General features: G+C 47.1%; 44 protein-coding genes (1 of these 44 running past the window's edge). 29 read left to right on the plus strand and 15 right to left on the minus strand.

Translation table 11 applies throughout. The features are described from left to right. The 13 genes from H8K36_RS04585 to H8K36_RS04645 form a co-directional block, all read right to left on the minus strand. A protein-coding gene (locus tag H8K36_RS04585) for a sensor histidine kinase (RefSeq protein ID WP_186914872.1) crosses the window boundary here: on the minus strand, window positions 1-762 show its 5' portion. The gene continues 582 nt to the left of window position 1, outside the view; only the first 762 of its 1344 coding nucleotides appear in the window; its start codon is at window positions 760-762; the stop codon falls past the left edge of the window. Continuing rightward, the gene (locus H8K36_RS04590) at window positions 759-2174 is read right to left on the minus strand and encodes a sigma-54-dependent transcriptional regulator (protein WP_186914871.1); all 1416 of its coding nucleotides are present in this window, start codon (window positions 2172-2174) and stop codon (window positions 759-761) included. The genes H8K36_RS04585 and H8K36_RS04590 overlap by 4 nt, the downstream gene beginning before the upstream one ends. Window positions 2175-2200: 26 nt before the next feature. Further along, a complete protein-coding gene (locus H8K36_RS04595; protein WP_186914870.1) occupies window positions 2201-3406 on the minus strand; it encodes an ABC transporter permease in 1206 nt (401 codons plus the stop codon). Further along, window positions 3406-4641, minus strand: a complete 1236-nt coding sequence (locus H8K36_RS04600; protein WP_186914869.1) for an ABC transporter permease — start codon at window positions 4639-4641, stop codon at window positions 3406-3408. The genes H8K36_RS04595 and H8K36_RS04600 overlap by 1 nt, the downstream gene beginning before the upstream one ends. An 8-nt stretch (window positions 4642-4649) precedes the next feature. Further along, on the minus strand, window positions 4650-5312 hold the full coding sequence (locus H8K36_RS04605) for an ABC transporter ATP-binding protein (protein WP_186914868.1): 663 nt from the start codon (window positions 5310-5312) through the stop codon (window positions 4650-4652). 93 nt (window positions 5313-5405) lie between these two features. Continuing rightward, entirely contained in the window at window positions 5406-6656 is a 1251-nt protein-coding gene (locus H8K36_RS04610) for an efflux RND transporter periplasmic adaptor subunit (RefSeq protein WP_186914867.1), read from the minus strand. 244 nt (window positions 6657-6900) lie between these two features. Beyond that, entirely contained in the window at window positions 6901-8868 is a 1968-nt protein-coding gene (locus H8K36_RS04615; RefSeq protein WP_186914866.1) for a hypothetical protein, read from the minus strand. Window positions 8869-9131: 263 nt separating this feature from the next. Beyond that, window positions 9132-11801 (minus strand): M1 family metallopeptidase, encoded by a 2670-nt coding sequence (locus tag H8K36_RS04620; RefSeq protein WP_186914865.1) that lies wholly within the window; start codon window positions 11799-11801, stop codon window positions 9132-9134. A gap of 187 nt (window positions 11802-11988) precedes the next feature. Further along, window positions 11989-13320 (minus strand): cytochrome c, encoded by a 1332-nt coding sequence (locus H8K36_RS04625; RefSeq protein ID WP_230404289.1) that lies wholly within the window; start codon window positions 13318-13320, stop codon window positions 11989-11991. Between the two features lie 8 nt (window positions 13321-13328). Further along, window positions 13329-14060, minus strand: coding sequence for a c-type cytochrome (locus H8K36_RS04630; RefSeq protein WP_186914864.1), 732 nt, complete (start codon window positions 14058-14060; stop codon window positions 13329-13331). A gap of 111 nt (window positions 14061-14171) precedes the next feature. Further along, the gene (locus H8K36_RS04635) at window positions 14172-16385 is read right to left on the minus strand and encodes a carboxy terminal-processing peptidase (protein ID WP_186914863.1); all 2214 of its coding nucleotides are present in this window, start codon (window positions 16383-16385) and stop codon (window positions 14172-14174) included. Window positions 16386-16740: 355 nt separating this feature from the next. Then, the gene (locus H8K36_RS04640) at window positions 16741-18318 is read right to left on the minus strand and encodes a sensor histidine kinase (protein WP_186914862.1); all 1578 of its coding nucleotides are present in this window, start codon (window positions 18316-18318) and stop codon (window positions 16741-16743) included. 1 nt (window position 18319) lies between these two features. Continuing rightward, window positions 18320-18967 (minus strand): response regulator transcription factor, encoded by a 648-nt coding sequence (locus tag H8K36_RS04645; RefSeq protein WP_186914861.1) that lies wholly within the window; start codon window positions 18965-18967, stop codon window positions 18320-18322. Window positions 18968-19354: 387 nt separating this feature from the next. Here H8K36_RS04645 and H8K36_RS04650 point away from each other — a divergent pair, with 387 nt between their 5' ends. The 5 genes from H8K36_RS04650 (at window position 19355) to H8K36_RS04670 (ending at window position 25546) form a co-directional block, all read left to right on the plus strand. Beyond that, complete coding sequence (locus H8K36_RS04650; RefSeq protein WP_186914860.1) at window positions 19355-20005, plus strand: energy transducer TonB; 651 nt, start codon at window positions 19355-19357, stop codon at window positions 20003-20005. 434 nt (window positions 20006-20439) lie between these two features. Then, the gene (locus H8K36_RS04655) at window positions 20440-21285 is read left to right on the plus strand and encodes an FkbM family methyltransferase (protein ID WP_186914859.1); all 846 of its coding nucleotides are present in this window, start codon (window positions 20440-20442) and stop codon (window positions 21283-21285) included. A gap of 91 nt (window positions 21286-21376) precedes the next feature. Further along, the gene (locus tag H8K36_RS04660; RefSeq protein ID WP_186914858.1) at window positions 21377-22882 is read left to right on the plus strand and encodes an ATP-binding protein; all 1506 of its coding nucleotides are present in this window, start codon (window positions 21377-21379) and stop codon (window positions 22880-22882) included. Beyond that, window positions 22879-23562, plus strand: a complete 684-nt coding sequence (locus H8K36_RS04665) for a response regulator (protein WP_186914857.1) — start codon at window positions 22879-22881, stop codon at window positions 23560-23562. The genes H8K36_RS04660 and H8K36_RS04665 overlap by 4 nt, the downstream gene beginning before the upstream one ends. A gap of 106 nt (window positions 23563-23668) precedes the next feature. Beyond that, window positions 23669-25546: a potassium transporter Kup gene (locus H8K36_RS04670; protein ID WP_186914856.1), complete on the plus strand. Its 1878-nt coding sequence runs from the start codon at window positions 23669-23671 to the stop codon at window positions 25544-25546. A 38-nt stretch (window positions 25547-25584) separates the two neighbouring features. Here the strand turns inward: H8K36_RS04670 and H8K36_RS04675 are convergent, their stop codons facing one another. Then, window positions 25585-26961 carry an HD-GYP domain-containing protein gene (locus tag H8K36_RS04675; protein ID WP_186914855.1) on the minus strand — a complete coding sequence of 459 codons (1377 nt, stop codon included), beginning with the start codon at window positions 26959-26961 and terminating at the stop codon, window positions 25585-25587. Window positions 26962-27121: 160 nt separating this feature from the next. Further along, window positions 27122-28714, minus strand: a complete 1593-nt coding sequence (locus tag H8K36_RS04680) for a hypothetical protein (protein WP_186914854.1) — start codon at window positions 28712-28714, stop codon at window positions 27122-27124. Window positions 28715-29036: 322 nt separating this feature from the next. Between H8K36_RS04680 and H8K36_RS04685 the strand changes: the two genes are divergently transcribed. The 24 genes from H8K36_RS04685 (at window position 29037) to H8K36_RS04800 (ending at window position 57549) form a co-directional block, all read left to right on the plus strand. Then, the gene (locus H8K36_RS04685; protein ID WP_186914853.1) at window positions 29037-31439 is read left to right on the plus strand and encodes an HzsA-related protein; all 2403 of its coding nucleotides are present in this window, start codon (window positions 29037-29039) and stop codon (window positions 31437-31439) included. Window positions 31440-31751: 312 nt separating this feature from the next. Next, complete coding sequence (locus tag H8K36_RS04690; protein ID WP_186914852.1) at window positions 31752-32720, plus strand: bifunctional riboflavin kinase/FAD synthetase; 969 nt, start codon at window positions 31752-31754, stop codon at window positions 32718-32720. A 71-nt stretch (window positions 32721-32791) separates the two neighbouring features. Further along, a complete protein-coding gene (gene ileS / locus H8K36_RS04695) occupies window positions 32792-35680 on the plus strand; it encodes an isoleucine--tRNA ligase (RefSeq protein ID WP_186914851.1) in 2889 nt (962 codons plus the stop codon). Between the two features lie 93 nt (window positions 35681-35773). Further along, complete coding sequence (lspA, locus tag H8K36_RS04700) at window positions 35774-36292, plus strand: signal peptidase II (protein ID WP_186914850.1); 519 nt, start codon at window positions 35774-35776, stop codon at window positions 36290-36292. A 10-nt stretch (window positions 36293-36302) separates the two neighbouring features. Continuing rightward, window positions 36303-37508, plus strand: a complete 1206-nt coding sequence (gene coaBC, locus H8K36_RS04705; protein ID WP_186914849.1) for a bifunctional phosphopantothenoylcysteine decarboxylase/phosphopantothenate--cysteine ligase CoaBC — start codon at window positions 36303-36305, stop codon at window positions 37506-37508. 6 nt (window positions 37509-37514) lie between these two features. Then, the gene (gene dut / locus H8K36_RS04710; RefSeq protein ID WP_186914848.1) at window positions 37515-37964 is read left to right on the plus strand and encodes a dUTP diphosphatase; all 450 of its coding nucleotides are present in this window, start codon (window positions 37515-37517) and stop codon (window positions 37962-37964) included. Between the two features lie 119 nt (window positions 37965-38083). Beyond that, entirely contained in the window at window positions 38084-38269 is a 186-nt protein-coding gene (locus H8K36_RS19700; protein WP_186914847.1) for a DUF4177 domain-containing protein, read from the plus strand. A 495-nt stretch (window positions 38270-38764) separates the two neighbouring features. Then, window positions 38765-40165 carry an asparagine--tRNA ligase gene (gene asnS / locus H8K36_RS04720; protein ID WP_186914846.1) on the plus strand — a complete coding sequence of 467 codons (1401 nt, stop codon included), beginning with the start codon at window positions 38765-38767 and terminating at the stop codon, window positions 40163-40165. A 254-nt stretch (window positions 40166-40419) separates the two neighbouring features. Then, complete coding sequence (locus H8K36_RS04725) at window positions 40420-40857, plus strand: hypothetical protein (protein WP_186914845.1); 438 nt, start codon at window positions 40420-40422, stop codon at window positions 40855-40857. A 203-nt stretch (window positions 40858-41060) separates the two neighbouring features. Beyond that, a complete protein-coding gene (locus H8K36_RS04730; RefSeq protein ID WP_186914844.1) occupies window positions 41061-42554 on the plus strand; it encodes a hypothetical protein in 1494 nt (497 codons plus the stop codon). A 557-nt stretch (window positions 42555-43111) separates the two neighbouring features. Next, window positions 43112-43441, plus strand: coding sequence for a hypothetical protein (locus H8K36_RS04735; RefSeq protein WP_186914843.1), 330 nt, complete (start codon window positions 43112-43114; stop codon window positions 43439-43441). Between the two features lie 12 nt (window positions 43442-43453). Continuing rightward, window positions 43454-43930, plus strand: coding sequence for a hypothetical protein (locus H8K36_RS04740; RefSeq protein WP_186914842.1), 477 nt, complete (start codon window positions 43454-43456; stop codon window positions 43928-43930). A gap of 646 nt (window positions 43931-44576) precedes the next feature. Further along, window positions 44577-45113: a protein tyrosine phosphatase family protein gene (locus H8K36_RS04745; protein WP_186914841.1), complete on the plus strand. Its 537-nt coding sequence runs from the start codon at window positions 44577-44579 to the stop codon at window positions 45111-45113. Window positions 45114-45660: 547 nt separating this feature from the next. Further along, window positions 45661-46089, plus strand: coding sequence for a BlaI/MecI/CopY family transcriptional regulator (locus H8K36_RS04750; protein WP_186914840.1), 429 nt, complete (start codon window positions 45661-45663; stop codon window positions 46087-46089). Further along, window positions 46070-47473 (plus strand): M56 family metallopeptidase, encoded by a 1404-nt coding sequence (locus tag H8K36_RS04755; protein WP_186914839.1) that lies wholly within the window; start codon window positions 46070-46072, stop codon window positions 47471-47473. Before H8K36_RS04750 ends, H8K36_RS04755 begins: the two co-directional genes overlap by 20 nt. 249 nt (window positions 47474-47722) lie before the next feature. Next, window positions 47723-48844, plus strand: coding sequence for a DUF4214 domain-containing protein (locus tag H8K36_RS04760; protein ID WP_186914838.1), 1122 nt, complete (start codon window positions 47723-47725; stop codon window positions 48842-48844). A gap of 212 nt (window positions 48845-49056) precedes the next feature. Beyond that, window positions 49057-49371: a hypothetical protein gene (locus H8K36_RS04765; RefSeq protein WP_186914837.1), complete on the plus strand. Its 315-nt coding sequence runs from the start codon at window positions 49057-49059 to the stop codon at window positions 49369-49371. A 344-nt stretch (window positions 49372-49715) separates the two neighbouring features. After that, on the plus strand, window positions 49716-50483 hold the full coding sequence (locus H8K36_RS04770; protein WP_186914836.1) for a substrate-binding periplasmic protein: 768 nt from the start codon (window positions 49716-49718) through the stop codon (window positions 50481-50483). A 49-nt stretch (window positions 50484-50532) separates the two neighbouring features. After that, window positions 50533-51159, plus strand: a complete 627-nt coding sequence (locus tag H8K36_RS04775; protein WP_222611111.1) for an HD domain-containing protein — start codon at window positions 50533-50535, stop codon at window positions 51157-51159. Window positions 51160-51201: 42 nt separating this feature from the next. After that, entirely contained in the window at window positions 51202-51669 is a 468-nt protein-coding gene (locus H8K36_RS04780) for a hypothetical protein (RefSeq protein ID WP_186914835.1), read from the plus strand. 106 nt (window positions 51670-51775) lie between these two features. Beyond that, entirely contained in the window at window positions 51776-52192 is a 417-nt protein-coding gene (locus H8K36_RS04785; protein ID WP_186914834.1) for a hypothetical protein, read from the plus strand. A 461-nt stretch (window positions 52193-52653) separates the two neighbouring features. Next, on the plus strand, window positions 52654-53067 hold the full coding sequence (locus tag H8K36_RS04790) for a VOC family protein (protein ID WP_186914833.1): 414 nt from the start codon (window positions 52654-52656) through the stop codon (window positions 53065-53067). A gap of 398 nt (window positions 53068-53465) precedes the next feature. Continuing rightward, window positions 53466-55694, plus strand: coding sequence for a catalase/peroxidase HPI (gene katG / locus H8K36_RS04795; protein ID WP_186914832.1), 2229 nt, complete (start codon window positions 53466-53468; stop codon window positions 55692-55694). Window positions 55695-55875: 181 nt separating this feature from the next. Beyond that, complete coding sequence (locus H8K36_RS04800; protein WP_186914831.1) at window positions 55876-57549, plus strand: SH3 domain-containing protein; 1674 nt, start codon at window positions 55876-55878, stop codon at window positions 57547-57549. Window positions 57550-57671: the final 122 nt, after the last annotated feature.

Here is a 57671-nt window from a genome sequence, read left to right on the forward strand (position 1 = left end):
CAGCAGTTGTTGGCGATAGAACAGCAGAGACTCTAATACCGAACCAGTGGCGGCCACAGTATTATTCACTTCATGTGCCAATACCCGCACCAGTTTTTCATAGGTGGCCTTCTCCGAGCTGGCGAGCTCTTCCGTGATTTCATCGATCAATAAGAATTCACGAGCAAATCCACGGTCCACAAATTGACTGCGCTGGCACCGAAAACGACGTCCCTCTTCATTGCTCAGCACTTGACTCTCACCTACCACGACCGTCTTTAGGTCTTCGACGAAACGGGAAATTCTTTCGTTTCCCTGTCCTAGACTTTGACCAGCTTGAATTTGCGTACCAAACAACTGGCTGGCGAAGGCATTGAATAAACTGACCTTGCCATCAAAATCAAACACCACAACGGCGCCTGGTGTTGCCTCAAGCAATTGATCAAGAAAGCCGCGTTGTTCGCCGACCCGCAAACGCTCTTGATACAGACCATCGAGCATGCGGTTAAACAGACCAACCAATTCATTCACTTCCTTGTTGCTACTGGACTTCATCCGCGCAGCATAGTTTTCATCGTGAAGTAAATCTTTAAACCGGCGACTGAAATCGATGGGTAACAGTGCCTTATTCAACAACCAGTAGCCAAGCCCAAAGCTAGCGATCAGCGCGACCTCTATCAGCACCACGACAACTGGTTTCTGATGTAAGAGCCACAGTGCGAGCCCGAAAAAAATCGCGTGGATAAAGAAAAGATAAAGCTGGAGGCGTCGCTGCAAGCTCACTTGACTTCCTCACCAAATTTATCAGCAGGCGTTTCACCTTCTGTTGTAGTAATTTGATGTTTCTCTAAACGGCGATACAAAGCAAACCGGCTTAGCCCCAAAGCTTTGGCAACACGCGAAAGATTGCCTTGATGTTCTTCCATCGCTTTTTCTATCATGTGACGTTCCACTTGATCGAGCGTCATGCCTGAGAACATCGAGGTTTCACGGCACTCTTGAGCTCCGCTCTCTTCTTCTACCGACAAGAAATCTGCTTTCTCGAGCACGGGCTTACCGACCAGCAGCAAGGTACGCTCTAGACTTTGTTTGAGTTGCCGAATATTGCCCGGCCATTGCTGCTGACTCAACCAATCAATCGCAGATTGCCCCAGCTGCACCGCTTCCATGCCATAGGTCTCACACAGTTGATGCATCAGGCGGTGTGCCAACAAAGGAATATCACTGCGACGTTCACGTAGCGGTGGAAGTCGCAATGTGATCAGATTTAATCGATAAAATAAGTCTTCACGAAAATCGCCACTGGCCACTTGTTCTGCCAGCTCGCGATTGGTCGCAGAAATGATGCGCACATCGACCTTCTCAGTTTTGCTTGAACCCAAAACCTGGTAGGTTTGAGTCTGCAATACGCGTAATAACTTGACTTGATCCGCCCGATTAAGCTCACCAACTTCATCGAGAAACAAACTACCTAAATGCGATGTGGCGAAATGCCCTTTTCTATCAGTTTTAGCATCGGTAAAGGCACCGCGCACGTGACCAAACATCTCGCTTTCAAACAAAGAGGAAGTGATCGCGCCCATATTGACCTTGACCACTTCTTTGCTCGCACGCGGGCTATTGCGGTGAATGGCGTCGGCGATCAACTCTTTGCCGGTGCCACTCTCCCCTAAAATCAAGACCGAAGCGCTGGTCTTGGCGACACGCCCAATAGTGGCCAAGACTTTCAATAATTCTGGATGCTCACCAATAATGTCGGAAAACTCATATTGGCTATCGAGTTGTTGACGTGTCAGGCGCGCAGCTGGCGCTTCTTCTTTTAAGGCGATTGTCGTTTGAATCAACTGCAGTAGATTCGCGTTATCCCAAGGCTTAGTAAAGAAGTCCGCAGCACCGGCTTTTACACCCTTCACCGCTAAAGCGATCGAGCCCCAAGCCGTCATTAACAACACCGGTAAATCTGGATGACGACGGTGAATCTCCGCCATCAAGGCTAAACCTTCTTCACCGCTGGTCTCTAGCGAGAAATTCATATCGAGCAAGACTAGGCTGATCTTTTCTTGCTCGAGGATAGTCAGAGCTCGCGCTGGCTCGTCGCAAGTCTTGGTGGCGAAGCCGTTTTGCTTAAGCAGCAACGCCAGCGATACTTGAACTGACTCGTCATCATCAACAATGAGAATAGTTTGTGAAGACAATTATTCCGCCTCTTTCAATCAAATGTTTATTCGTAGTGCAAAGCATCTGTCGGGCTCATACGACTCGCCATCCAGGCTGGATAGAGTGCACAGGTAATCGACACCGCATAAATAATCGCCATTGCAATGCCAGCCGACAGGAAAAAACTACTCCAGTCCATAAACTTAGCAAATATGCCAGTAAAAGGTAACTGTATCAGAAACAGCATTCCCACCGCCATAGCCAAGCTACTCAATAACACCTGTTCCGTCACAATTTGCCCGTAAATCTGAGCGCTACTCGCCCCCACTGCGCGACGCAAACCAAGTTCAGGGATACGGCTATTGACGTTTTGCCAGAGAACGCCAAACAGACCGAAGCAGACCATGATCAGCAAGAAGCCAGCAATCATCACTGGTGGGATGAAGAAGATGGCTTTTTGTCGCAACATTTCGTCGCGCGCCTCACTTAGCAACACGATGTCGTAGTCAATATTGTTTCGTACCAAACGCAACTGTTGATACAGCTTGATTTCAAAATTACGTGGCGTGCCAGCTTTGACTTTAACGACTATATTGCTGAGCGGCGATTCACTAAGCGCAGAGTGTCTAAAAATAACGATATTCCCTGGTGCCTTAAATTCTCCGATGTATCGATAGTCGTCAATTACTCCGACTACTCGATAAACCACGGTTGTTTTATCATAGGGATCTGAATTTGTGATGAGCTTTCCCAGCGGATCTTCACCACCAAATAAATTCTTTGCTAATTCTCGATTGATCACAGCGGAAGCTTCGCCGCTATTCTCATCCAGCTCTGAAAACCAACGACCAGAAACCTGTCGAATTTCTAGAGTTTTCTGTGCCATATCATCAGCAGACAATGAATACGTATCGACTTTCTGTTCGCTGTCAATTCGACGGAAACCGCGACTAAAGCCTGAAGTATTGTAGGGCTCAAACTGGATAAAACTCACAGCCTCCACCTCTGGCAACGAAGATATCGCTCGTCGAAATTGATCAACGAGGTGTGCCTGTGGCACCGGTTTCTCAAGACCCTCTGTAGTGAGGCCGAAGTTCACGCGCCATCTATTTTCCGATTTAAAACCCAGCGGTTGATTATAGAGTTGGTAGTTGTACATCGCCCCCACCACCACACCGAAAATAACGACGAAGATCAAGAGAATCTCAAAACTGATCATGGCATTTTTAGCTTTGCGCTTCCAAAGCAATTTCCATAGATGCTTTAGCATTATGCATTTCCTTTCAAGGCAAATACTGGATCGAGTTTTGCCATCCGCCACGCAGGTAATACACCAGAGACAATACCAAAAATAATCGTCATCAAGACTCCGTAACCAAAAACGGCAGCATTCACACTCAGTTTCAGATCTGGAACGATTCCTGTGGAGTTAATCCACATCAGGAATCCCTCAGTGACTATCAATGAGATAACGCATGCGATTAAGGAAAGTGCTACATTTTCAACGAGAAACTGCGCCACCAATTCAAATCTCGATGCGCCGAATGCTTTGCGAACGCCAATTTCAACGCTTCGCTCCATCATTCGTCCAAGATTCAAGTTCACGAGATTCAAGGCTGGCAACAGCATAAAGATAAACATCAATGCAACTATAGAAGCAAAAACTTGCTCAGCACCTGAATCTTCACTACGAAAATCGCTTGAAAAGCCACGCGCAAACCTATCGAATCGGGTATTCGCAAACAACAAAGTTTTTGGCCACTTTATCGGATCCTCTTCCTTAATATTTCGCCCCTGCTCCAAAATCTCTTGCTTAAGTAATGGAACCGCAGAGCTACTCTTTGCTAGCAACACAGCAGAAAAATCGCCCTCTAAACCTTTGCTATATGAACTTGTTGGCGCTGTCGTCAATGGTGCCCACATCTTTGCCTCACCATTTGCCCCTAGCAGGTCATCAACTACGCCAACGACTTCATACTGGTAGCCTCTGACGTTGATTTTTTTTCCGAGTGCTGCTTGTTCACCAAAGAGTTTGTGCGCGATCCTAGTATTAAGAACAATTAAGAAACGACCTTGATCAACATCCTCCCTGGTATAGAATCGACCCTCCTTTAAACGATAGCTATAAATGTCCCAGAAGATCTCATCGGTGAAGACCATCGATAATTTTTCAACACGATTATCTTGATACACTGCGACCGGTATTGCCCGTGTCAACGCACTAACTTTCTCCGCATGTTTAGCTGGTTTTAAATATTGATCGATGAGCTTAAAGCCAAGGCCATTAATCTCCAGATAATTCTTACTGAGCTTTAAATAGGAATCAACATGAACAAGACGATCTCGATTCACATCCACACCCGAAGGCGCAAAGCTATGTTCCATCACCGCTGTGACCACCAATAGCACCGCCAAGGTCAAGACGATACACATCAAGTTGATCGCCGTGAACATCTTGCGCCGCCAGTACACTTTACTGGCCATTAATAAATAACTCTTTAACATAGCGATTCCTAGGCAACCAACTGACCATCAAACACACGAATGATGCGACCACTTTGTTTGGCGTGGCGTTCATCATGTGTGACCATCACCACGGTAGTTCCTTGCTGATTGAGTTTGAGAAGAATATCCATTACTTCCGAACCCATGTGGCTGTCGAGATTTCCTGTCGGTTCGTCGGCAAGGAGGATATCGGGTTGACCAACCATGGCGCGGGCAATCGCAACCCGCTGTTGCTGTCCACCAGAGAGTTGATTGGGATAGTGTTCCATACGCGCGCTTAAACCAACACTGGCCAAGGCTTGCTCCGCCAATTCACGTCTTTGTTTAGCACTGGTTTTGCGGTACAAGAGCGGCAATTCGACGTTATCAATCACACGTAGATCATTAATCAAGTGAAAGCTCTGAAAGATAAAGCCGAAAGTTTTATTACGCATCTTTGCCAGATCTTTATCGCCCCACTGATGCAATTCTTGGCCCGCGATCTTGACCTTGCCCTCACCTGGTCGATCAAGCAGCCCTAATAAATTGAGTAAGGTGCTCTTGCCACAACCGCTGGGGCCCATGATGGAGACAAACTCGCCCTTGTTGATCAGAAGATTGATGTCGCGTAGCGCGATGGTTTCAACCTTGTCGGTTTGGTAGGTCTTGCTGACATTTTCTAACTGGATCATGTTTCTTCCTTGCTTAAATTTTTGAATTCTTCAATTCTTCAATTCTTCAATTCTTCAATTCTTCGTTTTTTAAATTCTTATCTTCGTTTGTGATCAACGTACTCGAAAACTATCGAGATGTTTGAACTTGCTGACGTCTGATACGATTAATTTATCCCCAGCGCGTAAGCCCGCACCGGACAATACTTCGGCATGTTTGCCGTCATTTAAACCAAACTCCACATTGCGCTTGACTGCACGCCCATCCTCTAACACATACACATCTTGACGCCCTTTGCCATTAATTGCAGGCCCCATGTCGACCACCATGGTCTTATCTTTTTGGTCGGTGACGATATTAGTTTCAACCCGTAATTTATGGCGCAAAGCAGGATGATTGGGTTCGGCCAAGCTCACTAACAACTTCACGGTGCCGTTTTGAATCTCAGGCAAAATTGTTTGCACTTCACCTTTAATCATTTGGCCGCTGTACTCAACACGCACCGATTGGCCGGGGTTCAAATAACGTGCATAGAAATCCGACACGCTCGCTTCGACACGGAAGTTACGAAGCTCTGAGACCTTTGCTATCATTTGCCCAGTATTCACACTACTACCTTCGTCGGTCAGTGCCCACGTTAACAAGCCGTCAAACGGCGCTTTGACTTGCGTTTGCGCTAATAAGCTTTGTTGGAGTTCCATTTGTTTTTGGAAGATCGAACGCTGCAAACGCGCACTTTCAATATTACTGCTGGTGGTCTTGCGGGTGTCGACCAGAGATTCTCTATGCTGACGCAATTGCACTTCGTTACGCTTTACCGCTAACTCGGCAGCTTGTAAATCGACCTGAGAAGTGATGCCATTCGCCCCCAATTTTTGAAAGCGCGCCAGTTTGACTTTATTGCTTTGCAAATCTAATTCCAAAAGTTCGATTTCACTGGCGATACGTTTCAGTTGAGCGTCGAGTTCATTGCTCAAGGTTTGTACACGGATATCTTGTTGGGAAATTTGCTCGCGTAAATTGTCGATCGCAACACGCACCGTTTGGTCATCGAGTTCCATCAACAATTCTCCAGCCTTGACCGTTTGCCCTGCTTTGGCGATGATTTTACGTACCCGTGTTTGTACTGGGCTAGGAATCTGTTCTTCACGCACGGGGATCACAATACCCGAGGCGTTGATGGTGTTGTCGACTTGCCCGATTCTCACCTCGGAGATACGCAGATCGGATAATGCAGCTGACTGTGTGGCGACACGATTGAGACCCCAGCTCGCACCGCAAATCACCAGCAAAACGGCGCCTGCGACCATCCATTGCTTACGGCGACGTTGCTGAATTACGGTTTGACTGATTTCTTTATCCATCACTGACTCCTAAGCTTCTTGCAATAACTAACTCTGTTGCAAAGCCCGTGCCAGCTTCAACAAAAAACAAATAGGCTTTAAATTCAATCACTTATGAAGAATTTTTATTGCAGGAAGAATGATCTGTCCACACGCCACGTGCGAAGATGAACAAGTAGGTGCGAAATCGCACACCACTAGTCGAGGGGGATGGTATGGAGCCCAAAGATGGGTTCAGCGAATACGGCTGTCACGCTACCTCGATTTAGTTTCGAGCATGCACAAAGCGGAACCGCGGTGCATTTTGTTGACTCAGCACTTTGCCGCTACGATTATCTTTAATCACTAACTGCAAAGTCCACTCAGATACGTTTTGCGCCTTAATCTCATAGGATGGGCACAATTCGATCTGTACTTCATTCGAGGACAAAGTGGTGTAATCCAATTGTCGGATATGACCACAATTCCGAAGCAAGACTTGCGACTCTACTTTCTTTCCGATGACACACATATACACCGGAAGGCTCGACATGCTGCCATGGTTACAAGTCAAAATTGCTTGGAAGGGATAACTCTTCACATAGCGTTCTCTCTCTGCAGTCGCCTCAACAGCTTTTTGTTTCTCTCTAGCTTTTCGAACGTCTGGCACAGCGATTTTTTTAGCCTTTGCAGTCATTTCATCTTCGAGAAATGTGGCAACCTTCCAGTAGCGAGTATCGGTATCATAGCCGCTAGCGACCATACGCTTTACGGCTTGATCGAAATCTTGCTGTTGTTGGATTCCTGCTTTTCTCAAGCGCGCAGCATCATCCGCATCCATTCGTGGACGCAAACGTAAGGATAACTTCGCGTCTTCCAAAGTTTGATAGCCATAGCGATCTTTCACCGAATTTAGCAGAGCAGCTTCTTCCCGCACTTCAAAAAGTTCGTGAGGGAATTGATCACGTTTTAGGGCCTCTAATAGAATTTTCGCTTCGGCCAATGTAATCACCATGCTATGACAATGACCAGTTTTAAACGCTGCAAACAGTTCGTCAAGATTTTCGTAGATACCCTCAAAATTTTTTGACCTTGGAGCGCGGCTCCAATTAGAAAAATCGGTGGTCCAACGATACGCCTCAATCAACATTCCATCCGAACTCACGTTTCGTTTGGCACAGACGCGCGCCACAGTATCTGAGGTCAGTGGTTTCACTTGGCGAACAGCCAATATGCCATCCTGCTTTTCATTCAAGACTTGCTGCACTTGTTGCTGACGTTGCGCATGTTGATTTGCATCGTTCACCTTTTGTTGAGCAATTTCCTGTTTTCGATTTTGGTAGTACTGGGCAATCTTATTGCCACTGATGTTACCGACCGCCACCATCTCACCCGACTTGAGCAAAGCTCGCAATTGTTCAATGCGTTCGCCACTTAGGATGAGAAAGCGGCTTTCTGGCGAGCGTTGGTCCCAATTTCGTATCCACTCCTGTATGTCCTCGACGTTCACGATTTCAAACTGGTCGACATTGACCGTTTTCAAAAATGGCGCCAGCACAAGTTTATTGATATCGGACCACGCCTGCGGATCAAGTTCGCGATAAGCCCGTTCTGAACGAATCTTCACAGCCTCGTCCATCATCAACCGCACACGACTTTCTTTTCCTGTATAAAAATAGTCGCCATTGAGTTTCTTGCTGACTGCCTTTTCAGGTCGAGCCAGCAGATACCAATCCATGGCGGAATAATCATTAGCGACATTGACCACCAACTCGACATCGCGTTCGATAGGACAACTACTGCCTTGCTTCACAAATGTTAGACGATGTTGGCCCGGCGTGTAGAACACCCAATCAAAGTGAAATTGATCATCATCGATTTCACCCGATTGCCAACTAATCGCCATGCCATGCAAGTTGCGCATACGCCAAGACACATGAGTCCGTTCAAAGTGAGGGCCTTTTTCGACGTCGTCGAAGACCTGCCCATCTTGGCGAATCTGCCAACGACAGGCGCTGGGATCTAACCAACTGGTTTTGACTTGAACCTGCACAGTGAAAGCTTGCCCCACGCGCAGCGTATTACTGTCGGTTTTCATCGACAAGATATTCGCAAACGCATGGTTACTGAGCAGCGACAAAATGCCTGTAAAGCAGACAAGGCGACACAGTTGAACAATCATAGGAAGGCAATGCAAGCGAGAGATGATAGAGGCTTGTTTTTCTCGCCTTACGATTTTCACTTGGTTTCGCATTGTTAGCCTCCCGAATCGTGACTGAACGGTCGTGGTTTGGGTAATGTCTTACGCCACCTACGGCAACGTTTAGGAATTGTTTCCTAGAAGTATTATTCAGCACAGCGTAAGTTGCAAGCTTTCAAGGTCGCCCTGCGTCTAAATACTCCGCAATAATTGTAAATAATCGAAAAATCATTGCCATATAAAAAAACCGCCCTGTCTGACGAGGGCGGCTTTCTATTTTTACACCACCGCTTACAGCGGAAGTCATTGGCGACTATTTAGCTTTTTACATTCGCATCGACCCATGCTTTCACAGCAGGTGCGCGTTCTTCACGGATCTTGAGACGTGTTTTGATGCTGCCAATGACACGTTCAACTTCACCGCGTGAACTCGGATCGAGGTTGTCTTTGGCATAGGCTTGCAATTTATCGATAACTGCCAAATTGCTTGCTCCCGCTGCCAAGCCTGGGAAGTAGCGACTGCGTGAAGTTGCATCAACTTTCGCATTGACTGCAGCCAAATTGGCCATGGCGAAGTCGAAGGTCATTTCAGTATGCTCACCAGCCACGGTACGAATCATACTAGCGCTGGTTGTCGCACCTGGTTCATCGGTCAAGGCTAAATCCAAAGCGCGTTTCGCTAAGTCTTTGTTCTTCGCCGTGGCCAACAAGGCATACAAACTGTCTTTCACCATTGCCGATTTTTCTTTCTGTGCGCGTTCACGCAAAGCATTCCAAGTGGTTTCATCGGCATTGCGTGCGACGATTGCTAAGATCAAGAAACGCAGTGAAGCTGGGGCTGCCTTTGGATCTGTATCCATTGCTAAGAAACGGCGTTGGGCTTCTGCCAGCGTTGCAGGGTCTTCTAGGCCACTCATGATGCCGATCATTTCAGCACGGAAGTTAGCGAGATAATCTGGCTCGCCTGCTTTTGCCTCCCAACCTAATTTGTTCATCATCGGTGTCAATTTAGCACGGGCAAATTGCTTAAATTTCTTGGTGCGTTCTTCATCACCTTTTAAGAAGGCCAAATACCCAGAAAGGCGACCAGCGACTGCGCTCCACACGTGCACGCTCGCCTCATCTGGCGTTGAACTAGCCAAATCTAAGAAATTGGCCACGGGTTGTTGACCCGCGATCGCCATCGCATTGCTGTCTGCTAATGCACCAACTTGATCAATCGCGCTCAAACTAGAGAAATTCTTTGCCAAATTGGAGAACACCGCTGGCGCATACATGGTGCGGTAATAACCATTTTGCCCAGCGTTGACGACCACCGTGCCACAAGCGGGCAATTGCAAACTACCTTTACCATTCACGACCAAAGTACGTCCTTGCACTTTGGTGCCTGCCACTTGCGCAACGACTGGCACTTGCCAGCTCTTAGCCGCGCGATTTGGTTCATCACGAGAGAATTCCAACTGCGACAAGCTGACAATCGATTTGCCATTTTTACAGACGACGTCATCGACACGAATCAAGGGTACGCCAGGTTGCTCAGTAAAATCTTTAGCGATGGCCTTAATTGGCTTACCTGCTGCTTTTTCAATGGAATCGAAGAAGTCTTTAGTGACCGTGCTGCTGTAGGCATGTTTTTTCATATACGCACGCACACCTTTACGCCATGCGTCTTCGCCGACATAGTTTTCAAGCATGCGGATCACCGCTTCACCCTTTTGGTAGGTGATGGTGTCAAAAGCTTGGTTCGCTTGCTCTACGGTTTCGATGTGTTGTACCACTGGGTGCGTAGTCTTCATGGAATCTGGGCCCATCGCCGATTCACGTACTCCAATCGCATTAAACTCTGGCAACCATTCTGGGTGCAAACGCTGCATGATGCGGTTTTCCATCCATGAAGCAAAACCTTCATTGAGCCACAAGTCATCCCACCATTGCATGGTCACCAAATCACCGAACCATTGATGCGCTGTTTCATGTGCCGCAGTCACGAATACGCGTTCTTTGTCCGCTTGTGTGGAGTACTTTGGATCGAGCAGCAAAGCACTTTCGAAGGTGAAAATCGCGCCCCAGTTTTCCATCGCACTGAAAAATTGACTTTGTCCTGGTGCTGCGACGTTATCGAGCTTAGGCAATGGATAACGCACACCGAAGTAATCATTTAAGTAACGCAGTACACCCGCTGATTCATCGAGCGCATAACGCGCTTGTTCTAAGCTGCCACGCTTCGCGACTACACCAATTTCAGTGCCTTCAGCTTTGATTGTGGCACGTTCGAAATCACCTACACTCAGAAATAAAAGGTAGGTCGACATCTTTGGAGAAGTCGCGAACTTAACCCAAGTTTTTCCGTTACCGAGATCTTTCTTTTCCAAGGCTGGCATATTGCTGACCGCCATGTGCTCACTCGGAATGGTCACATCAAGATTGAACGTCGCTTTGAACACTGGCTCATCCCATGAAGGCATGAAGCGACGTGCATCAGAGTTTTCGAATTGCGTGTAGAGCGCACGTTTCTTCGCGCCATCTGCATCGTAGTCTAACGAGAACAAGCCTACTGCTTGAGTACCGATGATGCCATCGTATTCCATGCTCAATTGGTACTGCCCTTTAGCGATCTCTTGGCCGAAGTTGAAGGTCACGGTTTGTGCTTTAGCGTCGATCTCGACTTTCGCTTCACCGCCGACTTTGCGGCCCTTGTTGTCGACTAGGCTCACATTCTTGAAGCTCATATCGAGGGCGTGCAAGGTGATGGTATTGCTCGCCTTGCTGACTTCAATTTTGATATTCGCCTTACCGCTAAACTTGGCCTCTTTGGCGTTTGGCGTCACAGACACATCGTAATGCAGAGGACGCACGCCGCGTGGCAATTGCGAAGTTACTTTATTGAAATCAACCACGGAAGCGGCTGCAGGTACTGCCAAAGCAGGCAATTGAGCACCTAATGTAATGGTGGCCAACACGGCCAAAGAGATTAAGCTACGTTTCATTTTTTCCTCTATTTTTGAAGACTTCGTACAAGCACAGGGGTAGTCTGTTGCTGCACTGATGAAGGCGGGTAAGTTTATAAAAATTGTTTTATTGTCAATTCAAGTCTCATTGGAGTCATGTCGCGTAAAAAAGTTCAACGCGCGTGTTCCGACATTACGCGAATCCGACGTTACTTTGCGGACTCCATTAATCCAAGGGCGCTGTGCGATAAGGATTGACCTCGCTCGGGCTAATCACCGATCCTTTGTTACCCCAAGAGTTTCGGATATACGTCATCACCAGGGCAACTTCTGTGTCGTCAAGAAATGGGGCAAATGGTGGCATGCCATATGGACGGCTATTCGCTGCGGTAGAAGGCGCAAAACCGCCGACCAAAATAATGCGCACAGGGTTTGTCACTGAAGGCATTTGCAAGGACGTATTGCCTTTCAAGGCCGGATAAACGCCGACTCTCCCCTCACCATCACGACCATGGCACTCGGCGCAATGTCTACCGTAAATCTTCTGGCCACGCTCCAAAAGCCGCGACAACTCTTCATTGCTGACCTGCGGACGTTGCAGGCTACGATCGAGTATGTCTTGATCGGCGCGAGCGATTTGCTTCTTTGCTTGCAAATATTCACGCATGGCGGCGATATCCTTATCCTGCCAATGCTGCAAACTATTCTTTACCACTTCGGCCATCGGCCCTAATACTGCGCGTTGTTGACTCGCCCCATGTTTGAGCAAAGCGTCCAATTCTGCTGCGGGCATGGCAGGTAAATTCAATTCTTCTTTTGATACTAAAGAAGGGGCGTACCAATGAATACCGGCCATTTCACCACCACTTAGATCAGCGCTGCCCTGATTCGCACCAAACTGATTGCGGGCGCTATGACATGCAGAGCAGTGTCCTAAACCTCGTACTAAATATGCACCGCGATTCCAGCTTAAGCTTTGAGTGGTTTCTGGTTTTAACTCACCTGGGCGGAAATACAGTGCGCGCCACAAACTAATGGCGGCTCTTTGGTTGTAAGGAAAGGCCAACTCATGTGCTGCGTTTGTCTGTTCTACAGGTGTCACGCTTTGAAAGTAGGCATACATCGCATCGGAATCTGCCCGCGTGATGTGGGTGTAATTTACAAATGGAAACGCTGGGTAAAGTAGTTGTCCATGCTTACCCTTACCATTATGTAGCGCATTCCAAAAATCGTTTGCGCTCCACTCTCCTATCCCCGTCTTTTTGTCTGGTGTGATATTCGGAGAAACGAAATTTCCAAACTCAGATTGCAGCACCCGGCCACCGGCATACTCTGCTCCGCCACGTGCAGTATGGCAGCCGATACAATTGGCTTGCTTGGCGAGATACGCGCCTTGGGTAATGGTAACCAATGAAACCTCTTTACCCAAGGGAGAGCTATCAGCCGCCATGGAAGATCGTTCATCAAGTCCCCAATAACCATATGCCGCTAGCGCGAGTACGACACACAGTAGCAAACACAGCAGTGATGCCAATGCACGCCACAAACTTATTCTCATTCGGTTGCTCATCGCGGCACACTCCCACAGCTCAAAGGCAGCTTGAAGCTTGCGGCATCATTCGCGTTTGATTTTGATACGGCTTTGCTATCGGATGGCATATTTTGCAAGGCCAACCAAGAAGCCACAGCGGAGATATCTTCCGCGCTGAGTTTCTTCGCGACACTTTGCATACAATCAGGCGCAGCCGCATGACGGCTACCGGTTTGCCATGCACCGAGTTGAGACACCAAATAGTCGCGTGGCAAACCCAGCAAACCTGGAATAAACGGTGCGACACCGGTCATTTTATCTCCATGACAAGAGACACATGCCGGTAGGTCTTTCGACGTCTCACCTTTTAGAACGAGCGCTTTGCCTCGTTCCAATACCGCTGCGGGAACACTATTAGCCTGAGGTGCAGCATACGGTGGATTTTGTTCCGAAAAATAATTCGCGATTTCTTGCAGATACGCATCCGACATATGAGACACCATGTACGTCATCATCGGATATGTACGCTTAGCTTGACGGAAATTAATCAGTTGGTTGTACAAATAACCGGCCGGTTTACCTGCAATCCGAGGATAAAATCCATCACTGGTAGAGCGCCCTTCGGCACCATGACAGGCGACGCAGGCTTTGACACGTTGCGCCAAACTATCAGCGAACGCCGGTGTTGTAGTTTGCGCAGCGACATGACTACTAACGGCCAACAAGGCTAAGCCGAGCAATCGCGCGCGAAAGAAAGAACGAATCATTGATCAATTAAATGGTGAGAGCTTAAAAAAACTTGAGCCCTCGCAGAGGTCTGCAGGGCTCAAATAAGCGTGCTACAAAAAACTAAAAGCTACGATAGCGCGAAGCTAAACTTATTGCATCTCTTTGGCTTTTGCAGCCAATTTCGGCATGACTTGTGCCGCAATTTTTTGATTAGTTTTAATCAACTCAATCTCATCGCTCAAGATGTTGGCAGCTTCAATCAAATACACATCTTTCGCTTCTTTATTGGCTTTTTCTTCTGCCAATTCAGCTGCTAAGCTACGTTCACTACCTTGCAAACCGTCGTCTTGCTTATTCAACTTCGATTTCGCTTTCAGGCATTTGTCGCTGTTTTTGTCTTTGCATTCTAAAGACGCACGGAACTCTTCACGCTCCTTAATTTTCTTTTCGCGGGCATCACGTTCAGCACGACGCTCAGCTTCATTCAAAGAAATCTCTTTCTTTTCTTTTTGCTGTTTGTACTCTGCGATATCTTCTTTGATAAATTGAAACTCTTTATCTTTAGCGATACGCATTTCATGACGAACTTGCAGCATCGCTTGCACGTCTTTCAAATTACCGACTGTTTGATAATCAGCTGGCTTGATTTGTACCCACGGCAATGCATTGTCATAGCTTGACTCGCCATAGCTATCAGCATCGGTAAAAGTTGGATAGGCGATATCTGGGCTGACACCACGCAATTGCGTCGTACCACCATTGACGCGGAAGAACTGCGCCACTGTCATTTTCAAATCACCATACTGCGGTTTTTCGCTACGCGCCATTTGATCAAGGCTGATCACCGTTTGCACAGTGCCTTTACCAAAACTATTTTCGCCAATAATCAAACCACGGCCATAATCTTGAATCGCTGCTGCAAAAATTTCAGAGGCAGACGCAGAACCACGATTAATCATCACGCCCATAGGGCCATCCCAAGCGATAACACCAGCGCCATCCCGTTCGATATGGACACGGCCTTGCGCATTTTTCTGCTGCACCACTGGGCCTTTGCCAATGAATAAGCTGGTCAACTCAACAGCTTCGTTCAAAGACCCGCCACCGTTATCGCGTAAGTCGATCAACACACTATCAACTTTTTCTTTCTTCAGTTCGCCGAGCAAACGCGCTACGTCGCGCGTTGCGCTCTTAAAATCTTTGTCGCCACGACGACGTGCATCGAAGTCTTGGTAGAAGGTCGGCAATGCAATCACACCAATACGGCGCGTACCATCAGCGGTCTTCACTTCTTGTATCGATTTCTTAGCAGCTTGCTGTTCTAGGGTGATCTTGTTACGAACCAATACGATGGTCACGTGCTTACCATCTGGGCCCGCATCTGCCGGCAACACATCCAAGGTCACTGGCGTATCTTTTGGACCGCGAATTAGGGCGACTACATCATCCAAACGCCAGCCCATCACGTCAACTGGAGTCGCATTTGCACCTTGACCAACACCTACAATACGATCACCCACTTTCAATTTACCTGACAAAGCCGCTGGGCTACCAGGTACCAATTCACGGATCGTCGCCATCTCATCACGATCTTGCAAAGTGGCGCCGATACCAGACATGGACAAACGCATCGCGATATCAAAATCTTCTGCCGCTTTTGGTCCTAAGTAATTCGTATGCGGCTCCACCGACATCGCATAGGCATTCATAAAGAGTTGGAAAACATCTTCACTCTTCAATTTATTCATGCGCGTTAACGTTGTTTCGTAACGCTTTGCCAAAGTCGTGCGAATCGCTTCAGTTTCTTTACCGGCTAGTTTCAAACGCAACCAATCATTCTTCACACGCTGACGCCATAAGTCGCGCATCGCAGCATCGTCCTTAGGCCATGGCGCTTTTTCGCGTTGATAAAAATAGGATTCTTTTTCACTGAAATCGAAATCACTCTTCAACACATCGCTAGCGAATGTCAAACGTTCTTTAAAACGCTTTTGATAGAGGTTGAACATCGCAAATGGGATCGTGAGATCTTGACCCAAAATCGCGTCATCTAATTTGGTCCGTGCTGCATTAAATTGATCAATGTCGCTTTGGAGGAAGAACACACGATCGGCGTCCAAAGACTTCAGGTAGCGATCAAAAATTTTCTCAGACATTGCATCATCAAGAGGCGTCGCTTTGTAATGGAAGCGTGTGAGAAATTCCGCCGTCATGTTGGCGGCTTGAATTTGTTGCGGTAATGGTTTGAATTCCGTTAGTTGGATGGGAGCTTTGGCGGTGCTGACTGCCGGGCCTGGTTGCGCTGTCGCGAAATGGGTGCTGATTACCAAGCCAAGGGCAATACTCAACAAAGTCTTTTTCATCTTTTATCTCCAATTATTCGTATTTGTATTACGACAATTTTGTGCAAATTAGCACGCTAAACACGAATAGTCTTGCAAGGATTACGCATCACTTGCCTTCATTCATTTCGAAAGCATACCACTACTTGTTCAAGGAAACAGCAGGACTCATCCCTGAAAAACAGCGTTTTTTACGGCCTTAGGCGTCAATACATGATCTAGACAACGACAAATCGGCAAAGTTCATGCATTTGACTGCATTTAAGAGCAAAAAACAGCCGAATCTGCGCTGTTTTGCCTCGAGCCCGCGCAGTTTGATTAAGCATTTGCTCACAATTATTGAACACTTTGATACAAAACGATTTTCCATTGAGCCCTAAATCTCAAGGTTCAACGGTAAGAAAATATGTAATTGGCATCCTGCCCCCGGGCTAGAGCTCAGGTCGAAGCGTCCATTGATAACCGCAACCCGTTCGCGCATGCCGCTCAAGCCTATGCCCGCACTCGCCTGTTCTGTATCGAAACCAACACCATCGTCATGCACTTCGATAAACAAACCTGCAACTCCACCTGCCGGAGGAACAGGCTCTAAAGAAATGCTGATCCGCGCATGTTGTGCTTGTGCGTGTTTAATGATGTTGGAGCAAGCCTCTTGCACGATGCGATAGGCCGAAATGGCAATCTCTGGATGAAGATTAGTAAATTCACCGTTGGCCACAAACTCAAAATGGCAAACCGGTACAGCATCGACACCATCGCGACTATCGCGACTATCGTTATACAGGCGCAGCATTTCTTCAATCGCCCCTTGCAAACCCATCACTTCCAAGACTTCCGGGCGCAAACGTCGAACCAAGTTACGGCCATTGGCATACAGACTCAGCGCCATATCGACCACCGCTTTCGCTCGTGTTTGAATTTCCGCATAGGCTTGTAGATTGCCTTCCATCTCTGCTTTCGAGGCAATACGTGCGATTCGCTCTGACTCTAAACGTACGGCAATCAGCGATGCATTTAACTCGTCATGAATTTCGACCGCAATACTTTGGCGCTCGGCCTCAACGATGGTATTCACTTTATGAATCAGCCTACGCTTTTCCGCATCGGCTTTCAAAGCTTCATTACGCGATTGATTCAATTCACGGGTACGTTCTTCTACTTTCGCTTCCAAATGCTGCTGAGCCTGATGCAAGCCATCAGCCATCTCATTAATCGAATGTTGGAGCTCGCCGACTTCCCCTCCGGTGCTGATCTCTAATTTTTGATCAAAACGACCGGAACGTATGGTCCGCAAACTCTCGATCGATTGGCGCAACGGTGCTGTAAGGCTGACTGAAAGATACCAAGCAAGACAGGCACTGATCGCCAACGCCAACATCGACATTAATAGTTCAACGCCAAAGCGCACCTTTTGCTTGGATAATAGATAATCGTGCGTCATTGTTACTCGCACATAACCAAGAACTTGCTTGGCACGCTCAGTAGAGTTTCCAGGCGATGTCATGCGGTTTTGACCGGCCTGCGTATCAATCACGATATTTGCCCAAACAACTTGCCTTTGAATGGGTAACTCCGTGTACCGTGGCTCTGGTTGCGCTTTGCCCACATTTTCAACATGGGTAATTTCCTTCTTGGCGCTGTCCAACACTTCGATACGATAAATATTTCGATCCGAATTGATCACACCGTAAATCATTTGGCGCAAACCTTGCGTGTTATTCGCCACCAAATGAAACTCCAAGCCCTCGGCCAGCGCCGTTGAGACGGTGGTTGCGCGACTTTCTAAGTCTTCGTGCACCTCTTTAAATCGAGCGTAATACGAATAAGAAACCATAGAAAAGAACAGATACGCGATCGGAAAAATCGCGATCAACAGTAGGCGTTGCCGTATGCTCCAATGTTGCCACGACAAACCGCCCAGCGCTCCTTGCCAGCGGGAAGACAGTTTTTTCATCTTAAGGCTCAATCAAGCCATGTTTGACTGCCAGTTTAGTAATCAAGGCGGGGCGATGAATACCCAACTTTTCTTTCACTGATTGACTGATGTTACTGATGGTTTTTTGCGAAAGATCGAGTTTCTCTGCAATCTCGACGTTCGTTAAACCTTCTGCCATTAATGTAAAAATTTGCAGGCTACGTTCATCGAGCAAAGTTTGCGGTGAAGGATCGCCACGTACGGAAAGATTTGCCAAACGTTCGGCAATACTTGGCATGAAATACAGCTCTGCCTCACTCGCCCTTTGCACTGCCATCGCCAAATCAGCTGGATCGCAATCTTTAGTGACGAAAGCACGTGCGCCAATACGGTAGGTTTCCTTGATTAATGCGTCCTGATCAAACTGGCTCAAAAACACAATGTTGGCATGCGGCGTCTTCTGCAAAATCTGCTTCGCGGCATCCAAACCCGTTAACTCAGCGCCAAAACGGATATCCATCACCAAGACATCGGGCTTCAAAGCGGCGAATTGCTCCACCGCTTCTTGTGGACTCTTCACCTGTCCTACTGCCACCATTCCGTCGGCTTCCAATGACATGGCAAAACCTTTCATCACGATGGGATGATCGTCGGCCAATAAAACACGAATTTTGCTATCTGTTGTCATTAAAACTACTCCAAAGAAAGTCACTTACTAGTACTAGCATATGAATTAATCAGTAAACCGAAAATTAAATTGCTATTGAGTAGCAATAATTTCAGCAATCCAACAACAGTGTACAACAATCACACCCCAAATACGAGTCCTCATAGTCTGTGTTAAATCATTGAATTTAAAGATTTTTTTCAATGAAGATTGAAAAATAAGACTCAGTAGCAAAGAGCAAAGGTCGTCAGGCAAAATAAGTGAAATCAAAAAGAATTAAAAACTGCCATAAAAATTACTTTATTTTTGCTATCAACTAGCATATTATGATTCCAACGCGATGCAACACGAACTCTTCGCGTTAGCCACGCCCGATTTTGGATGCCACTTTTTATCGAGGAGAGAATCATGGACTTTCACACCCACCCACATCAAGCAAAAAGCAAATTGCCTTCACTCGCCGTAGCCGTAGGTGCGCACGCCATTTTATTGTGGGTAGCGATGCAGGCAGTACACGTCATTAATCGTCCAGATAGGCATATCGTTGATATTGTTCAGCTCACTGAGCCTGAACCACCAACACCGCCAGAGCCAAAAATTGAGCAGCGGGTAGACAAGACCATGCCTGTACAAGACTTTATTCCTCCACCAGAAATTTCTACGCAACCGACAACAACGAATGATGTCATTACCACCGTAACTAATGCTGCGCCAAGCAAGCGTGATTTTGAAAGGACAGAAGGAGGAGAAAATGTAACGCCACCCACAACGCATGCCCCGATTCACATCGCGGCTAACGTGGACGCAAAGGCCTGCGACAAACCCGAATACCCAGCAAACTCATTACGTGCGGGAGAAGAAGGTACGGTGCACTTAGCCATGTTAATCGGTACGGATGGGCATGTGATGGAGACTAAGGTTGAGAAAACCAGTGGCTCACGCGCACTCGACAAAGCAGCCATCCAAGGCTTGAGTTTATGCAAATTCAAACCTGGTACAGTCGACGGCGTTCCCGAAAAATCATGGGCTAAGTTGCAGTATGTTTGGAGTATCAACTGAGAATGGTACAGGCACACATGGGGGTAGCATATTCAAACTCAAAGAGGCCAATACCACCGCTGCCAATTTTCAGTAGATGTTCCATTAGGGATCAAGCGATACAGGTAAAAAGAAATTTCTGTATTTGATAAACGATTGTCTTTTATCCATCCATAACAGCCGTATAATTCGATGCCACATTGTTAAATGTGGCATCTTTTTTTACGAGACTATTTTTTATCGCGTTCATGACTCATGACGAGCGGCACGCCACTTAACCTCATTCGAATTCAATGCTTTTTTTAAAAAAACGCCCAAACCAAGTTGAAACACTAGAACAACTTTACACATCAGGTGAGTTTTCTCATGTCGCAGACCTCAAAGATATTTTTTATTGTTTTAGATTGATACTTGGGCGCAATCCAAATCCTGAAGAATGTAAGGGACATTCAGGCATGGCAGGAATCGAACTGACCGAGGTGGTCAAGTCTTACGTGCAATCAATGGAATTTCAGAACCGTAATCTGTTTAAACCGCAAACAGGTGAACTGGCATTCATCGACACTGGCACGTTTAAGATTTATGTCGATACCCAAGATCAAGCGGTCGGGTCTCATGTCGCCCATGGCGCTTATGAGCCGCACGTGGCCAAGTTGTTTCGAACTCACTTAAAACCGGGCATGAGAGTACTCGATATAGGTGCGAATATCGGCTATTTCTCTTTGTTGTCGTCGTCAATTGTCGGGGAAAATGGCAAAGTGTTCTCCATCGAACCTAATATGAACAATTGCCGGCTTCTACAGGCAAGCAAATCCAGCAACCAATTCTCCAACATCTCCATCATGCAAATTGCGGCAAGCGATACAGCCAGCTTGCTGGCGATGAACACCTCTTACAGCAATGGCACAACCTCGGGACTCAGCGAAGAAATGGAGATATTGTTGCGATCCAACACCGTGCCAGCTTTCAAGATAGATAGTTTAAAAGAATTCGACGAAGGAATTGATTTCATTAAGATCGATGTTGAAGGTGCGGAATATAGAGCACTCTTAGGTGCTGAGCAATTAATACGAAAATTTAAGCCCATGATCGTTAGCGAATTTTCGCCAACCGCTATGCCGAGTATCAGTGGAGTCGATGGTATTACTTACCTTCAATTCCTGTGCTCACTTGGGTATAACTTGAGTGTCATCAACCCAAGTGGGGAACTTAGTCAATTTGGAGACGATATTCATGGTGTGATGAACGCTTTTGAAGAGTCGGGTGTCGATCACATCGATCTATTTGCTATACAGCGATAACTAGTCTCCTTTTGCGATCCTTATGACTTCCTGATATCGCCTGTGCTAAGCTGATCAAACGTATTTTCGATCCGTTTTATTGCCCGAGCCCATGCAACCGAGTCTGTTCCAACGAGCCAAACAATGGACTACCCTGCTAATCTTATTAGTGGTCGGTAGTGCTTTTGCCGCCGCAGTCGATGCTTATGTGAGTTTGCTTGGGTTAACCATGATCTATGTGATTGTGGTGGTGATCGCCGCATATACCTTGTCACGCAATAAATCGATACTCTGTGCATTCTTGGCCGTTGCCTGCCTCAACTACTTCTTTGTACCGCCACGCTTTACTTTTCACGTAGAAGGAAAAGAGCATCTAATCGCTTTAGGAGCCTTGTTGATCGTGGCCTTAATTGTGAATAGCTTAGTGGCGCGTCTGAAAGATGAAAGCATGACGGCTAAGCGCAATGAGCTTCGAGCGCGACAGTTACAGTCCTTCGCTATCTCGCTGTCAAACGCAGCATCGATAGAGCAAGCACAGCAGATGACTAAGTTAGCTTTCGAAACCGCATTTTCTTACACAACCCACTTGCGTTTTCTCGGACAATTGAACGCACATGAAGCGCTACCACAAGTCATCAATGATGGCTTGGAAGCCTGCATCAAGGAACAAAAGATCATAGGTTCAGGCACTGGTCGCTGGAACGAACTTGAGCATTGGTTTGTTCCAATTGGTGAACAGGAAATTTTTGGTGCTGCCTGCATACAGGATGTCGCGCTCGACGACCATGCGGGTCGAGAGCACGCAGCAGCGCTATGTAGCCTTAGTGCGCAAGGCTTACGACGCTTGCATTTGAGCCAGAAAATCAACCATGCGAATCAAGAGATTGAACGACAACAACTGCAAACCATGTTTTTGTCAGCGATATCGCACGACCTACGTACGCCGCTTGCGGTGGTTCTCGGCGCCGCATCTGCACTGCAAACGCAAGCGGATAAACTCAGCACAGAAGAACAAGCTCGCTTACTCAATAGTATCGTCGACGAGACTAATTACCTCGGCACCATCACCGAAAATACTTTGCAACTGGTTAGACTGAAACAAGCACAGCCGAATCTACGCACCGATTGGGAATCGATGGAAGAAATTGTCGGTTCGGTACTGCAAAGGATAAAACAAAGGCATACCGGTAATCGCATTCGCTATCAAATCGCGACAGACCTCCCATTGATACAAGTCGATGCAGTTTTGATCGCTCAACTGCTCAGCAACTTGATCGACAATGCGCTAAAGTACAGTGAAGATAAAGTTACACTGAGTGTGGAACTTACCCAGCCTAAGCTATTGCAGATCTGCATCAAAGACTTGGGCCCAGGCATTCCACAACAAGAACGTGAAAGTATCTTTGAGGCCTACACGCACTCGCGACAACATGATCAATCCTCACAACGCGGTGCAGGATTAGGTTTGGCGGTATGCCGCGCCATTGCCCGTGCGCATGGCGGCGACTTAACCGTGAAGGCACGCCAAACAGGCGGTAGCAATTTTGTTGTCAAACTACCCGTCAGCAACACCGAGATGAGCCATCGCATTTCAGAATTCAATGAGGAAACAAAGTGATTCGTGTTTTAGTCGTAGAGGACGATAAAGAGATTCGGGCTTTGGTGAAAAGCAGCCTTGAAGTCGAAGGCTTTGAAGTTCTCACTGCGGTGTCGATCGCCGAGGCGCAACGAATACTCAACCATGCGAAACCCGACTTACTCATTCTCGACCTCGGTCTGCCCGATGGTGACGGTGCTGAGTTAGTACACAGTGTTCGTAAAGAACAGAATTTACCCATCATTATCATTTCGGCGCGTGACCAAGAAGCACAGAAAATTCGCCTTTTAGATGCAGGAGCAGACGACTATTTGAGCAAACCCTTTGGCGTACAAGAGTTATTGGCACGAATTCGTGTCGCTTTACGTCATCGTGGAACCGTGATTGGTGTGGCGCAAACCCTGCTGGAGGTAGATCAACTCAAGATTGACCTCAGTGCACACCGCATCACACTCAAAGGGCAGGAGCTCCACTTAACACCCACGGAATATAATCTCATGGCACGTTTGGTCCGCAGTGCGGGCAAAGTAGTCACGCATCGTCAATTATTGGTCGATGTCTGGGGCGAAGAATTTATCGACCACACCCATTACTTACGTCTGTATATGGGTCAATTGCGGGCCAAAATTGAAGATCAACCTGCCGAACCACGCTACTTATTGACCGAAACAGGCGTCGGCTATCGTCTGGTGACTGAATAGCTTTGTGAGGAAGAATCGAGGCTCGTTCAAGATTTGGGCCTTCCATATGCTTTCCTAATACGCGCTTGTTTATAGTTTGGGCTCGTTGACTTTGATTGAAAAGATTATGAGCACAGATTCACAACGCGAAAGCGTCGCCGCCCTGACCTTGGGCGCACTTGGTGTTGTCTACGGTGACATCGGCACCAGTCCTTTGTACACCATGAAGGAAATTTTTAGCCCTGCCACAGGCGTACCGCTCGATAACGCGCATCTTATTGGCGCGGTATCTGTCATTTTTTGGGGCTTGATGATGGTGGTCACACTCAAATATGTGATGCTTATCTTACGCGCAGACAACCGCGGTGAAGGTGGCATTATGGCCTTGACTGCCCTAGCTGCCAAAGCCGCTGGCACTACCCACGGCAAACGCATCGCCTTATTGTTGACGGGTGTATTAGGTGCCGCTTTATTCTATGGTGATAGTGTCATCACACCGGCGATGTCGGTATTAAGTGCGGTCGAGGGGTTAGAAGTGATCTCTCCGAATTTCAAACCGTACATTCTTCCTATCTCCATCGGCATCTTGATTGCCCTCTTTGCAGTGCAAAAGCATGGCACCTCGGTCGTTGGCAAAATGTTTGGGCCTATCATTGTCATTTGGTTTGGTGTGCTGGGCTTTACTGGCGTCATTGAAATCGCTAAACAACCAGCAATTTTAGCTGCACTCAACCCACTCAATGCCATCGTTTTCTTGCATGCCCAAGGTGGACATGTATTCGTCGTCATCGGTGCCATTGTGCTGGCATTCACGGGTGCAGAAGCCTTGTATGCCGACATGGGCCACTTTGGTAAACAACCAATACGTTTAGCGTGGACTGGCATGGTCATGCCTGCGTTAGCTTTAAATTACATGGGACAAGGTGCTTTGCTCATGCGTGACGCTTCTGCTCTCGACAACCCTTTCTTCCATTTATTTCCGAATGAATTGATGGTACCCGCCGTGATTTTGGCGACCGTTGCAACGATTATCGCTTCACAAGCTGTGATTTCAGGCGCGTATTCGATGACGAAGCAAGCGATGCAGTTAGGCTTATTGCCTCGTATGCAAGTGCATTTCACCTCCGTTAAAGAAGTAGGCCAAATCTATATCCCTAGTGTGAATTGGATGCTACTCGTTGGTGTTTTACTGGCGGTATTGGGTTTTGGTAGTTCTTCTGCTATGGCTGGCGCCTACGGTATTGCAGTCACAGTAACGATGTTAATCACCACACTTCTCACCTTTTTCGTCGTGCGCCATGGTTGGAAGTATCCCTTGCCACTGGCAATTGGTGCGACTAGTGTATTCTTGGTTTTCGACGCACTGTTGGTTGTGTCCTGCTCATTCAAAATATTCGAAGGCGGCTGGTTCCCTCTCGCACTCGGCGCAACCATTTTTATGATCATGGCAACCTGGCGTCGTGGTCGCGAACTCTTGATCAACCACATCCGTCAAGATGATCCGGAACTTCTACCATTCATTACTGCATTATCAGGCGATAGTATGCATCGTGCCGCACGCACTGCGGTCTATGCAGTCGCAAACCCAGACACGGTGCCGCAAGCGCTGATGCACAACCTCAAACATAACCAAGTTTTACACGAACGCAATGTGATTTTGACCGTGGTGTTCCATGATGTGCCTTGGATTCCGTTTGAAGAACGATTGCAAGTGACGCCGCTAGTTGCAGGTTTCTGGCGCGTGACGATCAATTATGGCTTTAAGAATACACCCGATATTCCGAAAGCACTCGGTATGTGCCACACCCAAGGCTTAGATATCAACCTATTTGAAACATCGTATTTCTTGAGCCGAGAAATTGTGGTACCGACCAAAGGTACAGGCATGGCGCATTGGCGTGAGCTGCTGTTTGCGTTGATGTCGCGTAACTCACGTAGCGTGGCAGATTTCTTCCACTTACCGAATAACTGCGTCATCGAGCTCGGTACCAGGGTACAAATTTAAGAGGAAGAATGGGGTGGCATCGTGACGTAAGGTCTTTGCTACCCCAATTTTGCAATGGCTAGTTTCAAGGCTTCAAAACAACGCACATCGATCGCCGTGTGCAAATTCTCCGCCATCATTTCTAAAGTCTTAGGAATCGGAATCGCACCACGATACGGGCGTTCTGCCGTAATCGCGTCAAAAATATCTGCGGTGGTAATGATGCGTGTTTCCAGCGAAATTTCATCGCCCTTCAAACCGCGTGGATAACCAGTACCATCAAGCTTCTCATGGTGTGCAGCCGCGACTTTGGCTAACTCTGAAAAAGCGTTGACGCGAGACAAAATGGTTTCGGTGTATGCCGCGTGCATCTTCACTTCTTCCCATTCCGAAATGTCGAGCTTACCTGCCTTATCGAGCACGCTATTACTTACGCCCAGCTTCCCTACGTCATGCAACAAGGCACCCCGTTTTAGCCAACGTCTGCGCTCCATTGGCAGATCTAATGCTTCGGCAATCATGTCGGTGTAGAGAGCAACACGTTCACTATGGCCGCTGGTGTATGGGCTCTTGGAATCAACCACTTGTCCGAAAGCTGCCGCAATGTCATCGAGATAATCATCATCGAGCGGCACCACATGACCGCTTGGCTCTAAATTAAGAACTTCTTGCGTGACTTCATCCGACGCTAAGATACGCCAAAACTCATGCTTTTGCGCCACTCGTTCAAACGCTTCGACCAAGACAGGATCAAACCATTGCTGAGTACGAGACCGAATTTCTTCGATTGCCGCACCGGGGCCATCGGCCGTATGAAAGACGTCGATCACCTGCGACAACAGAGCAATGCGCGAAAACACAGGAATAGCATCGCCACGCAAACCGTCTGGGCGACCTTGACCATTGTAGTGCTCGTCAAGATGATAAATACCACGAGCCACTTCTTCATCAAAGCGTAACAACCGGGCAATTTCAGCACCGCGTTGACAGCGCGTTGCAATCAACTCCTGCGCAATATTGCGACCATCGCGCAAGATCGTCAGCACGCTGCGGAAGCGTTCCGACAAACCCGCTTTTAAACCGGTGTGTTTCAAAACAAAATGTAAGACCTGAGGCAAGCTATCGCCAACTGTTTTGAAATCGCGTTTGAAATGTAAGTCATCAGTGAGATACAGCTCGCAAATACGCGCAGCGTTGCTGCTACAACCGAGATCTTTCAAGAGCAGGGTGTAGTACAAATCCCATAACTGGTTTTCAGGAAGCTGTAACTCGCGACCGATATGCATACCGATCCAACAACAACGAATACAATGCCCTGCGGGCTGTCCTTCGGTGATATCTAAAGCATGGCTCAAGGCACTGATCAATTCAGACAAGCGCAACTCATGGGAGCCTGTGGGAACATGAAATAAGGAAGAACCAGGTTCTCTAAACATGTATTTACTCTCTGAACTTGAATTCAATCAAGAGGATGCACGAAAAGCGAGAGCGCTTATCGCTGCATGTCCTTAGCATACCGCATTTCAAAAAAAATGGCTGAGAAGAAATGTCTCTTCCCAGCCAAATTCAAGCGGTGTTCAACCATTAAACCAGAGCTTACTTCCCTACTGCGAACAAAACAGCGTTATTAATTGCATAAACTTTACCGTCAGGACCGATCGCGGTCGGCGTATAGGATTCGCCTAGCCCACTAGTTAATCGAATCTTCTCGGTGAGTTTGTTGGTCGTGAGATCCCAACGATAGAGATTGCCATCTTCACTATTCACAATCACCGATTTGGTAAAAGGGTCGACCGCCGCGGTATTGACGCACCATTCAATAAAGCCGCCTGGCACTGCTGGATCTGGCGTTGGTCCAAGCATGGTCAACACTTCTTTCATCGATTTGATCGGTGAAATCTTGTCATCAGCCTCGGTATTGGGATCGATGATGGCGATTTGATTGGAGCCATCGCCGGAGCCTGCTCTTTCGTAATTATTGTATTTAACCATCAACAAATACTTCGAAGTTCCGGTATATGACGGAATCAAGTTTGCCGGGACAATCGATGGCGTGTCATCCCAACCAAATGAACCGGGAATTTTAGTCTGGGAGAGATCCGCGTTGAAATGCAACAACCATCCGCGAGCATTATGCGAACCATAAGTTTTCTCCAGTACCCCGATATACACATCGTCATCGGGGCCGACTAAAGGTGATGCAGTGCTATCGTCAGAAACATTGGCAGGTCCTTTTTCGAATGGATCGATTAATTGCACGCTACTCTTGAGTGCCAGGCTTGCGCTATCTAGAGCCAACAAATAACCTGTTTGTCGAGTGTTAGCCAAGAAGTTATTGTTGGTGACGACGTAAATTGTTTTTTGATCACGCGAAACAGCGATCGAAGAATTGGTCGCGGCCTTGGAAATATTTGAATTACCAGTGATCTTTGCAGTTGACACCCAGCTGCCTTTGCCATCCGCGCCAATACGGGCAACACCGCTAATCAAGCCAGCCGGATTCTCCGGCGTGGCAGTAAATCCAAAGTAAATATTATTGTTTGCATCTGCCGTGATAGGCGTATTAATGATGATCGCTGCATCAAGCGCCACCTTGTTTGCGGTGTAGTTCGTATCACCATAAAAGACCAAAGATTTTAAGGTGCCATTTTTATCGTCGGCATCATCACGATACAAAACTTTGCCGCCAGCACCCGCCGCATAAACGCGATTGTTCGGTGCGATCGTAACGTTATAGGTCGGTGTCCAACGATGACTGGGCATAATATAGTCGGTAGTCTCTGACCAAATCAAATCTCCCGTATTCCCATTGCGCGCCTCAAACCTGTAACTCAAACCTGCAGCAGTTTTCACAGGCAAGATCACCGTGTTTTTGGCGGTTATCACCGGAGAGCCATAATGCACCAGTAAATAACCTTGGGTTGAATATTGTGGTGCTAAATCCACCGGCGCTTGCCAAGCAATTTTGCCGAAACTCTGTGTGGCAACCGCTGACAAGGCTTCATGTTGGGCATTTCCACCATAGCTTAACCACGGAGGTCCGACAACAGCCGTATTTCCCGTACCTGTTCCGGTTGTACCTCCTGGCGTCGTACCACCTGTATTGCCGTTATTATTGCTCGATGAAGTACTCGTCCCGCCAGAACCACCGCAAGCAACAACAATCGCAGCCGCTAAGACTGCACTCATACCAGTTCCAAATACTCGCACTTTTCTGGACTTAGATGCTGCTTTCAAAAATTGGAAATAACTCATTTTTTCGTCTCAGTTTTTCGTCTCAGTTTTTCGTCTCAATTTTAACTAGTGTCATGCGAATCAAGTGATGCGCTGCAATAAAATCTCTCACATCCATCAATCACATTCACGCTCGCTTAAGATTGACCTAATTTGGTGAAAATTTCAAGTAAGATATCCCACCACGACGGGGTTTGATCCCCGAATGCAGCATGAAGCCTTCATGCAACCTTATCAGGCTTTATTTTGTTGCATTACTCAACAATCAGAAATTAACATGCGCTACCTATCCTTGTTCTTGATTTACGTGCTGCTTTGCACCAGTACAGCTTGCCGCCCACAGCAGGAACAAACCAATCTCATCGAGTACTTTACCGTTTCCAGCAAGTATGTCGGCGAAGGAGAAGAGCTCACCATTCGCTGGAAAACTCAAGCAGCGAAGCAGGTTTGGCTGAACGATACTTCCGTCAATTCCGAAGCAGAGTTAAAACGCCAGATGCGAAGTGATGGCATGTTCACATTACGTGTGGTCGATAGCAAGGGTCGCACCGCACAAGCGGAACAGTACGTGAAAGTTGTTAAGACTCAGTTAAATACTGGTGACTTTCCGCTTCTATTTGTAACCCAAGTGCCCCCCGAACATGACAACAATACGCGTTTCTCGGCATTCGCCAATCACTTAACAACACCTGCCCATGTACCACGCGGCGGCGATTTGATCATCCGCTACCCCAATGGCAACGTGCGAAATCTCACCCACGAAGCGGGCTACGGCAACGAGGGAGTTCAAGGAGATAAATCGATCGCCGTTCGAGAACCTAGCGTGCATTGGTCTGGCGAAAAAGCGATCTTCAGCATGTTACTCGGCTCGCCTAAACAAGGGCAAGCAATTGATCAACAACGCTGGCAACTATACGAAGTGACGGGGCTTGGTAAAACACAAAAGGCGGAGATCAAGCCTGTACCAAATCAAGATAAGCGCTTTAACAACCTATCGCCCATTTACGATGCCGACGACAATATTATTTTCACTTCAGACCGTCCACGTAACGGCGCCACGCATCTCTATCCGCAGCTTGATGAATACGAAGCTACTCCCAGCACTTCGGGCATCTGGAAGCTAGATCCAAAAAATGGCAAGTTACAAATACTCAGTCATACGCCCAGTGGCGCCTTCCAACCTTTGATCGATCGCTTCGGGCGCGTCATTTTTACGCGCTGGGACCATTTACAGCAAGATCAACTGGCAGATCGAGATCGTGATGCAAACCGCAACGGCGTGCAGCTACCGTTCCGGTCATTTAACTACAGTAGTGAAGACGGAAATGCACGCGATTTAGGTCATCGTGATGAACAGTTTCCCGAATCTCGGGTTGGCAGTCAAAGTCGATACGGTTATGTGAATCCTTATCGCAATAACTTTTTTGGCGTTTGGCAAATTGATCAAGACGGTGGAAATGAAGAAACCATCAATCATCTAGGACTACATGAAGTGAGCTTCGGTGCGATGTTAGCTAGCTTCAACGACGACCCAGCATTAGGTCGCAAGAATCAAACATCGTTCCATACAAATCAATTAAGCATTAAACGCGAAGGCGGACTATTTCAAATCCGTGAAAACCCCCTACAAGCTGGCGAATATTTTGCGGTCAAAGCGCGTGAATCGGCTTCGTTCGCCACCGATAGTATCGTCAAATTTAGAGCTGCACCAAGCGACAATCCGGAGCGCATAGCGATTCTTGCAGTGACACCGATTGCCAGCAATGACAGTCTCAAAGAAGGCCGCATGCGCAATCCACTTCCGCTTTCCAATGGCCAACTCATTGCATCTCATAGCTCGGATCAACTTCCGCCTGAGGCTGGACAACGCTTAAAGAATCTAAGGCTGCGTTTGTTGCGTGTTGATCAGGGCGATGGTCTGTATCATCCCGACAAATTCCTCAGTCCTGGTTTCCACAAAAAATTAAGCTGGTGGAATGGTAAAGAAATCGTGCAATTCAAGGGTGAACTATGGGAGACCGAAGCGGTGGAAGTACGTCCACGCCCACGTGTTCACAGCATCCGCAGTACTTTAGAACTGCCCGAGAAACAGATTTTTGAGGAAGAGAAAGTTAAAGAAGATGAACTCATTTCTTGGCTCACCGAAAACAAACTCGCATTGATCATCACGCGCGATCAAACCAGCCGCGACCGCGCTGATCTGCAACAACCGTTTAACCTCAAGGTGACAGGCGGAAAACAAACAATTTCAATGACCCAAGCTTCAGCAAAAGTTTACGACATCAGCCATTTCCAAATTGTTCAAGCGGAACAAGTACGGGCCTATGCAGATCGGCCAGGCCGACGCCATTTAGCCCAGCCTATCCAAGATTTTTCCAGTATAAACATCAGCTCAGACCAAGTGAAAAGTAGTGTGATCATCGCTAAGGACGGCTCGACGGCGGCTTTCGTCCCCGCCGAACGTGCCTTGAGTTGGCAAACGACCGATGCACAAGGCACTCCCATCGTCCGCGAGAGAAACTGGGTCAGCTTCAAAGCCGGGGAAATTCGTACTTGCGCGGCCTGCCACGGCATCAATACGAAAAATCAAGCAGATATGGCGCCACCTATCAATAAACCTGAGGCGTTACGCGAACTCCTACAGAAATGGAAGAAAAGCTTTAAAACAAGCCAAAAGTAGACAACTCCACTCATTTTCAACACAAATTACTGCAATTACTCTGATTCCAAATGCAAAGCCGAGTACAACATGAACTAGACCGTATTTTGCGCCGCAAAAACGGCCATTTATAGAGTGAAAAGCCTTTATAATCAAAGGTTTTTGCCAATAGTACTTTCATTAGCGACGATTAGCCCCCAATTAAGCGCTATCTGCAGAGCTAAAGAACACTCAAAAAAATGGTAAAAGACGCAAGTTTAAACAACGCAAATGTTGATCGGCGCTACGCTTTTCCAGCGAACGCCCATTTAATTTTATAAAGAACAACATGGTATGAAGGTTTTTCGCGGTCTACCCAATGCTGCCTCACGTGCGCCTTGCGCTCTGGCAATAGGCAATTTTGATGGCGTACATTTAGGACACCAAGCTTTGCTGTCTGAGTTGCGCACGGCTGCCACTCGCCTTGGGATTGACGCCGCCGTCATGAGCTTTGAGCCGCATCCACGTGCTTTCTTCGCGCAACTGATGGGCGACCTGTCAAAAGCCCCGAGCCGCATCGCCAACCTGCGCGACAATTTATCGGCGTTGGATCGTGCTGGGGTTGACCGAGTCATCGTCGAGCATTTCAACGCACAATTTGCTGCTTTAAGCCCCGATGATTTCATCAAACAAATTTTGGTCGATGGCATGCACGTCAAGTGGGTAATGGTCGGCGACGACTTCCGCTTCGGCGCCAAACGGGCGGGTGACATCTACACCTTAATCGAAGCGGGTAAGCGTTACGGCTTTGAAGTACAAGCGATGGAAACAGTCGCCAAGCAAGGCGTGCGCGTTTCCTCATCGGCAGTGCGTGCCGCATTAGACGCTGGCGATTTCGAACATGTTGAGGAATTGCTCGGTCGCCCTTATCAAATTTCTGGTCATGTGATTCATGGTCAAAAACTCGGTCGCACCTTGGGCTTCCCGACCTTGAACTTACGCATTGCGCATCACAAACCTGCTGTGATGGGAATCTTTGTGGTGCAAGTACATGGCTTGCGTGAACAGCCCTTACCTGCTGTCGCCAGCATGGGTGTACGCCCGACGGTTGACGATAGCGGCCGCGTCTTACTCGAAACGCATATACTCGATCACAAGGTCGACGCCTATGGCAAGATCATTCACGTCGAGTTTTTAAAGAAGCTGCGCGACGAAGAAAAGTATGTCGATTTACCGACCTTAACTGAAGCGATCAACCGCGATGCCGATCAAGCGCGTAGCTATTTCAAGCAGCGCCATGGCTCTGCTACAGACCGAATTTGAAGGACGCCCAGCGTCCTCCCTCTCCCCTATTTTTATACCGATTTTAGATTTCAAATTGAAGCGAAACGACTATGTCTAACGATAAGCAAGCAAAAAAAGAATCCGCAAAACCTGCAAGTAAGTACCCAGTCAACATGACGGAAACCCCATTCCCTATGCGCGGCGATCTCGCCAAGCGCGAACCACAATGGGTGAAGAGCTGGCAAGAAAAGAAAATTTACGAACGCGTGCGCAAAGCGTCCAAAGGCCGCCCAAAATTCATCTTGCACGATGGTCCTCCATATGCCAACGGTGACATCCACATCGGTCATGCGGTCAATAAAATCTTGAAAGATATGATCATCAAGGCGCGCACCTTGGGCGGCTTTGATGCGCCTTACGTGCCAGGTTGGGATTGCCACGGCATGCCGATCGAGATCCAAATCGAAAAACTGTATGGCAAAAATTTGCCGGTCGCTGAAGTACAGGCCAAAGCGCGTGCGTATGCAGAAGAACAAATCGAACGTCAAAAGGCTGACTTCATTCGTTTGGGTGTATTGGGCGAATGGGATAATCCGTATAAGACCATGGCTTTCGGTAACGAAGCCGATGAGATCCGTGCCCTCGGTCAGTTGTTCGACAAAGGTTATGTCTACCGTGGCTTGAAACCCGTCAACTGGTGTTTTGATTGCGGCTCCGCTTTGGCAGAAGCGGAAGTCGAATACGAAAACAAACGCGATCCATCGATCGATGTAGGTTTTCCATTTGTAGGCGGTGAAGAAAACGCCAAAATCGCCAAAGCCTTCGGCTTAGACAAACTGCCACTCGACAAAGGTTATTGCGTGATCTGGACCACTACACCGTGGACCATCCCATCCAACCAAGCCTTGAACATGCATCCAGAAATCACTTACGCCTTGGTCAAAACCGAGCGTGATGGTGAGCCATGCTTGATCTTGATGGCGAAAGATTTGGTTGAAGCGGCTTTCACCAACTGGAACTTGCAACCAGAAATCATCGCCACTTGCTTGGGCGAAGCTTTATCGCTGGTCAAATTCAAACATCCTTTGGCGTCTACGCACGAAGGTTTTGATCGCATGTCGCCCGTGTACTTGGGCGACTACGTCAGCACTGAAACCGGTACTGGCGTGGTTCACTCCGCTCCGTCTTATGGTATCGAAGACTTTTTGTCCTGCAAAGCGCATGGCATGAAAGATGACGACATGCTTAACCCAGTGATGGGTGATGGCCGTTATGCATCTTGGTTACCGTTCTTTGCTGGCATGACGATCTGGGAAGCATCGAAACCGATCTGCGACAAATTGCGCGAAGCCGGAACGCTGTTCTCATTGAAGATGTTTGACCACAGCTACATGCACTGCTGGCGCCATAAAACGCCGATCATTTATCGTGCGACGTCTCAGTGGTTTGCGAGTATGGACAACACGCCTAAAGCAGGCGGCGCGAGTTTGCGCGAAACTGCCTTGGCAGCGATCGAGCAAACCGCGTTCTACCCATCATGGGGTAAAGCACGTTTGCATGGCATGATCGCCAATCGTCCTGACTGGACATTATCACGTCAACGTCAATGGGGCGTGCCTATGGCCTTTCTCTTACATAAAGAAACTGGCCAAATCCACCCACGCACACCAGAGTTGTTAGAGGTCATTGCAAAACGCGTCGAAAAAGAAGGTATCGAAGCCTGGCAAAATATCACCGTCGAAGAATTGATCGGCGATGAAGCTGCACAGTATGAAAAAAATCGCGACACCTTAGACGTGTGGTTCGACTCCGGTGCCACGCATTTCACCGTCTTGCGCGGCTCGCACAAAGAACAATCCGCCTACCCTGCCGATCTCTACCTCGAAGGTTCCGATCAACATCGCGGCTGGTTCCACTCATCTTTATTGACGGCCTCTATGCTCGACGGCCATGCGCCTTACAAAGCTTTGTTGACACACGGTTTCGTGGTCGACGGCGAAGGCAAGAAAATGTCGAAATCCAAAGGCAATGTGATCGCACCACAAAAAGTGTTCGACACTTTGGGTGCTGACATCTTGCGTTTGTGGGTAGCATCGACAGACTACTCTGGCGAACTCTCGATCTCTGATGAAATCTTAAAACGCGTGACGGAAGCCTATCGCCGTATCCGTAACACACTGCGCTTCTTGTTAGCGAACACGTCCGACTTCGACTTTAGCAAAGATGCGGTTGCAACCAATGATTTACTCGAGATCGACCAATACGCGATCGCGCACACAGCCGCATTGCAGAAAGAGATCTTGGCGCATTACGACGCTTTTGAATTCCACCCTGTGATCAGTAAATTGCAATCTTTCTGCTCTGAAGATTTGGGCGGTTTCTACCTCGACATTTTGAAAGATCGTTTGTACACCAGCGGCACAACATCGTTTGCACGTCGCTCTGCACAAACCGCGATCTGGCACATCACACAAAGCTTGTTACGTTTGATGGCACCAACCTTGTCGTTCACAGCAGAAGAAGCATGGCAAAGTTTTGCGAGTGCAGAAGCCTTCGCCGGCAGCGACGAAACCATCTTCACACAAACTTACTACGAGTTGCCCGTCATCGCCAACAGCGAAGCCTTGGAAGCGAAGTACGCAAGCTTGCGTGCAGTACGTGCAGATGTGACCAAACAGTTAGAAGAAGTACGTGTTTCTGGTGCGATTGGTTCCTCCTTGCAAGCCGAAGTGGTAATCAAAGCGAGTGGCGATAAATTTGGCGTATTGAGTAGCCTTGAAGATGATTTGAAATTTGCCTTGATCACTTCTGCAGCAAGCGTCGAACAAGTCGCGAGCGAAGGCGAAGAAACGGTTGTGGTGAACGCATCTAAATATCAAAAATGCGAACGCTGCTGGCACTATCGCGCGGATGTCGGCGTCAATGCTGAACACCCAACATTGTGCGGCCGTTGCAATAGCAATTTGTTTGGCGCAGGTGAAAAACGTAAGTTTGCTTAAACGTTCGTTATTCCTGCGCAGGCAGGATTGACGGCAACCAGTTGCCCTTCTCCCCATCCGGTGAAGGGCGTTAATAACAAAACCGAAAACAATATGGCGACGAAAAAAACCAATACTTTCTCAAGCAAACCAAAATCTTCTGGTGGTAACTGGGCGGTTTGGCTCGGGATTTCAGCAATTGTGATTCTGCTCGACCAGATCACTAAGATTACAATCGAACGTTCGTTTCAATTTGCTGAGATCTATCCTGTCACGTCTTTCTTCAACTTAACACTGGCTTACAACAAAGGCGCAGCTTTTAGTTTCTTAGCGACAGAAGGTGGCTGGCAACGTTATATGTTCACGGCGATTGGTGTCATTGCTTCTATCGTTATCACCTATTTGCTGAGAAAGAACGCCACAGAAAAACTTTTCTGCTGGTCACTGTCTTTAATTATGGGCGGCGCGATAGGCAATGTGATTGACCGCGTGCTGTATGGTCACGTCATCGACTTTCTTGATTTCCATTATAAAGAAACTTACCACTTTGCTGCTTTCAACTTAGCCGACAGCGCGATCTGTTTAGGAGCAGCTTTGTTTATTCTCGATGAATTACGACGCGTAAAAAAATAAGGAAACAATCATGGCTTCCCGACTCGCTGGTAAAAAAATCGTTCTTGGCTTGACTGGTGGCGTAGCCTGCTACAAGGTCGCCGACCTCTGCCGCTCGCTAGTCAAACTCGGCGCGACGGTGCAAGTTGTGATGACACAAAGTGCTACACAGTTTATTACACCAGTGACGATGCAAGCCTTGTCGGGCAACACGGTTTACACCGACCAGTGGGATGCGCGCATCGCCAACAACATGCCGCATATCGATCTCACACGCGATGCTGATGCCATCTTGATCGCGCCATGCAGCACGAATTTCATCTACAAATTGGCGCATGGCGCTTGCGACGATTTACTGTCGACACTCTGCATCGCTCGCCCTGCTCACTTACCTTTATTCATTGCTCCAGCGATGAACGTAGAGATGTGGAGCAACTCGGCGACGCAACGCAATGTGGAACAAGTTAAACAGGACGGTATCCAAGTCTTCGGCCCAGCCGCTGGCGAACAAGCCTGTGGCGAAGTTGGCATGGGCCGCATGTTAGAACCAGCGCAAATTTTGTCGGAACTCGAAGCGGCATTTCAAAAGAAATCATTGGCAGGCAAGCGCGTTTTAGTCACCGCTGGCCCAACCTTTGAACCTATCGACCCCGTACGTGGCATCACCAATTTATCGTCCGGCAAAATGGGCTATGCCATCGCACAAGCAGCATGGGAAGCTGGCGCGCACGTCACACTAGTCTCTGGCCCAACCGCCTTAGACGCCCCTTACGGAGTACAACGCCAACAAGTACAAACCGCCCAGCAGATGCACGATGCGGTGATGGCACAGGTGAGCACGCAAGATATTTTCATCGCCGTAGCGGCGGTAGCCGATTGGCGCGTAGCGAATGCCAGCGATCAAAAAATCAAGAAGACCAATGAGAGCGACACGCCACAACTACAATTCGCCCAAAACCCAGACATCCTCGCCAGCGTCGCCGCGTTAGCAAAAGCGCCCTACTGCGTAGGCTTCGCAGCAGAATCAGAAAACCTGCTCGAATACGGCACCGCCAAACGCATCAAGAAAAACATCCCACTCTTAGTCGGCAATATCGGCCACCAAACTTTTGGCAAAGACGAGAATGAGTTGGTGTTGTTTGATGCGAACGGGCATCAGGCTTTGGCTAAGGCGGATAAGAAGACCTTGGCGAATCAACTCGTCTCCGAAATCGCGAAAAGAATTCAAACGAACTGAAACAACATGAAAAACATAGACCTAAAAATCCTTGACCCTCGTATGAAAGACCAACTCCCTGCCTACGGCACGCCGGGCAGCGCGGGCCTTGATCTACGTGCTTGCATAGACGAAGCAATCACTATACAACCAGGCGAAACCGTCTTGATTCCAACCGGCTTAGCGATTCATATCGGCGACCCAGGCTACGCCGCCATGATCTTGCCACGCAGCGGCATGGGCCACAAGAACGGCATCGTGCTCGGTAACTTGGTTGGCTTGATCGATTCCGATTACCAAGGCCAATTAATGGTGTCGACATGGAATCGTGGTCAAAACGCCTTCACACTCAACCCTATGGAGCGTTTAGCCCAATTGATCATTGTGCCAGTGCTGCAAGTAGGCTTTAACATCGTCGAAGAGTTTGGCGAGAGTAAACGTGGTGAAGGTGGGTTTGGAAGTACGGGCAAGAATTAATCGGATCATTAGAAAATTTGCAGGGCGGGTGAAACCCGCGCCGCCAGCAAGTAATGCACATGAGCAGCGCGGGTTTCACCCGCCCTACGATACTGGAACCGAATTTAAGAAAATTTGTAATGAAAGAATACAAAACAGTTAATTTGGAGTTCAAGAGCGGTTTTCTCACCAAGGGTGACCCTGATATACAGACTGCTCTCAACGAACATGCCAGCGAAGGATGGAGATTGATCCAAATTTTGGAGCCCTCTAATACGATGGGTGAAATAAGTAAATACATCTTGATCTTGGAGAGAGATCGGTAATAGGAAGTTTTTGTCGGGCGTGGAAGCCGTCGAGAGAGCGCGATTTTTCCGCTTCTAAATCGCCAATGATGCTCAACAGAAAATGGAAAAAGAAAGTGTTGTTGTCTGAGCGCAGCGAGTTTCAACACTTTCCCATTTTTTGTTGTGCGGCATTGGGGACCCGAAGGGCGATTTAGTGCGGTCGCCTTTTTTGGGTTACCTTTTTTGGCGAGACAAAAAAGGTAACTAGCTGTCGGGCTACCCCCGACCTGCAAACGTCGAGAAACAGAAAGAGTAATTCTGAGATAAGCTTTATCGCTGACTCAGCAAAATGAAGATTAAGAAAAAAAGCAACACCCAAGCCCAACTCAATAAGAGCGACGGCAATTCAGTAACCAACACAAATTGGTTTTAACGGCGCAAACGGCTATCATATGCGCCACTAGAGAATTTCGAGAAATAGCATTACGGAATGCCTTTTCAAAAATCCTCGTCGAAATATTGGAGAAATAAAACATGGCAACTTTCAGCGTTAAAGACGTCCTCAACGGCAAAGCCCCGAGTGACACTACCGTCACCGTGCAAGGTTGGGTGCGTACCCGCCGCGATTCCAAAGCAGGCGTATCCTTTTTGGCCTTAACCGATGGCTCTTGCTTCGGTACTTTGCAAATCGTCGTGCCAAACACTTTGGGCAATTACGACAGCGAAGTCTTGCATTTGACAGCCGGTGCTTCTTTTGCTGCGACTGGCAACATCGTGCCATCACAAGGCGGCGGTCAAAGTTTCGAAATGCAGGCTGAAAGCGTGCAAGTATTTGGCTTGGTCGAAGACCCAGACACCTACCCTATTCAACCAAAACCACACAGCATGGAATTCTTGCGTGAGAACGCACACTTGCGCGCACGCACCAACATCATGGGTGCAGTAGCACGTGTACGCCACTCCATCGCACAAGCCATTCACCGCTTCTTCCATGAACAAGATTTTTACTGGGTTAACACCCCAATCCTGACTGCATCTGATTGCGAAGGCGCAGGCGAAATGTTCCGCGTATCCACCTTGGATATGATGAACTTCCCAAAAACACCAGAAGGCAAGCCAGACTTCTCTAAAGACTTCTTCGGCAAAGAAACCTTCCTCACGGTGTCTGGTCAGTTGAACGTAGAAACCTATTGCATGGCCTTGTCCAAAGTTTATACTTTCGGCCCAACCTTCCGCGCAGAAAATTCCAACACCAGCCGCCACTTGGCTGAGTTCTGGATGATCGAACCTGAAGTCGCTTTTGCTGACCTCAAACAAAATGCTGACCTCGCTGAAGCCATGTTGAAATATGTGTTCACTGCAGTGTTGAATGAACGTGCAGACGACATGGCCTTTTTCGAAGAGCGTGTAGAGAAAGGTGTGATCGCTAAGTTGCAAAACATGATCGCCAAACCATTCGTACGTATGGACTACACCGAAGCGGTCAACATCTTGCAAAACTGCGGTCAAAAATTCGAATACCCAGTGTCATGGGGCACCGATCTGCAATCTGAACACGAGCGCTATCTCGCTGAGAAACACGTCAATGGCCCAGTGGTTCTGCAAAACTATCCGAAGGACATCAAATCTTTCTACATGCGCATGAACGACGACGGCAAAACCGTAGCAGCGATGGACATCTTGGCCCCAGGCATCGGCGAAATCATCGGCGGCTCACAACGCGAAGAACGTTTAGACGTATTAGACGCACGTATGGAAGAAGTCGGCTTGGCGAAAGAACCGTACTACTGGTACCGCGACCTACGCCGCTACGGCACAGTACCACACGCTGGTTTCGGCTTAGGCTTCGAACGCGCGGTGTCTTACATCACTGGCGTGGGCAATGTGCGTGACGTAATTCCGTTCCCACGTACACCAGGGAATGTGCGTTTCTAATTTATTGCTTTGAGCTTGAATCAATAAGGGGCGACAAATTGTCGCCCTTTTTTGTTGGTATTTGATGTTCAAATCGTAGATTTCCAAATTCTGTGATCTGCACTTTTCTCGATTTCGTTATATCTCAGGTTTGTACAGTGGAACTAATTTAAGCCAAGCAAAATGCGGGTTTCAAGAGACTTCACGCAAATTGGTTTTTTTGATAATCCGAGTTAAACTTCATTTTTGCAAATTGAATAAGCGTTAGGTGAATAATGTCTTCCGTCATAGGAGTTATACCAACTTTTCCGTTGAATTGGGAATTGCTTAAGACAAGAGCGAACACCAAAATCGAAGTGAATGAAATTAGTAAAGGTTACTTATATAAAATTGAATTCAGGGGGAAGCTTTTTAATTTCCGAAATAGTGACTCCCGTAAAGATTTCAAAATTCATCCTCCAATTGAATATTTAGATGAAAAACGATCGAACCTCATAGACATAGAAAGTTTGTCGCGCGGTTGGGAGTCGGTTGGTTGTAGTTATTACATAGCACCAGAAGGGGAGTACGAGGATGCCGACTTTGTAGATTTGGTGGCTATAATTGCCGAAACTACTCAAGGAATAATTCTAAATATCAATAGTATATGGTCATGGAGCTTTGGATTATCGACGCCGCAAGAGCTAATTTCTAGGTCTTCGGCTTTGAGGTAACACCACCTAACAAGGCAATGTTGGCGGACGCATAAATGCGCCGCAAATCTTTACGTTAGACTTTACTGGATACTTCATGCTACTTCTTATGACCATTGCAGCGGCATCGTAGCTTGATGTCTACGACAAATTTATCAAAACAGCTTTATCTAAGATTAGCGAAATTTTTGGATCATATCCTAAATAAATTGGTTACTATCAGAATGCAAAATGACGAATCAAAAACAAAGGCAAGCTCAAGTGAGCTGAGTTGGACTTGCCAAATCTCATTTGACGAAAATGCAGAGAAAAAGCGCGAGCAATTTCGAGCCAGTCTGGTGTCGTTGACGCCGTTGTTTGATTTTGCGCCTTTTGCTCGGAAGATGTGTGAGCTACCCGAGAGCGAGTTATATGGCAAACCAGATTGGTGTAAAGCAATCAGTGTTGCAGCTACGACTTACCTAGAAGAACTCGATGCTCTGCACACGAAAAATCCATTGATTGCAATCAAGCTCGCTGCGATTGGGGCAGCAACGGTATCTCGTCAATATCGCCTAGGTCAAGACATGATGCAACGGGTCTCCAAATGGTTAAGCGACGATCAAGTGCCAATACGCGACCGAATCGAACTCGGACTCCTCATTCAAGCCAATTGGCCCGATCGGTACAACAAGCTGGACGGTCTTGAGGAACAATTGCTCGATATCTTGGTCATCGAATCGTCAGCTCATCCAAAATACGTACATGAGATTATCGAAAAACATCATGAGGGTACCCGAGCTTTTTCGGGGGATATCTTTTCTTCATCTGATGATCCGAACAAGATTCTATTGATTGCTCAAAATCTCAAGGCATTCGAGCCGCAATTCTACATCCATGCGTTGCGAAATTACCTTGAACACGGGAGATCGCGGTACGGCTTGTTCGAGGCAGCAGAACCCCAACTGCGGTCCATAGCTGATAAATATTTTCTAGCCGTCCAATCCGAGCCAGGTCTAAAAGAGACTGAGAAGGGCTTACATTATTTTTGGTTGAACGCGTTAACTTATCCTGATGCTAAATGGTATCCAATAGTGTTGAGGCGTTTACTCGATGCTGCCGATGAGTGTAACAACCCTTACTATGCAGCAGAGTGGAACCGTTCAGTAGCACTCAACGCCAATCCACAGTCAGAGATATTTTCCGTCGCAATTCAATCTTACACTAGGTATTTACAAAGTTTTCTAACTCCAAACATTACCGATCAAAACATACTTCGCAATTTCTCACGATTCTTGAATGAAAGCCTAGATTGCGCACTCGAAGATGGCGCATCACGAGGTCGAAACTACTCAGTACCATCAAGTCCAAAACACCCTATTGTCGAACTAACTCGACAAGCTTATTGGGATTTGGTTGCGTTGGCGACGACGCTACCCACAGGTATCGTACTGCACATTCTTTCGAGAGGTGTTGCAAATGACGATACGATTCTAGCCACAACCGCTGCTACCAAAATTGTCGAAGTTTTTGAGTCTAAAGCTAAGCAGAATCTAAACGAAGCGGCTGAGGTTGTTGGTTTCTTCGATTGTTATCACTGGTCTTCGGGAGTGAACGATGTCAAAAGAGCGCGCTGTCTCGACGTATGGCGTCAGCTGTCAACCATATTGACAGAAGTTTCCCCAGAAGCGGCGAAAAAGGCTGAAACCTTCGGTCGAAATCCAATGTGGGATCGATAAGAAAGCATGGAATCGTGTCGTGCCTTAACACATTTTAAGAACCATTTACCCGAAAATCGCACGGATACTGCTATTAGGAGATCGATCGTCAATTAGTGATTTATGGAGATCATGTTAACGCAAAGTACGGGGGGCACGCCTTGACATCACACATTTCACAGCCCTGTAGAGTGAGCACACCTTTTGTGCCCAAGCGGAATTGCTAGCTCATCATTTAACGATCTTTTACGGGTTTGATTTTTTCAACCTCAGCAAACGTAACGCGTGGGCACGATGATTCGGTGCCCCCCCCCTACGCACTGAAGTTGGATCAATCATAATTGTTCGTCTCAAGATATGTTCACCATCGACGGAAAAATACAGGCGATTGGTAAAACCAAATCGCCCCGACGCGCCTCCAAACGATGATTACGTCACAAATCCCCAATTTCACGTATACTCCACCACCCTCTCCGCTGTTTCATCACTCTTTTTCGAATTCTCGATGCTATTTGAATACGGAAAAACGAAGCAGCGCCGAATAGACAATCATCGCATCACTCTCCTCAAGGACATTCATGTCACAAGTTCAATCCTGGTCTGACATTTCAGACACCAGCATCTCTGAAGTCGGCGTACGTCAACAGCACCGCCCTTCTGAAAATTTTAAGTTTTACAGCAATACCTATGAAGCTAATCAAAGCATTACTATCAAAGCCTCACACGGATTTCGTGTGTATGTGTTGACAGGTAGCTGTGCTTTGAACGTCAACGGCCAAGTGGTAGAGTTGGAAACCGAACAATTCATCCAGCTAAAAGATGGCAGCTACACTTGCGATACCGGCAGCGAAGGTCTCAGCATTGTGAAAGTATTTAACACGGCGAAGTCTACTGCAGTAAAGAAATAAAAGAGCGCAGCCATGTCTGATCAAGAAGTTCAACTCATACAAGAAGACCGCGTCTGGCAAGCCAAAGAATGGACTGCCCGCGTGATCAAGAATGAAGACGACGATGGCTGGGCAGTTGCCATGTACAAAGATGGGCAGGCGGAGCCCGCCCTCGTTGGCCCTTGGACTATGGGGCGCGACAAGAAAAATCCCAAGCCTTTAGATCACAATGCGTTTAATACTTTGGTCAAAACCGCCAGTGAATTTGTACGCCGTCACGAACAACAATTGCACGCGACATTGAATAAGAATCTGATCATCAATGGCGCTGAGATGGATTACAAAATCTGTCTACAAATCATTCCCGATGAAGATGAACCGTATGCGTATTTGAGTGCGTTTGATCTTGATGGTGAGCAAATTGCGAAAATAAAGGTACGGCCTGACTTCAAGCTCAATCAAGCGTCGGCGATGAAGTGGATGCAGCAGGAATTTGCAAGGATTGATTGAGCCCATATTCCTCCGACTAGCTCCAGCCCAATAGGAGTGAGATCATGAACGGGCTTGTGTCGTTCTCGAATGTGGAAATTATTCCAACGATCAAGTATTCGAGCGGAATAGCTCTGTCAAGGTAAACTACTAAAATAGACTTTGCGATGCGTTCGGCCATTTAGAAAAAACGTGATGTGAATTGGCTTTTTTGACATTACGAGATACACTCGGTGCTCATCAACCCAAGCCTATCTTGCCCCATGTCCAATAACGATCGCGCACTAAAAGCAGTTTACGTTTGTTTGCCTTTTCTAGTCGCCTACCTCATCACCTATTTTTTTCTGATGGGTCTTAAAGTAAATAGTGCAGAAACATCATTCGGACTGTTTTTGAATTTTCCGCTTCTTGTGATGGGATTGCCATGGTCTCTTGGGGCTATATATGTGTCAGAGTCATTTAAAAGTGTTTTTTCCGAGAAAACGCTAGAGCTAATTGGTGTAACGCTTACCTTTATTGGCTTTTGGTTCAACGCCTATCTTCTGCTCGGTAAATACAGCGCCGGCTCCCTAATTTCGCTAAGTACCTTCATCACAATATTACTGCTTTGCGCTTTTGTTTTTTCTTAGTATTCTTGGTTCTAATCATATCAATTCAAAGTCTACCAATGAATATCTCTAAAACCCTATTCGCATCAATAGCCTTGTCTGTATCTATGACCACATTTGCGCAAACCGAGCTAAACATCAAGGCTAGAAACGTCGTTGCAATCTCTGAGAACTTGGTTACCGCAGGCCAACCAACGGCAGAATCGCTTGCCGGGCTTTCTAAACTTGGGTTTAAGGCTGTCATCAATCTCGCGCCGCCAACTGCGCCAGACGCGGTTGCGAACGAAGCACAGATTGTCAGCGATCAAGGAATGAGCTTCGTGAATATTCCCGTTCAATGGACAAACCCGACAGAGGCAGACTTCCTCTCGTTCGTTGAAGCAATGAAGCGATTTCAAGGCCAAAAGGTTTTGGTTCACTGCCAAGCCAATATGCGCGCCTCAGCAATGACCTTCTTGTACCGTGTAATCGTCGCCAAAGAGAACCCCGCACTTGCCTACGAAACTGTTCTCAAAGTATGGGCTCCGAAAGATCAATGGAAAGAACTCATCAATTCTCAACTGCAAAAGGCCAATATTGCTTTTGAAATAAAGTGAAAGCACTTGGACAATACTCGATCTTCATTTAAATTTAGACCTTAAACAATCACCAAGTACCAGAGATATATCAATGCATGCATTCGGAACCACGGCACTACTCGCCGGCTTACTCATTATCCTGCTATCACAGTTGTATGTGACCGCGATGACCTTTAAGCTTTCTCCTATAAAAGGAATTCTCTGTTTAGTAATACCTGGCTATGCACTTTTTTGTGCAAAGAGACATGGCTTTTATGGAAAATTTTTTGCTGCCTATGTTATTGGGATTTTAGGATTAGTCATTGGTGGTGCGATTCTTAGTTGAAACCACACAGAACAAGCATTGATAACGGGCACAAAACACAGACAACTAGACTGACGAGGTCGCGAGAGAAAGACCTCACTCACACTACCCTTCCTAAAGCCTTCCTTAATTCCACGCGCAATGCCAAACATCTGCGCTTAGACAAAAAACAACTCAGCACAATTTTTTTACACAACTACGAAAGTTTTCGTATATATTTACGAAAACCTTCGTAGTTTAAACTTTGAATTGATAAACTCTATGAACCCACCTACCCCTGCCGAACTCGAAATCCTTGCCATTCTCTGGCGTCTTGGCGAAAGCAAGACACAAGCGGTCAATGACGAATTGTGCAAAGTTCGGCCCGTTGGCTACACCACCACCTTGAAGACCATGCAGATCATGGAACAAAAAGGGCTATTGGGTCGCAAGAAAGATGGCAAAAGCCACATTTACTTTCCTGTTGAAAATCAACAATCAACACAGGGATCTTTACTCGATCGCCTCTTAAATAGCGCATTCGCTGGATCAAAGACCGCGTTAGTCATGCAACTCTTTGGCAATAAGGAGGTGAGTAAAGATGAAGTACAAGAGTTAAAAAAATTTCTAGATCAGCTCGAGTCGAATGAGGCGGCAAACCAATCAGCCAACAATTTGAGGAATAGAAATCATGGCCACTTCAAGTCTTGAGCTAAACGCCGTCGTCTTTGCGCTTGGTTGGACGATGATCCAATCAATGTGGCAAAGTAGTGTCGTTGCGCTATCCACACATAGCATTTTGCAGATGTTCGGAATTACAAATGCGAATGTGAGATGCAAACTATTTTGCTTCGCGATGGTCGTTTGCACAGGATGGAGTCTCGCTACTTTTCTTGGACTATATGATAGCCAAGTCGCAATCGGCGCGAAGGAGCCTAGCTCTACTTCGGTCTACCAAGTATTCACTAGCATCTCGGAATTTGATCGCTTCGACTCCTACAATTCACTTTGCTTACTTGTTTTGTTCTGGTTAATCGGGTGCATCGTTCTCTCGTTTAAATTGATGTTCGACGTATTGACGACTCATCGACTCAAACATCAAAACACAACGATACTGAATGAAGATTGGCAAATTAAGTTGGCACAACTCAAACATCAAATCGGTGTTAGGAAAGATGTCGCAATGCGGCTGTCACAAAGTATCTCGGTGCCTTGCGTCATCGGTTACGTCAAACCAGTGATCTTGATACCGACTAGCCTCTTTCTCGGACTGAACCCGCAGCAAGTTGAAATGATTGTCTTGCACGAGCTGGCTCATGTCCGTCGCCATGATGTACTGATCGGTTTTGTGCAAGTCTTGGTAAGGATCGTTTTTTTCTTCAGCCCCGCCGTCCATCATTTATCCAACCGCATCGACCAAGAACGCGAACATGCCTGTGATGATTTAGCGATTCAAGCTTGCGGCGACGCCCTGTCCTATGCGCGAACCTTACAAACCTGTGCAGAAATGCATTTGGTGATAAGCCCTCGATTCGCTTTCGTCAATCACTACTTTGGAAGAAATTCTATGCTCAAGCAACGTATCCTTCGTTTATTTGTAGGCAATGCCACACACCCCGTGAACATCAGAAACCTCACAGGCGGCGTCATCACTTTAGTCACATCGATGATCATTGCAGGTTGTAGCCTCATGTTTGTTAACGAACCTGATCTCAATGTGGAAGGCAAAGGCGTTCGCTTCGAAATTTCTATCAAGAAAAATGGAGAGTTATTGGCGCAACCAAAACTAGTTTCGACATTCGGTCAAGCAGCAAGTTTCGAACTTGAGAAGCAAATCAAAATTGTCAGCGTCGCGCAGAAACCAAAAGGACAACGTTCGCATGTCGAATCAAGTATCTATCAATTTGATGGCGACAAATGGGTATTGGTTTGGAGTCCCAGTATGGACGCAGTGATCACACAAACTCCATCCTTTGAATTTACGAGTCAAGATGATCAATATCGGATCGTGATCAAGCCACGTTTGGCAGATCTGCCGTCAACAACGCCAGTGGTTAGCAATCAAACCACTGCCAAAAGTACTGCCACATACTAACCACAATTAGCACATCAATTAGTGGCAATACAAAAATGGGATTGCAGATTCGCAGATCAATGCCAAGATCTCGCGCTATCTTCTATCCCATATCCTCCTATGCCCTCTAGGGCGAGTCTATTCTCCTCTAGAGTTAAACTTTTTTAACAAAGCTGTCATCGCCTTTCCAATCTCAAGCGTTAGTTGCTCAAGAGGTAACCGCGGATTGTCTCTCCTAGTTCAACATCTTTGAGTAAGTGGAGAGTTTTTATGTCTTACGTATATGGCGATGGTAGTTATTTTGACGAGAGAACCAAAGGTTTTGATTCGGATAGTTTGAGCTCAACTTTTAAAGTGCAACGCGGCATGGTGTCGTTTGGCAAATTGTCTGCCAACGATTTAACCGACTGGTACCAACTCAACCTCGATGGTCCTGGGCATTATTCCATTTTGCTTTCTACCGATGTCATCAATAATTACAGCGATGCGAATGCTTGGCGCGAGACGTATAGCGGCATACAAGTCACAATCACGGATCGATTTGGCGTCCCTCTCAGCGGCGTTGACAAAGGCTTTGCCAATATCACTTCCGATGGTCGCATTAGCTTTGACTACAATGGTGATTACTCGCATGGCGACTTCTTTATCAAGGTCAGCAATTTGTCGTATGCCTCAACCGATTATGTAATTGGTCTGGAAGCGACTAGTGTGGCTGGTATAAATGTGTATGGTAGCTACGCACATGACTATTTGAAAGGTAGCACTGGCGACGACAATATCGAAGCCTATGGAGGTAGCGATACCATCATCAATAGCCCAGGCAACGACTATATCAACGGCGGTAGCGGCCTCGACTTTCTTGTCATGTCGGGTAAGATCGATGAATACAGTATCAGCGGCACATTGAATAATTTTGTACTCAAGGACAAACTCGGACAAGAAGGCGTCGATCACGTTTCGCAAGTTGAACGATTGCTGTTTGATGATTACGCCTTGGCATTTGATGTGAACGGCTCTGCGGGACAAGCCTATCGTTTGTATCAAGCCGCATTTAACCGTACGCCAGACTTAAAAGGCCTAGGCTATTGGATCGATAAATTAGATGACGGCATGAGTTTGACCAAAGTGGCCAAGGCATTTTACGAATCGGATGAATTCAATTGGCTGTATGGTAGCTATACGAGTAACGCCACTTTCGTCACTACCTTGTATAACAACGTATTGCATCGTTCCCCCGATGTCGGTGGATTCAACTACTGGAATTACAAACTCAATAGTGGCGACCTTTCTCGAGCTGAAGTACTCGCCAGCTTTAGTGAGAGCCCGGAAAATCAAGCGCAAATTATTGGTCAGATTCAAAACGGTATCGAGTATATCGAATGGGGATCTTAATTCCAGGCGGTTTTGATTTCAGCAGTTCGCAAGTACTTTCTTGAGGCGATGTCTTCCTATCTACATCCAGAAATATGGTGGGTGGGAAGACTCGTTTCAATTACCCCCCCAATCAAGAGCCTCCTCACAACCCGCGAACTGAACTTTACAAAAAGGACCTTTGAATCTACTCTCTTGTTCAAGTTCATATTTTTTAAATTTGCGGAGCCATTGTGGAAATTCTTGTTCATCGCCCCAGTCAATATCAAGACAAAATTCGAGACTATCGATTATTTGTTGATGGCGTGTTTCTTACCAAGATCAAACCCAACTCACAAACTGTGCTGAACATCCCTGACGATGCCAAGCAACTTCAAGCAAAGATTGATTGGTGTACTAGCGCAATGTTTATGGTCAATGAGATCAAATCAAATCGCATCACGATCAAGAATACCTATGGCGATCATCTTGCAAAAGCTTTGCTAATGCCTTTGTACTACATCAGTTTAGGTAGGAAACAGTACTTGACGATCGAAAGTGGGCAATAGACTTCCTTGGTGACCAACGATTGCAATTTAAAGTAAGTGTTGTCCGGTTGAATTCAAACTCCAAAGCCAAATGGACTACAAATAAAACCGCACCTGCAAAATACTAGGCGACCACCGATCAATTAGTACAAACAATAAGTAAATTAACAAGTGTAGCCAATTATTTTTGTGAGAGATTGCAAAATATAGGGTTTCATTCACTATTTACCACCTTCTGCACCACACTCTATTTGACCACCTGCTCGCCTTGAATTATTCTCAAAAATAAGAACAGGCGTACTAATCTGGCGCCATCTGTTTTCATGTTTCGTTCAAATTCGACCGGTTAGGTGTTCGCAGAAGTCATGAATAAAAGAATCAAGCCACCGCCGCTTTTGCTTCGCGCCTTATACCTCGGGATTGCTTCTGCTTCTTTTTTAGCCTCACCGTCAACAAGTATCGCGCAATCGAAACAAACGACGATCAACATCACAACCGAATATCTTTATCCATTGAACATCGCCGATAAAGATGGTGGCGCCATTTACGGACAGTCTGCTGACAAGGTACATGAACTCTTTAAACGCAGCCAACTGCCGTACCAGATGAAAATGATGAGTTGGAATCGGGCCTTAGAGCTAGCTCGCAAGAACGTTGATACTTGCGTATTTTCTACCGCAAGAATTAAGGAACGAGAAACGTCATTTCAATGGATAGGTCCTATCGCTACGGGCAACTGGGCCATTTTCGGAAACCCAGATAAACTCGGCAAGGTAACGCGCCTTGAGGAAATCAAACAATCCAAAATCGGAACTGAAGTAGGCAATGTCAGTGTCGCCTATCTTTCCGAAAAAGGCTTTCAGGTCATCACTTCCAATGAATCATCTACCACATTCAAAAATGTCGCGCTCGGGCGAATAGACTACGCAGCCGCTGGCGATACACACGGCAAAAAAATCATTCTCGAAAATCAACTCGAAGACAAAGTGGTGATGCTGTTTAACTTCAACTCTTCTGATTACTACCTCGCCTGCAACAAAAACATGGACGCAGCGACCATCGCGTTTCTCAATAGCAAACTCCGCGAGATAAAAGCCGATGGTAGTTTCAAGAATATCGATAGCAAATATTAAACCAGCGTTATAATCGAATCATACTTTTTGCTCTTGTGAACTAGAGCACATGTCGACTATTCATTTTCATTTCCCAACCTCAATGCAAGATCTTTCTCAACAACTCGATTTCATTCTAGAACTCGACAAACTCAAAGCGATATACCGCAAAGCACTGATCAAGACTGATAATAATCGTTATGAAAATAGCGCTGAACACAGTTGGCATATTTCCTTAACAGCACATGTACTTGCTCCCTATGCTGAAGCAAGTGTCGACATCTCACGCGTTTGTCTGATGTTGCTGATTCACGATATTGTCGAGATCGATGCTGGCGACACCTTCGCCTTTGATCACCACGCCATTCTTGGTCAACAGTCAGACAAAGAAACCGCTGCAGCAAAACGTATTTTCGGACTATTACCCGAACCGCATAAAAGCAAGTTCATCGACTTATGGCATGAATTTGAAGACGCAGCAACCGCCGATGCGCAATTTGCGAAAGCGATGGATCGCATTCTGCCTTTGATCCAAAATATGCAAAACGACGGCGGTAGCTGGGCGCAAAATCAGGTGTTGAAGCATCAGGTCATACAACGTAACAAGTATCTAGAAACCTCAGCGCCGAAACTGTGGACTTACGTACTGGGGCAGATTGACATTGCGACTGAAAAGGGTTGGTTGCGAGTTGTATAATTCAATGCCAACATGAAAGAGTAGATAAACCCATTTTTCAATATGAGCCAAATACAACCTCACTTCACGATCTACCGAGAAGATTTTGTCGATGAAAAGTTCCCGCCACATGGCGATGTAAAGCAATCACTCATGGGACAAATTATCGTCGACGAGGCTTATGGACCATTCAATCGCGAATTGCTGGAGCAATACGAGCAAAAAGCCGCGCCACTTTATATGCAAGCAAAAGCGGCAGGCAAATTTGTGACCTTGTCTTTATTCAGCGGCAGCATGATGATGGGACAAGAAACCATAGCCCAATTTGTGAGCCTCGCTGTCAACTATGTGTCACACCAAATCGCACCAGAAGCTGTTGCCTTTGTCGCGGATGACACTGTTGATGGACGCGACTTTATGTTCCCGATTATCAAAGCCAAAGTGTTTGATCCTGTGGGTGTGCCAATACGATTGTTCACAAATCGCGCTGAGGCAGAACGATGGCTCAAGGAAAAAATCTTGGCTGACTAATTCCTAAGCTAGGCGAACAAACCGAGAGAGCACCAAGATAAAAATAACTTTATTTAAATAGGCTGTCGATTTAATATGCCTATCCGACAATTCAATTCGTATTCGCATGCAAACCAATACTTACTCACCTCCGGTCGCCGATGTTGAAATCGAACCGGCTAAAATCGAAGTGCCAGACATCATTCTCAAGAGAATCAAAAACGCATGGATTACCGGTATTGTTTCGGGAAGCATCACTTTGATCTTCACCCTCATTGCCATGAACGGCAGTCAGATTCTGGGTTTTAGTATTTGGAACCTCTCTGATGTGGCCCTTATTTTCGGCTTGACGTTTGGCATTTACAAAAAGAGCCGTGCATGCGCGGTGGCTATGCTCGCCTACTTCTTACTCTCGAAGATCATCGTGATTGCGCAAACTGGCTCATTTAATGGAGGCATCTTGGCAATCGTTTTTATTTATTACTATGTATACGGTGTGATTGGTACTTTTGCTTACCATAAGCATTTAAAAGAGAATCAATAAAGACTGCCTGTTCAAATATGCTTTTGGAAGGATCATTCAGGCGTCCTAGTTGAAGTATTCGTAGATTATTTTTACGGCAAATAATTCAGAGAACCGCTATATTGCATTTCTCTCACCGTCGTATTGTCTGCCACAAAAGTCGACGACTTTTGGTGGCAGCACGGAATCTCACCACCGACAATTCAAGTCATCTGGTCAATAGATTTACCGACTAAACATTCGGTTCTCGCGCAGCTATGCCCTTCACTTAAGGTTCAACAATTTTTACACATCACAATTGCCACTGGCCGTAAAGCCACCTAAGTGCTAACGACACTTCGTCAGGTCCCCTCTTTTTAGTTTGGTTCAATTTATTAGCGATTCTTTATCTTGCCTAAAATACTGAATGGATGTACAGTATTTTTGTTTTGTAATTGAACGACGTAAAGCGCTTTTAACCACCCAATTTGGAGATTGTTACCATGCTCGACCACATGACATTTCGCGTTACTGATATCGCCCGTGCTAAACATTTTTACCAGGCAGCGCTTGCACCGCTTGGTTATAGTTTGTACTTCGAAGGCAACTATGGGATGAACATCGTCGGGTTTTCCTACCCTGATCCATCAGAAGCCGATGGCAAAAAGGTAGACGTGTGGTTCATCGATGGCCCATCCCCTTATGGCGGTGCGCCGGCAACAACCGGCTGCCACCTTGCATGGCGGGCAAAAAACCGCGCTGAAGTCGATGCCTTTTATGAGGCGGCAATGGCTGCTGGTGGGCGCGACAATGGTGGCCCTGGTTTGCGACCTGACTATCACCCTAATTACTACGGCGCGTTTGTGATCGACCCCGAGGGAAATAATATTGAAGCGGTGTGCCACTTGCCCGAATGAGTCTTGATCGCAGTAAAACACTAAGCAAAATCTTTAAGCGACGCAACAGGCTCAATAAACAGATCGCCAATCTGCTTGTTGGGCCTTCTTCACTTTCACTCACAAGCAAATCGAAACTTGTGTTGGCACAACGCAGCATCAAATTCAATGACATGATTTCAGCGAATCAACTAAGCTGAATTCAAACACAAGGCAAGACTCAGTTCTACCTGCTTTGCCTCAGGCACCCTCATATTCATCCCGTCATGCGCACCTGCTTCACAGCTTTATGATTAATATTAGTCAAAATTTATCCATTTGATAAATTTAATTAAATTTACCTATTGATTCCCAAGCCCTAGAATCAATTCCGTTACAGATATTTAGTTCTATCCGAACTTACCCACCAGGAGATTGTCATGTCAAACGAATCCAAATGCCCTTTCCACGCTGCTCAGGCGGCAGCCCCACACGCCAAGCAAGCATTGGCACACGGTGCACCCAGCAATGCGACTTGGTGGCCAAACCAGCTAAAGCTCAATATCCTGCACCAGCATTCACCTAGCTCCAACCCGATGGGCGAAGACTTCGATTATGCAGAAGAATTCAAGAGCTTAGATTTACATGCTGTAGTTGCCGACCTCAAAGCCTTAATGACCGACTCACAAGATTGGTGGCCAGCCGATTGGGGCCATTATGGTGGCTTGATGATTCGTATGGCTTGGCATGCCGCTGGCACCTACCGCGTATCCGATGGTCGTGGTGGCGCTGGCACCGGCAATCAACGCTTTGCTCCTTTGAACAGCTGGCCCGATAATGGCAACCTCGACAAAGCTCGTCGCTTGCTGTGGCCGATCAAACAAAAATATGGTCGCAAAATTTCGTGGGCAGATTTGTTTATTCTTGCGGGGAATGTCGCACTCGAATCAATGGGCTTTAAAACCTTCGGCTTTGCCGGTGGTCGTGAAGACATTTGGCAACCAGAGGAAGATATTTACTGGGGTGCTGAAACAGAATGGCTGGCAACGAGCGATAAAGCCAATAGCCGCTATTCAGGAGAACGCCAATTAGAAAACCCGTTGGCTGCCGTGCAAATGGGCTTGATCTATGTAAACCCTGAAGGCCCTGATGGTAATCCAGACCCTGTTGCCTCTGGTCGCGATGTACGCGAAACCTTTGCCCGCATGGCGATGAATGACGAAGAAACGGTCGCTCTGATTGCTGGCGGACACACCTTTGGTAAAGCCCATGGTGCGGGTGATCCGAGTTTGGTTGGTCCAGAACCAGAAGCTGCAGGCATTGAGGAGCAAGGTTTTGGTTGGATCAATCAACTCGGCTCTGGCAAGGGTGTGCACACCACCACCAGCGGTATCGAAGGTGCATGGAAACCAAATCCTACCACTTGGGATAACGGCTATTTCGATATGTTATTCGGCTACGAATGGGAACTCACCAAGAGCCCAGCAGGAGCGAAACAATGGGTCGCGAAAGACTGCAAGCCTGAACATTTGATTCCGGATGCACATGATCCAAGTAAGAAACATCCGCCGATCATGACCACCGCCGATTTGTCTTTGCGCTTAGACCCGGAGTACGAAAAGATTTCTCGTCGTTTCCATCAAGACCCAGCAGCATTTGCGGATGCCTTTGCGCGAGCTTGGTTCAAACTCACACATCGTGATATGGGCCCAGTTGCACGTTACTTAGGCCCATTGGTACCGAGTGAAACATTGATTTGGCAAGACCCCATTCCAGCACTAGACCATCCTTTAATCGATGCAAAAGACATCGCTGAGTTGAAGGCCCGCGTACTGGCCTCTGGTTTGTCGATTTCTGCACTGGTCAACACCGCATGGGCTTCAGCGTCGACTTTCCGTGGCAGTGATAAACGCGGCGGTGCTAACGGTGCGCGTATTCGCCTCTCACCCCAACGGGATTGGGAAGTGAATCAACCACTCGAATTGCATAAAGTCTTGACTAGCTTTGAACAAATTCAAGCAAGCTTCAACGCTGAACAGCATGGCGGCAAAAAAGTCTCGCTTGCCGACCTCATTGTATTGGCCGGTGGTGCTGCCATCGAAGCTGCTGCACTCAAAGCTGGGCATAGGGTCGAAGTCCCGTTCAGCCCAGGCCGTATGGACGCAAGTCAAGAACAAACCGATGTGGAATCTTTCGCTGTCTTAGAACCCGCTGCCGACGGCTTCCGTAATTATGTTCGCGCTGGCTTGGAAAACCATGCGGCCGAACTCTTGATCGACAAAGCGCAGTTGTTGAATCTCAGTGCGCCGGAAATGACAGTGCTGGTCGGTGGCTTGCGTAGTTTGAATGCCAATACAGGAAAAACTGCCCATGGCGTATTCACGAATCGTCCTGAAGCATTGAGCCAAGACTTCTTCATCAACTTGCTCGATATGCGCACGCAATGGAAGAAATCCACAACACAAGCTGGCGTACTCGAAGGTCGCGATCGCAGCACAGGTAAGGTGAAATGGACGGGCACAACCGTCGATTTGGTGTTCGGATCCAATTCACAATTGCGGGCCTTGGCTGAGGTGTATGCAGCGAGCGATGCACAGGAAAAGTTTGTGGAAGACTTTGTCGCAGCCTGGGTCAAAGTAATGAACGCAGATCGTTTTGATTTGAAATAACTTTTCGCCATTAGCTTGGCAACTGAGTCACTCGGTCATTCCTGTGAAGGCAGGAATGACCGAAGCAGCGATCCTACCTCGCTACCCTTCCCGCACCTCCCGGTAATACCTCAACTTCTTTTCATTGCAAAGAAAAGAGTCGCAAGCTAGCATCTGGCATCTTCCTTACTGAGATTGCTTTATGAAACTTCTGTTTAAGCCGCTCACCTGCATGGCACTTCTTTTGGCTAGCCTCTCCGCTCATGGCGCGACATGGGAGGAAACAGATGGCCAATTTTTTATGAGTGGCGATCTTAAAGCAGTCAAGCGCATCCTCGCCAAAGAAAAATATAGTGGTGATCAACTTGCCGAAGCCTTTAATTATTCTGCGATGTCGGGCAATGTGGTTTTAACTCAGTACCTTGAAGGTTTAGGTTGGATCAAAGCCTGCAATAAGCTACGAAGCTGTCAACCGATGCAATACGCTAGCATGAATGACCCCAAACCGCAGATGGTCGAATGGTTGCTTAGCAAAGGCTTCAAATCTGATCGCGGATCATTGGAGTCGGCGGCTGTACTCAATCTACCTGAAGATACAACAATCTCAAACAGCTTTGCCGTCGTCAAAATCCACTGCGACAACGGTGTGAATCCACTCCTACCTGCCAGCTACATACATGAAGGGAAGAAAGTAGTCGAACCTCCGATTTTGGAAAGGCTCACTGAAAGACTGAATTCCGCGACACAAGATCAAGGCTTTGCCTTATTACATGCACGCGCTCGTGCAGCCGAGGTCATTACCACTAGCTTTATCAAATCTGGCCTTTGCAAAAAAGGAGCAGCGAAGTCTGCTTGGTTCGATGACTATCTCAAGCTCGTACATTCGACCCGTGCGGGAGACACTGACCTCAGCAAAGCAAATGCCTATCTCGCTGCCAACGTGCGTAAAGAATGGCAAGCCATCGTCGAGAATTACTGGATGAGCGAAGCTGTGGCCATAGCCGATGACGCCCAACGACTAGCGATGTTGAATGCTTTCAAAGAAGCCGGATGGTTAGCACGTTGCCGTCAACGCGCCAGTTGTAGCGTGGTCGATGTCGCAGCAGAGAGTGGCGCAGATAAAACAACTTTCAGTTTCCTTGCAAAGGAAGGCCACAAGCTAGATAGTCCAAATGCTTCTGGTGTGACGCCACTCGCCTACGCAACAGCCAATGCACAATCCAATGTAGTGAAGAATCTATGTGAACTCGGCGCAGATTTCCGACAAACGACGAAAATCGAAATCTATGAGCGATCGATCATGAGTATTGCGCACCGAGCGTATAGCTATAGCTGGTGTAGCGCCGCCATTAATGCCCCGCTCTCGAAGGCAGACAAAGACTTGGCACAAAATCGCTGCGAATATGAAGGTGGCTCCATCGGCAGCCCACAAACGGGTGTCACAATCCCCGAATGCGTACCAGGTAAAACTTGCATGGGTATCGCTTTCCCGCCCAAGGGCAAAGACAAAGAAGTCAAAGACCTCAAAGCGCTCGCTGACATCATTGACTATTATAAAAATGGCTTGTGCAAAGCCCCCAATCAAGTTCTCAATTGCACCGCCAACACAAAGCCGTATGCAGTGTTAATTGCCGATAAAGTTCAACTACGTAGCGAAGCTAGCGCTACCAGCAACAAAGTCGACACCTTGCCATTTGGAACTATGTTCGAAGTCATTGATAGCAAGCGCGTTTGCGAAAATATTAGCAGCCGTGAAGGACGCTGGATCAAAGTCAAGGTCTACTCGATGCCCTTGCGTTACACAGAAGAAGTCAAAGAATTGAATGGTTGGATCTTTGATGCTTATATCGATTACTTGCCGACTTTGGAGCCTTAACCTTCAATACTTAGCCCCTCAACACAACATTCATCATGCATCGAGGAAACACCGCCTAATTTTTGAAGACACTCACTGCCGCGAGGACTATACTACGCGGAACTTTCCAAGATTAGGCTTCC

The organism is Affinundibacterium nitidum (assembly GCF_014284155.1).
GTDB lineage: Bacteria > Pseudomonadota > Gammaproteobacteria > Burkholderiales > Burkholderiaceae_D > Undibacterium > Undibacterium nitidum.

What these genes read in the sequence shown, in the direction of transcription:
- H8K36_RS04595 (WP_186914870.1), bottom strand. Translation starts at nt 3,406, where the DNA reads ATGCTAAAGCATCTATGGAAATTGCTTTGGAAGCGCAAAGCTAAAAAT.
- H8K36_RS04600 (WP_186914869.1), bottom strand. Translation starts at nt 4,641, where the DNA reads ATGTTAAAGAGTTATTTATTAATGGCCAGTAAAGTGTACTGGCGGCGC.
- H8K36_RS04605 (WP_186914868.1), bottom strand. Translation starts at nt 5,312, where the DNA reads ATGATCCAGTTAGAAAATGTCAGCAAGACCTACCAAACCGACAAGGTT.
- H8K36_RS04610 (WP_186914867.1), bottom strand. Translation starts at nt 6,656, where the DNA reads ATGGATAAAGAAATCAGTCAAACCGTAATTCAGCAACGTCGCCGTAAG.
- H8K36_RS04615 (WP_186914866.1), bottom strand. Translation starts at nt 8,868, where the DNA reads ATGCGAAACCAAGTGAAAATCGTAAGGCGAGAAAAACAAGCCTCTATC.
- H8K36_RS04620 (WP_186914865.1), bottom strand. Translation starts at nt 11,801, where the DNA reads ATGAAACGTAGCTTAATCTCTTTGGCCGTGTTGGCCACCATTACATTA.
- H8K36_RS04625 (WP_230404289.1), bottom strand. Translation starts at nt 13,320, where the DNA reads ATGAGAATAAGTTTGTGGCGTGCATTGGCATCACTGCTGTGTTTGCTA.
- H8K36_RS04630 (WP_186914864.1), bottom strand. Translation starts at nt 14,060, where the DNA reads ATGATTCGTTCTTTCTTTCGCGCGCGATTGCTCGGCTTAGCCTTGTTG.
- H8K36_RS04635 (WP_186914863.1), bottom strand. Translation starts at nt 16,385, where the DNA reads ATGAAAAAGACTTTGTTGAGTATTGCCCTTGGCTTGGTAATCAGCACC.
- H8K36_RS04640 (WP_186914862.1), bottom strand. Translation starts at nt 18,318, where the DNA reads ATGAAAAAACTGTCTTCCCGCTGGCAAGGAGCGCTGGGCGGTTTGTCG.
- H8K36_RS04645 (WP_186914861.1), bottom strand. Translation starts at nt 18,967, where the DNA reads ATGACAACAGATAGCAAAATTCGTGTTTTATTGGCCGACGATCATCCC.
- H8K36_RS04650 (WP_186914860.1), top strand. Translation starts at nt 19,355, where the DNA reads ATGGACTTTCACACCCACCCACATCAAGCAAAAAGCAAATTGCCTTCA.
- H8K36_RS04655 (WP_186914859.1), top strand. Translation starts at nt 20,440, where the DNA reads ATGGCAGGAATCGAACTGACCGAGGTGGTCAAGTCTTACGTGCAATCA.
- H8K36_RS04660 (WP_186914858.1), top strand. Translation starts at nt 21,377, where the DNA reads ATGCAACCGAGTCTGTTCCAACGAGCCAAACAATGGACTACCCTGCTA.
- H8K36_RS04670 (WP_186914856.1), top strand. Translation starts at nt 23,669, where the DNA reads ATGAGCACAGATTCACAACGCGAAAGCGTCGCCGCCCTGACCTTGGGC.
- H8K36_RS04675 (WP_186914855.1), bottom strand. Translation starts at nt 26,961, where the DNA reads ATGTTTAGAGAACCTGGTTCTTCCTTATTTCATGTTCCCACAGGCTCC.
- H8K36_RS04680 (WP_186914854.1), bottom strand. Translation starts at nt 28,714, where the DNA reads ATGAGTGCAGTCTTAGCGGCTGCGATTGTTGTTGCTTGCGGTGGTTCT.
- H8K36_RS04685 (WP_186914853.1), top strand. Translation starts at nt 29,037, where the DNA reads ATGCGCTACCTATCCTTGTTCTTGATTTACGTGCTGCTTTGCACCAGT.
- H8K36_RS04690 (WP_186914852.1), top strand. Translation starts at nt 31,752, where the DNA reads ATGAAGGTTTTTCGCGGTCTACCCAATGCTGCCTCACGTGCGCCTTGC.
- ileS (WP_186914851.1), top strand. Translation starts at nt 32,792, where the DNA reads ATGTCTAACGATAAGCAAGCAAAAAAAGAATCCGCAAAACCTGCAAGT.
- lspA (WP_186914850.1), top strand. Translation starts at nt 35,774, where the DNA reads ATGGCGACGAAAAAAACCAATACTTTCTCAAGCAAACCAAAATCTTCT.
- coaBC (WP_186914849.1), top strand. Translation starts at nt 36,303, where the DNA reads ATGGCTTCCCGACTCGCTGGTAAAAAAATCGTTCTTGGCTTGACTGGT.
- dut (WP_186914848.1), top strand. Translation starts at nt 37,515, where the DNA reads ATGAAAAACATAGACCTAAAAATCCTTGACCCTCGTATGAAAGACCAA.
- H8K36_RS19700 (WP_186914847.1), top strand. Translation starts at nt 38,084, where the DNA reads ATGAAAGAATACAAAACAGTTAATTTGGAGTTCAAGAGCGGTTTTCTC.
- asnS (WP_186914846.1), top strand. Translation starts at nt 38,765, where the DNA reads ATGGCAACTTTCAGCGTTAAAGACGTCCTCAACGGCAAAGCCCCGAGT.
- H8K36_RS04725 (WP_186914845.1), top strand. Translation starts at nt 40,420, where the DNA reads ATGTCTTCCGTCATAGGAGTTATACCAACTTTTCCGTTGAATTGGGAA.
- H8K36_RS04730 (WP_186914844.1), top strand. Translation starts at nt 41,061, where the DNA reads ATGCAAAATGACGAATCAAAAACAAAGGCAAGCTCAAGTGAGCTGAGT.
- H8K36_RS04735 (WP_186914843.1), top strand. Translation starts at nt 43,112, where the DNA reads ATGTCACAAGTTCAATCCTGGTCTGACATTTCAGACACCAGCATCTCT.
- H8K36_RS04740 (WP_186914842.1), top strand. Translation starts at nt 43,454, where the DNA reads ATGTCTGATCAAGAAGTTCAACTCATACAAGAAGACCGCGTCTGGCAA.
- H8K36_RS04745 (WP_186914841.1), top strand. Translation starts at nt 44,577, where the DNA reads ATGAATATCTCTAAAACCCTATTCGCATCAATAGCCTTGTCTGTATCT.
- H8K36_RS04750 (WP_186914840.1), top strand. Translation starts at nt 45,661, where the DNA reads ATGAACCCACCTACCCCTGCCGAACTCGAAATCCTTGCCATTCTCTGG.
- H8K36_RS04755 (WP_186914839.1), top strand. Translation starts at nt 46,070, where the DNA reads ATGGCCACTTCAAGTCTTGAGCTAAACGCCGTCGTCTTTGCGCTTGGT.
- H8K36_RS04760 (WP_186914838.1), top strand. Translation starts at nt 47,723, where the DNA reads ATGTCTTACGTATATGGCGATGGTAGTTATTTTGACGAGAGAACCAAA.
- H8K36_RS04770 (WP_186914836.1), top strand. Translation starts at nt 49,716, where the DNA reads ATGAATAAAAGAATCAAGCCACCGCCGCTTTTGCTTCGCGCCTTATAC.
- H8K36_RS04775 (WP_222611111.1), top strand. Translation starts at nt 50,533, where the DNA reads ATGTCGACTATTCATTTTCATTTCCCAACCTCAATGCAAGATCTTTCT.
- H8K36_RS04780 (WP_186914835.1), top strand. Translation starts at nt 51,202, where the DNA reads ATGAGCCAAATACAACCTCACTTCACGATCTACCGAGAAGATTTTGTC.
- H8K36_RS04785 (WP_186914834.1), top strand. Translation starts at nt 51,776, where the DNA reads ATGCAAACCAATACTTACTCACCTCCGGTCGCCGATGTTGAAATCGAA.
- H8K36_RS04790 (WP_186914833.1), top strand. Translation starts at nt 52,654, where the DNA reads ATGCTCGACCACATGACATTTCGCGTTACTGATATCGCCCGTGCTAAA.
- katG (WP_186914832.1), top strand. Translation starts at nt 53,466, where the DNA reads ATGTCAAACGAATCCAAATGCCCTTTCCACGCTGCTCAGGCGGCAGCC.
- H8K36_RS04800 (WP_186914831.1), top strand. Translation starts at nt 55,876, where the DNA reads ATGAAACTTCTGTTTAAGCCGCTCACCTGCATGGCACTTCTTTTGGCT.